At 59.9% G+C, this 57,671-nt stretch carries 47 protein-coding genes and 1 riboswitch (1 of these 48 cut by a window edge); of the genes, 21 read left to right on the top strand and 26 right to left on the bottom strand.

The annotated features are described in order from the left end of the window. Nucleotides 1–6 precede the first annotated feature (6 nt). From ACM6IQ_RS25940 to ACM6IQ_RS25950, 3 genes are all read left to right on the top strand, one after another. Nucleotides 7–1,779, top strand: a complete 1,773-nt coding sequence (locus ACM6IQ_RS25940) for a flavin monoamine oxidase family protein (protein ID WP_414880173.1) — start codon at nt 7–9, stop codon at nt 1,777–1,779. A gap of 251 nt (nt 1,780–2,030) precedes the next feature. After that, entirely contained in the window at nt 2,031–2,582 is a 552-nt protein-coding gene (locus ACM6IQ_RS25945; protein WP_414880174.1) for a cytochrome b, read from the top strand. Nucleotides 2,583–2,614: 32 nt separating this feature from the next. Then, entirely contained in the window at nt 2,615–3,199 is a 585-nt protein-coding gene (locus ACM6IQ_RS25950; RefSeq protein WP_010466914.1) for a YceI family protein, read from the top strand. A gap of 147 nt (nt 3,200–3,346) precedes the next feature. Here the strand turns inward: ACM6IQ_RS25950 and ACM6IQ_RS25955 are convergent, their stop codons facing one another. The 4 genes from ACM6IQ_RS25955 to ahcY form a co-directional block, all read right to left on the bottom strand. Beyond that, complete coding sequence (locus ACM6IQ_RS25955; RefSeq protein WP_017341243.1) at nt 3,347–5,221, bottom strand: DEAD/DEAH box helicase; 1,875 nt, start codon at nt 5,219–5,221, stop codon at nt 3,347–3,349. A gap of 223 nt (nt 5,222–5,444) precedes the next feature. After that, a complete protein-coding gene (locus tag ACM6IQ_RS25960) occupies nt 5,445–6,260 on the bottom strand; it encodes a substrate-binding periplasmic protein (protein ID WP_017341242.1) in 816 nt (271 codons plus the stop codon). A 208-nt stretch (nt 6,261–6,468) separates the two neighbouring features. Continuing rightward, nucleotides 6,469–7,314: a methylenetetrahydrofolate reductase [NAD(P)H] gene (metF, locus tag ACM6IQ_RS25965; protein WP_017341240.1), complete on the bottom strand. Its 846-nt coding sequence runs from the start codon at nt 7,312–7,314 to the stop codon at nt 6,469–6,471. 128 nt (nt 7,315–7,442) lie between these two features. Beyond that, complete coding sequence (gene ahcY, locus ACM6IQ_RS25970) at nt 7,443–8,852, bottom strand: adenosylhomocysteinase (RefSeq protein WP_017341239.1); 1,410 nt, start codon at nt 8,850–8,852, stop codon at nt 7,443–7,445. Between the two features lie 23 nt (nt 8,853–8,875). Next, nucleotides 8,876–8,974, bottom strand: a riboswitch (S-adenosyl-L-homocysteine riboswitch). Between the two features lie 198 nt (nt 8,975–9,172). On the opposite strand from ahcY, the gene ACM6IQ_RS25975 reads away from it, so the two are divergent. Both ACM6IQ_RS25975 and ACM6IQ_RS25980 read left to right on the top strand, forming a co-directional pair. Next, on the top strand, nt 9,173–9,574 hold the full coding sequence (locus ACM6IQ_RS25975) for an acyl-CoA thioesterase (RefSeq protein ID WP_017341238.1): 402 nt from the start codon (nt 9,173–9,175) through the stop codon (nt 9,572–9,574). Nucleotides 9,575–9,783: 209 nt separating this feature from the next. Further along, a complete protein-coding gene (locus ACM6IQ_RS25980) occupies nt 9,784–10,671 on the top strand; it encodes a formate/nitrite transporter family protein (RefSeq protein WP_017341237.1) in 888 nt (295 codons plus the stop codon). A 45-nt stretch (nt 10,672–10,716) separates the two neighbouring features. On the opposite strand, the gene ACM6IQ_RS25985 is transcribed toward ACM6IQ_RS25980, so the two are convergent. Beyond that, complete coding sequence (locus tag ACM6IQ_RS25985; RefSeq protein ID WP_414880175.1) at nt 10,717–12,750, bottom strand: patatin-like phospholipase family protein; 2,034 nt, start codon at nt 12,748–12,750, stop codon at nt 10,717–10,719. A 558-nt stretch (nt 12,751–13,308) separates the two neighbouring features. Here ACM6IQ_RS25985 and ACM6IQ_RS25990 point away from each other — a divergent pair. After that, complete coding sequence (locus ACM6IQ_RS25990) at nt 13,309–14,142, top strand: DMT family transporter (protein WP_017341235.1); 834 nt, start codon at nt 13,309–13,311, stop codon at nt 14,140–14,142. Nucleotides 14,143–14,197: 55 nt separating this feature from the next. After that, complete coding sequence (locus ACM6IQ_RS25995) at nt 14,198–14,581, top strand: MAPEG family protein (RefSeq protein WP_017341234.1); 384 nt, start codon at nt 14,198–14,200, stop codon at nt 14,579–14,581. A gap of 108 nt (nt 14,582–14,689) precedes the next feature. Here ACM6IQ_RS25995 and ACM6IQ_RS26000 read toward each other — a convergent pair whose 3' ends face one another. After that, nucleotides 14,690–15,862: a murein transglycosylase A gene (locus ACM6IQ_RS26000; protein ID WP_414880176.1), complete on the bottom strand. Its 1,173-nt coding sequence runs from the start codon at nt 15,860–15,862 to the stop codon at nt 14,690–14,692. Between the two features lie 128 nt (nt 15,863–15,990). On the opposite strand from ACM6IQ_RS26000, the gene ACM6IQ_RS26005 reads away from it, so the two are divergent. Next, nucleotides 15,991–16,440, top strand: a complete 450-nt coding sequence (locus tag ACM6IQ_RS26005) for a c-type cytochrome (protein WP_414880177.1) — start codon at nt 15,991–15,993, stop codon at nt 16,438–16,440. Between the two features lie 91 nt (nt 16,441–16,531). Here the strand turns inward: ACM6IQ_RS26005 and ACM6IQ_RS26010 are convergent, their stop codons facing one another. From ACM6IQ_RS26010 to ACM6IQ_RS26025, 4 genes are all read right to left on the bottom strand, one after another. Further along, entirely contained in the window at nt 16,532–16,927 is a 396-nt protein-coding gene (locus ACM6IQ_RS26010) for a DUF1090 domain-containing protein (RefSeq protein ID WP_017341231.1), read from the bottom strand. Nucleotides 16,928–17,027: 100 nt separating this feature from the next. Continuing rightward, on the bottom strand, nt 17,028–18,701 hold the full coding sequence (ligB, locus tag ACM6IQ_RS26015; protein ID WP_414880178.1) for an NAD-dependent DNA ligase LigB: 1,674 nt from the start codon (nt 18,699–18,701) through the stop codon (nt 17,028–17,030). A gap of 253 nt (nt 18,702–18,954) precedes the next feature. Next, on the bottom strand, nt 18,955–20,145 hold the full coding sequence (gene metK / locus ACM6IQ_RS26020) for a methionine adenosyltransferase (RefSeq protein WP_008033298.1): 1,191 nt from the start codon (nt 20,143–20,145) through the stop codon (nt 18,955–18,957). 18 nt (nt 20,146–20,163) lie between these two features. Beyond that, entirely contained in the window at nt 20,164–21,159 is a 996-nt protein-coding gene (locus ACM6IQ_RS26025; RefSeq protein WP_017341229.1) for an ArsR/SmtB family transcription factor, read from the bottom strand. Between the two features lie 273 nt (nt 21,160–21,432). Here ACM6IQ_RS26025 and tkt point away from each other — a divergent pair, with 273 nt between their 5' ends. The 6 genes from tkt (at nt 21,433) to fba (ending at nt 27,789) form a co-directional block, all read left to right on the top strand. Next, entirely contained in the window at nt 21,433–23,430 is a 1,998-nt protein-coding gene (gene tkt, locus ACM6IQ_RS26030; RefSeq protein WP_017341228.1) for a transketolase, read from the top strand. Between the two features lie 150 nt (nt 23,431–23,580). Further along, on the top strand, nt 23,581–24,633 hold the full coding sequence (gene epd, locus ACM6IQ_RS26035) for an erythrose-4-phosphate dehydrogenase (RefSeq protein ID WP_017341227.1): 1,053 nt from the start codon (nt 23,581–23,583) through the stop codon (nt 24,631–24,633). Between the two features lie 12 nt (nt 24,634–24,645). After that, nucleotides 24,646–25,809: a phosphoglycerate kinase gene (locus ACM6IQ_RS26040; protein ID WP_017341226.1), complete on the top strand. Its 1,164-nt coding sequence runs from the start codon at nt 24,646–24,648 to the stop codon at nt 25,807–25,809. Between the two features lie 34 nt (nt 25,810–25,843). Next, nucleotides 25,844–26,065: a hypothetical protein gene (locus tag ACM6IQ_RS26045; RefSeq protein WP_017341225.1), complete on the top strand. Its 222-nt coding sequence runs from the start codon at nt 25,844–25,846 to the stop codon at nt 26,063–26,065. A gap of 56 nt (nt 26,066–26,121) precedes the next feature. Beyond that, nucleotides 26,122–26,454 carry an MliC family protein gene (locus tag ACM6IQ_RS26050; RefSeq protein ID WP_414880179.1) on the top strand — a complete coding sequence of 111 codons (333 nt, stop codon included), beginning with the start codon at nt 26,122–26,124 and terminating at the stop codon, nt 26,452–26,454. Between the two features lie 270 nt (nt 26,455–26,724). Next, nucleotides 26,725–27,789, top strand: a complete 1,065-nt coding sequence (fba, locus tag ACM6IQ_RS26055; RefSeq protein WP_008081027.1) for a class II fructose-bisphosphate aldolase — start codon at nt 26,725–26,727, stop codon at nt 27,787–27,789. A 351-nt stretch (nt 27,790–28,140) separates the two neighbouring features. Here the strand turns inward: fba and ACM6IQ_RS26060 are convergent, their stop codons facing one another. Continuing rightward, a complete protein-coding gene (locus ACM6IQ_RS26060; RefSeq protein WP_017341223.1) occupies nt 28,141–28,809 on the bottom strand; it encodes a polysaccharide lyase family 7 protein in 669 nt (222 codons plus the stop codon). 320 nt (nt 28,810–29,129) lie between these two features. Here ACM6IQ_RS26060 and ACM6IQ_RS26065 point away from each other — a divergent pair, with 320 nt between their 5' ends. The 3 genes from ACM6IQ_RS26065 to ACM6IQ_RS26075 are packed head-to-tail and all read left to right on the top strand — an operon-like array spanning nt 29,130 to nt 32,102. After that, complete coding sequence (locus ACM6IQ_RS26065) at nt 29,130–31,253, top strand: putative bifunctional diguanylate cyclase/phosphodiesterase (protein WP_017341222.1); 2,124 nt, start codon at nt 29,130–29,132, stop codon at nt 31,251–31,253. Between the two features lie 45 nt (nt 31,254–31,298). Further along, nucleotides 31,299–31,790 carry a M48 family metallopeptidase gene (locus tag ACM6IQ_RS26070; protein ID WP_414880180.1) on the top strand — a complete coding sequence of 164 codons (492 nt, stop codon included), beginning with the start codon at nt 31,299–31,301 and terminating at the stop codon, nt 31,788–31,790. Between the two features lie 15 nt (nt 31,791–31,805). Then, a complete protein-coding gene (locus ACM6IQ_RS26075; RefSeq protein WP_007894945.1) occupies nt 31,806–32,102 on the top strand; it encodes a winged helix-turn-helix domain-containing protein in 297 nt (98 codons plus the stop codon). Between the two features lie 52 nt (nt 32,103–32,154). On the opposite strand, the gene ACM6IQ_RS26080 is transcribed toward ACM6IQ_RS26075, so the two are convergent. Then, on the bottom strand, nt 32,155–32,607 hold the full coding sequence (locus ACM6IQ_RS26080) for a GNAT family N-acetyltransferase (protein WP_017341220.1): 453 nt from the start codon (nt 32,605–32,607) through the stop codon (nt 32,155–32,157). 254 nt (nt 32,608–32,861) lie between these two features. On the opposite strand from ACM6IQ_RS26080, the gene ACM6IQ_RS26085 reads away from it, so the two are divergent. Next, nucleotides 32,862–33,599 (top strand): substrate-binding periplasmic protein, encoded by a 738-nt coding sequence (locus ACM6IQ_RS26085; protein ID WP_414880181.1) that lies wholly within the window; start codon nt 32,862–32,864, stop codon nt 33,597–33,599. Between the two features lie 156 nt (nt 33,600–33,755). Here ACM6IQ_RS26085 and yccS read toward each other — a convergent pair whose 3' ends face one another. The 9 genes from yccS to betI form a co-directional block, all read right to left on the bottom strand. Next, complete coding sequence (gene yccS, locus ACM6IQ_RS26090) at nt 33,756–35,939, bottom strand: YccS family putative transporter (protein WP_414880182.1); 2,184 nt, start codon at nt 35,937–35,939, stop codon at nt 33,756–33,758. 269 nt (nt 35,940–36,208) lie between these two features. Then, nucleotides 36,209–37,387 (bottom strand): NAD(P)/FAD-dependent oxidoreductase, encoded by a 1,179-nt coding sequence (locus tag ACM6IQ_RS26095; RefSeq protein ID WP_414880183.1) that lies wholly within the window; start codon nt 37,385–37,387, stop codon nt 36,209–36,211. Nucleotides 37,388–37,473: 86 nt separating this feature from the next. Continuing rightward, nucleotides 37,474–38,811 carry an ATP-dependent RNA helicase DbpA gene (gene dbpA / locus ACM6IQ_RS26100; RefSeq protein ID WP_238588330.1) on the bottom strand — a complete coding sequence of 446 codons (1,338 nt, stop codon included), beginning with the start codon at nt 38,809–38,811 and terminating at the stop codon, nt 37,474–37,476. Nucleotides 38,812–38,916: 105 nt separating this feature from the next. Further along, nucleotides 38,917–40,344, bottom strand: coding sequence for a multidrug transporter subunit MdtD (mdtD, locus tag ACM6IQ_RS26105; RefSeq protein ID WP_017341215.1), 1,428 nt, complete (start codon nt 40,342–40,344; stop codon nt 38,917–38,919). Between the two features lie 191 nt (nt 40,345–40,535). Next, the gene (locus ACM6IQ_RS26110; RefSeq protein ID WP_414880184.1) at nt 40,536–41,873 is read right to left on the bottom strand and encodes a TldD/PmbA family protein; all 1,338 of its coding nucleotides are present in this window, start codon (nt 41,871–41,873) and stop codon (nt 40,536–40,538) included. Further along, a complete protein-coding gene (locus ACM6IQ_RS26115) occupies nt 41,873–43,315 on the bottom strand; it encodes a TldD/PmbA family protein (RefSeq protein ID WP_017341213.1) in 1,443 nt (480 codons plus the stop codon). The genes ACM6IQ_RS26110 and ACM6IQ_RS26115 overlap by 1 nt, the downstream gene beginning before the upstream one ends. Nucleotides 43,316–43,596: 281 nt before the next feature. Further along, complete coding sequence (gene betA, locus ACM6IQ_RS26120) at nt 43,597–45,300, bottom strand: choline dehydrogenase (protein ID WP_414880185.1); 1,704 nt, start codon at nt 45,298–45,300, stop codon at nt 43,597–43,599. A 166-nt stretch (nt 45,301–45,466) separates the two neighbouring features. Further along, on the bottom strand, nt 45,467–46,939 hold the full coding sequence (betB, locus tag ACM6IQ_RS26125) for a betaine-aldehyde dehydrogenase (protein ID WP_414880186.1): 1,473 nt from the start codon (nt 46,937–46,939) through the stop codon (nt 45,467–45,469). A 108-nt stretch (nt 46,940–47,047) separates the two neighbouring features. Continuing rightward, complete coding sequence (gene betI / locus ACM6IQ_RS26130) at nt 47,048–47,641, bottom strand: transcriptional regulator BetI (protein WP_017341210.1); 594 nt, start codon at nt 47,639–47,641, stop codon at nt 47,048–47,050. Between the two features lie 378 nt (nt 47,642–48,019). On the opposite strand from betI, the gene ACM6IQ_RS26135 reads away from it, so the two are divergent. Continuing rightward, the gene (locus tag ACM6IQ_RS26135; protein WP_235864486.1) at nt 48,020–49,969 is read left to right on the top strand and encodes a BCCT family transporter; all 1,950 of its coding nucleotides are present in this window, start codon (nt 48,020–48,022) and stop codon (nt 49,967–49,969) included. Between the two features lie 254 nt (nt 49,970–50,223). Here ACM6IQ_RS26135 and choV read toward each other — a convergent pair whose 3' ends face one another. The 3 genes from choV to ACM6IQ_RS26150 all read right to left on the bottom strand — a co-directional run bounded on the left by choV (nt 50,224) and on the right by ACM6IQ_RS26150 (nt 53,258). After that, a complete protein-coding gene (gene choV / locus ACM6IQ_RS26140; protein WP_017341208.1) occupies nt 50,224–51,402 on the bottom strand; it encodes a choline ABC transporter ATP-binding protein in 1,179 nt (392 codons plus the stop codon). Beyond that, complete coding sequence (gene choW, locus ACM6IQ_RS26145; RefSeq protein WP_017341207.1) at nt 51,399–52,244, bottom strand: choline ABC transporter permease subunit; 846 nt, start codon at nt 52,242–52,244, stop codon at nt 51,399–51,401. Before choW ends, choV begins: the two co-directional genes overlap by 4 nt. Before the next feature lie 66 nt (nt 52,245–52,310). Further along, entirely contained in the window at nt 52,311–53,258 is a 948-nt protein-coding gene (locus tag ACM6IQ_RS26150) for a choline ABC transporter substrate-binding protein (protein ID WP_017341206.1), read from the bottom strand. Nucleotides 53,259–53,693: 435 nt separating this feature from the next. Between ACM6IQ_RS26150 and ACM6IQ_RS26155 the strand changes: the two genes are divergently transcribed. Together ACM6IQ_RS26155 and ACM6IQ_RS26160 are read left to right on the top strand one after the other, a co-directional pair. Next, nucleotides 53,694–55,070: an L-serine ammonia-lyase gene (locus ACM6IQ_RS26155; RefSeq protein WP_414880187.1), complete on the top strand. Its 1,377-nt coding sequence runs from the start codon at nt 53,694–53,696 to the stop codon at nt 55,068–55,070. A gap of 595 nt (nt 55,071–55,665) precedes the next feature. Beyond that, nucleotides 55,666–56,769 carry a GlxA family transcriptional regulator gene (locus tag ACM6IQ_RS26160; protein ID WP_017341204.1) on the top strand — a complete coding sequence of 368 codons (1,104 nt, stop codon included), beginning with the start codon at nt 55,666–55,668 and terminating at the stop codon, nt 56,767–56,769. Between the two features lie 94 nt (nt 56,770–56,863). Here the strand turns inward: ACM6IQ_RS26160 and ACM6IQ_RS26165 are convergent, their stop codons facing one another. After that, entirely contained in the window at nt 56,864–57,127 is a 264-nt protein-coding gene (locus tag ACM6IQ_RS26165; protein ID WP_017341203.1) for a hypothetical protein, read from the bottom strand. Between the two features lie 396 nt (nt 57,128–57,523). Continuing rightward, nucleotides 57,524–57,671, bottom strand: partial view of a gamma-butyrobetaine dioxygenase gene (locus ACM6IQ_RS26170; protein WP_414880188.1) — the end only. It continues 1,016 nt past the right edge of the window; only the last 148 of its 1,164 coding nucleotides appear in the window; the start codon falls outside the window, past its right edge; its stop codon occupies nt 57,524–57,526.

Raw genomic sequence — 57,671 nt, forward strand, 5'->3', positions numbered from 1 at the left:
CGCTGAATGTCTGCTGGTTGGCTGCGCGCCTGTGCGCTGGTGATGTTGGGGCTGTTCAGCGTGTCTGCGCTGGCCAAGGATAAAACAGCGATCGTGATCGGCGGCGGGCTTTCGGGCCTGACGGCGGCATACGAACTGCAGAACAAAGGCTGGCAAGTCACGCTGCTGGAAGCCAAACCGAGCCTGGGCGGCCGCTCCGGCATGGCCACCAGCGAGTGGATCGGTAACGACAAGACCCAGCCGGTGCTGAACAAATACGTTTCGACATTCAAGCTGAGCACTACGCCGGCACCGGAATTCGTGCGCACGCCGAGCTACCTGATCGACGGCGTGTATTACACCGCCGCTGATCTGGCGACCAAGGAACCGGCCACCAGTGACGCGCTCAAGCGTTACGAAAAGACGCTGGACGATCTGGCGCGCTCGATCGAAGACCCGCAGAACCCGGCCGCGACCAGCACGCTGCATGCCCTGGATCAGATCAACGTCTCCAACTGGCTTGATCGACTGACGTTGCCCGCCACGGCTCGGCAGTTGATCAATCAGCAAATTCGTACCCGTTATGACGAACCTTCGCGCCTGTCGCTGCTGTACTACGCACAACAGAGCCGGGTTTATCGCGGTGTGTCCGATCGTGACCTGCGCGCTTCGCGCCTGCTCGGCGGCAGTCCGGTGCTGGCTCAAGCCTTCGTCAAACAGCTGAAAACCATCAAGACCAGCTCCCCGGTCTCGGCCATTATCCAGGACAAGGATGGCGTGACCGTCAAAGTCGGCAGCGTCGGCTATCAGGCTGACTACGTCGTGGTCGCCGTGCCATTGCGCGCCCTGAACAAGATCCAGATGACCCCGGCGCTGGATGCCCAGCACTTGGGCGCGATCAAAGGCACCAACTACGGTTGGCGCGACCAGATCATGCTGAAGTTCAAGACGCCGGTATGGGAAAGCAAGGCGCGCATGTCCGGCGAGATCTACAGCAACACCGGCCTGGGCATGTTGTGGGTCGAGCCAGCCCTGAAGGGTGGTGCCAACGTGGTGATCAACCTGTCCGGCGACAATGCGCGGGTGATGCAGGCCTTCGGCGACAAGCAGATGGCCGATCAGGTACTGATTCGTCTGCACGCATTTTATCCACAGGCACGCGGTTCGTTCACCGGTTATGAAATCCGCCGCTACAGCACCGATCCGTCGATGGGCGGCGCTTACCTGGCCTTCGGCCCGGGCCAGATCAGCAAGTACTGGCGCCTGTGGGAACGTCCGCTGCAACGCGTAGCGTTCGCTGGCGAACATACCGACACCTTGTACCCAGGCACGCTGGAGGGCGCATTGCGCACCGGTCAGCGCGCAGCCAGTCAGGTTGAAGACCTGGCGGCAGGCAAGTCGTTTGAGCCGGCGAAAGTGGTTCCGGCAGCGACAGCTGTTGCGGCCGGTGCAGTGGCGGCGAAGAAGGGCAACTTCTTCAGCAATCTGTTTGGTGGATCCTCCGATGAAGACAAGAAGCCGGAACCGGTCAAGGCACCCGAGCCGGTAACACCGCCAGCACCGACACCCGCTCCAGTGCCAACCCCGGCGCCTGCGCCAGTGGAAGCGCCGAAGCCTGCCGCACCGGTAAAAGCCGAGCCAGCCAAGAAGGCTCCGGCCAAAGCGCCGGCGAAAAAGCCCGCTGCCAAAACCGATGCCAAAAAAGCCCCGGCCAAGGCGCCTGTGAAGAAAGCTGAACTGGCGAAGAAACCAGCGACCAAGCCCGCTGCGACCGCGGCGACAGATACCAAGGCGCAGTAAGCTTCGGGATTAAAGAAACGCGGCAGAAATGCCGCGTTTTTTTATGCCTGAAGAAAAAAACGAATAAATCTCATGGCGCAGGTGTTCTTGATTCGGACGTCATCATTTCTCACCCAGTGGTCTTTAATCTTTCCTTAACTCACCCATTTCAGACTCTTGATCGTATTTCTCGATATTTCAAAGCGAAATTTTCCGCTTTAAATCGATAGATAACTCGATAGTCTTGGTCGCAGTTCTCACAGGATTTGGGCATGCAGCTACGTAACTCTTCTTCCCGCTACGGTTGGGTCAGCATCTTCGTGCATTGGTGCGTGGCGCTGGCGGTCTTCGGTCTGTTCGCGTTGGGGTTGTGGATGGTCGGTCTCGACTACTACAGCACCTGGCGCAAAGACGCGCCGGACCTGCACAAGAGCATTGGCCTGGTGCTGTTTGCCGTCATGTTGCTGCGTGTGTTGTGGCGCTTTGTCAGTCCGCCACCGCCGACACTCGACAGCTACAGCCGTCTGACGCGCATTGGCGCGAAGTTCGGCCATTCGTTCCTGTACCTCGGCCTGTTTGCTGTGATGATTGCCGGTTACCTGATTTCCACCGCAGACGGTGTCGGGATTCCGGTGTTTGGCCTGTTTGAAGTTCCTGCACTGGTGTCCGGAATACCGGACCAGGCAGACACCGCCGGTGTGATCCATCTGTATCTGGCGTGGGTACTGGTAATTTTTTCCGGTCTCCATGCGTTGGCAGCATTGAAGCACCACTTTATCGATCGTGATGCGACCCTCATTCGTATGCTGGGCCGCAAAGCCTGAAGTTCAACCTCGACTCCAAAGGAATAGAAAGCATGTTGAAAAAAACACTCGCTGCTGTGGCAATCGGTTCGGCTCTGCTGTCCGCTAACGTGATGGCAGCTGACTACGTCGTCGACAAGGAAGGCCAGCATGCCTTCGTTGACTTCAAGATCAGCCACTTGGGCTACAGCTACATCACCGGTACCTTCAAGGACATCGACGGCAAGTTCAGCTTCGATGCGGCCAAGCCGGAAGCGAGCAAGATCGAGTTCAACGTCAACACCGCCAGCGTGTTCACCAACCATGCCGAGCGCGACAAGCACATCGCCAGCAAAGACTTCCTGGACGGGTCTAAAGCCAAGTTCGTCTCCACCAGCGTTAAATCCACCGGCAAAAACGCCGCTGGCAAAGACACTGCCGACGTGACCGGCGACCTGACCATCCTTGGCGTGACCAAGCCAGTCGTGGTCAAGGCTACCTTCCTGGGCGAAGGCAAGGATCCATGGGGCGGCTACCGTGCCGGCTTCGAGGGCACCACCAGCATCAAGCGTTCCGACTTCGGCAAGCAGAAAGACCTGGGCCCAGCGTCCGATGCAGTCGAGTTGTACGTTTCGTTTGAAGGTGTCAAAGCGAAGTAATGCTCAGTTGTAGGAGCTGCCGCAGGCTGCGATCTTTCAAGATCAAAAGATCGCAGGCTTCGCCAGCGCCTACAAAAAGCAATTTGTGATACATAAAAAAATGCCCCGGATCGCGAGATCCGGGGCATTTTTCATGGCAGTGTCAAATCAGCGATTGCGAGTCAGCAATGCTGGTTTCTCACCACGGGGACGGCCTGGCAGTTGATCAAGTTGTTCGGGAGTCGGGAAACGATCGGTTTTCGACTCCTTGTGAATGATCTTCGGTGCCGGACCACGCGGGTTTTGCACGGCGGGTTCCGAACGCGGCTGGTCGTCACGCGCCGGGCGACGGTTGCGGCCTTCTTCGCGACGGGCCTGGCCGTCACGTGGAGCACCGTTGCGTGGACCGCTGCGCTTGGCCGGCGGCGTGCCGGTGGTGGCGCCGTCGCTGCTGCGCGGACCGCTTTGGCGACCCTGAGGCTTGCCGCCAGTGCGCGGAGCACCTGTGCCAGCGGCCGAACCTTGTGCCGGAGCGCCCGGACGGCGGCCACGACCCTGAGCCGGTTTGGCTTGAGGCACGTAGTCGACGCGGTTACCGAAGTTATCGATATCGTCGTCCAGGAACTCGTCCGGAGCGCGATCAGCGGCAGCGCGTGGCGCCGGGCGCTGTTGCTCGCGAGCCGGGGTGCCTTCGCGTGGTTTCTGCTCACGGGCCGGACGATCGCCACGGCCAGTGGCTGCAGGTTTTTCCTTGCCGCCCTTGTCCTTGCCTTTGTCTTTACGACCGCCGCCACCGCCGCTGCCGTTCGGACCGTCACCGCGCGGGCCACGTGGGTTGCGCGGGTTACGCACATCCGGACGCTCGCGGACTTCCGGTTTCTCGGCTTCTACAGCGCTGGAATCGAAGCCCATCAGGTCGCCGTCGGCGATTTTCTGCTTGGTCATGCGTTCGATGCTTTTCAGCAGCTTTTCTTCGTCCGGAGCCACCAGCGAGATCGCCTCGCCCGAACGACCGGCACGGCCGGTACGGCCGATGCGGTGAACGTAATCTTCGTCGACGTTCGGCAGTTCGAAGTTGACCACGTGTGGCAACTGATCGATGTCGAGGCCGCGAGCGGCGATGTCGGTGGCGACCAGGATGCGCACTTCACCGGCCTTGAAGTCGGCCAGGGCTTTGGTGCGCGCGTTCTGGCTCTTGTTGCCGTGGATCGCGACGGCGGTGAGGCCGTGTTTGTCCAGGTATTCGGCCAGACGGTTGGCGCCGTGCTTGGTGCGGGTGAACACGAGCACCTGTTCCCAGGCGCCTGCGGTGATCAGGTGCGCCAGCAGCGAACGCTTGTGGTTGGCAGGCAGACGGAATACGCGTTGCTCGATGCGCTCGACCGTGGTGTTCGGCGGCGTGACTTCGATGCGTTCCGGGTTGTGCAGCAGCTTGCCGGCAAGGTCGGTGATGTCCTTGGAGAACGTCGCCGAGAACAGCAGGTTCTGACGTTTGCTCGGCAGACGGGCCAGGACCTTTTTCACGTCATGGACAAAGCCCATGTCGAGCATGCGGTCGGCTTCGTCCAGCACGAGGATTTCCACGTGGGACAGATCGACGCTGCCTTGGCCGGCGAGGTCGAGCAGACGGCCAGGGCAGGCCACCAGCACGTCAACGCCGCGGGACATGGCCTGAACCTGCGGGTTCATGCCGACGCCGCCGAAGATGCAGGCGCTGACGAACTTCAGGTCACGGGCATAGACCTTGAAGCTTTCGTGAACCTGAGCCGCGAGTTCGCGGGTAGGGGTCAGGACCAGCACGCGTGGTTGGCGCGGGCCGTGACGCTGGGATTTGTCCGGGTGACCGTTGGGAAACAACCGCTCCAGAATCGGAAGGGCGAAGCCGCCGGTTTTACCAGTACCTGTCTGAGCCGCAACCATCAGGTCGCGACCTTGCAACACGGCGGGAATGGCCCGCTGTTGCACCGGAGTAGGCTCGGTATAGCCCGCTGCCTCGATGGCGCGGACTAAAGCCTCGGAGAGACCGAGGGAAGCAAAGGACATGAGTAATCCTGTTTTAGTTAGGGCTTGGCCCAATGGGAGTCTTGCCTGGCGCGAATGGCGTTTAAGAGGAACGCAATCCCGTCCGGTCCTGCTGGGCCTTGAAAGCTCGTCTGGAGCGCTCGCGCGGGCTGAAAAGCTGCGCTGTAGCGGGGTCGAGATGCCTTGAACAAGTCCGAGCGTCCGGGCGTGAGCCTGGCGGGAAGGCCGGAGTATAACAGAGCAATCACTGCGCGCCGCTTTCCTGCTGCTCAACGGTTTTTTCGCGGACGGCGGTGGCCCCGGCAGCGTGATTGCTGACGGCCGGATCGGCGCCATAACGGGCACTCAGTTCGGCATAGGCGGGCTCGCGCTTGAACCGCTTGAGTTCGGCGCCGAAGCGTTGCACCAGCAAGTCCATGCCCGCATTGCGGCGAACTGCCAGGAATTGGCTCTGTTGGCTGATGACGGTCGGGTTTTCGCTGATCTGGTCGCGGATGTTCAATTCGTCGAGCAAATGCTGGCCGACCCGGCGATCGGTGATCAGCAGGTCGATTCGCCCGCGCACCAGTTTGCCGAAGTTGGCTTCGTGAGTGGGCGCCGGCTCGCGAGTGAACAGTGTCGATTCGCGAAAGTCCGGGCTGTACAGATAGCCTGGGGAGGTGCCAATCGTCAGGCCTTTCAAGTCGTCCAGGGTACGAAACGGATGAGGCCGCTCGTTGGCGTAAAACATCACGAACTGGACTTCCGAGAGCGGTTCGCCGGGGTAGAGCAGGGTGGCGTCGCGCTCTTCACTGTGAAAAATGTCCAGCGCGCCATCGGCCTGGCCGGTTTCGAGCATCGACAGGCAGCGTTTCCACGGCAGGAACTGCCATTCGACTTCGATCCCCAGGCGCTTGAAGACGATGGCCGTGGTTTCGTAGTCCAGCCCCAGTGATTTACCGTTCTCCTCATAGACGTAAGGCGCCCATGGTTCGGTGACAATGCGCAATTTCTCGCCCCGAGCGGCGAAGCTCAGGCAAGTGAAAACCAGCATGGCGATTAACTGCGGGATCAATGGCATGGACTTCAGATTACGACGAGAAACAGGAAAGAGCCAGAAACCGCCTGCGAATGCTCTATCTCCGTGTGTTGCATCACAATAAAAGCGCGTTGAAAGCAAAAGATCGCAGCCTCGTTTCACTCGACAGCTCCTACAAGAGATTGCGCATTCTGTAGGAGCTGTCGAGTGAAACGAGGCTGCGATCTTTTGTTCTTGCTTGTAACGATGTTTAGCGCGGCAGCTTCAGGTTGTTCCACACCGCCAGACTCGCTTCAGCCTGGTTCAGTGTGTAGAAGTGCAGCCCTGGAGCGCCACCTTGCAGCAGGCGTTCACACATTTCGGTGATGACTTGTTCACCAAAGCGTTGAATGCTTTGGGTGTCGTCGCCGTAGGCTTCCAGTTGCTTGCGGATCCAGCGCGGGATTTCCGCACCGCAGGCATCGGAGAAGCGCGCGAGCTTGCTGTAGTTGGTGATCGGCATGATGCCCGGCACGATCGGAATGTTCACGCCCATCGCCCGTACACGCTCGACGAAGTAGAAGTAGCTGTCGGCGTTGAAGAAATACTGGGTGATCGCGCTGTCGGCGCCGGCGTTGGCCTTGCGCACGAAGTTGGCGATATCGTCTTCGAAATTGCGCGCTTGCGGATGCATTTCCGGGTAAGCGGCGACTTCGATGTGGAAATGATCGCCGGTCTCTTCACGAATGAACTCGACCAGATCGTTAGCGTGGCGCAGTTCACCGCTGGCCATGCCCATGCCCGAAGGCAGGTCACCGCGCAGGGCAACGATACGTTTGATGCCGGCAGCCTTGTATTGAGTCAGCAGGCCGCGCAAGTCGTCCTTGCTGTCGCCAACGCAAGACAAATGCGGTGCGGCCGGGACTTTGACTTCGCTTTCGAGCTGCAACACGGTGTTGAGCGTGCGATCACGGGTCGAACCGCCAGCGCCGTAGGTGCAGGAGAAGAAATCGGGATTGTACGTGGCCAGCTGACGAGCAGTGGCGAGCAGCTTTTCATGCCCAGCGTCGGTCTTCGTAGGGAAGAACTCGAAGCTGTAGCGGCGGTCTTGGGACATGGGAATACCCTTTAGAACTCGTAAGCCGGATGCTGGCCCCCGTAGGAGCCGCCGCAGGCTGCGATCTTTCAAGGATCAAAAGATCGCAGCTTGCGGCAGCTCCTAGGGGAGCGGTCAGTCAGCGCCTATCAGTAGCGGTAAGCGTGCGGCTTGAACGGACCTTCGACGGTCACGCCGATGTAGTCGGCCTGGGTCTTGGTCAGCTGAGTCACAACACCGCCGAAACCGCGGACCATTTCCAGGGCCACTTCTTCGTCGAGTTTCTTCGGCAGTACTTCAACGGTCAGGCGCTCGGCTTTCTGGGCTGGCGACAGGTCGGCGTACTTCTGGCCGAACAGGAAGATCTGCGCCAGAACCTGGTTGGCGAACGAGCCGTCCATGATGCGGCTTGGGTGACCGGTGGCGTTACCCAGGTTAACCAGACGGCCTTCGGCCAGCAGGATCAGGTAGTCGTCGTTCTGGGCATCGAATGCGCCAGGGCCGGTACGGTGGATCTTGTGAACCTGTGGCTTCACTTCTTCCCATGCCCAGTTCTTGCGCATGAAAGCGGTATCGATTTCGTTGTCGAAGTGGCCGATGTTGCAGACAACAGCGCGCTTCTTCAGGGCTTTGAGCATGTTTGCATCGCAAACATTGACGTTGCCGGTGGTGGTCACGATCAGGTCGATCTTGCCCAGCAGGGCCTTGTCGATGCTGGCTTCAGTACCGTTGTTGATACCGTCGATGAACGGCGAAACCAGCTCGTAGCCGTCCATGCAGGCTTGCATGGCGCAGATCGGGTCGACTTCGGAAACCTTGACGATCATGCCTTCCTGACGCAGGGACTGGGCCGAACCCTTGCCCACGTCACCGTAACCGATGACCAGCGCTTGCTTGCCGGACAGCAGGTGGTCGGTACCGCGCTTGATCGCGTCGTTCAGGCTGTGACGGCAGCCGTACTTGTTGTCGTTCTTGCTCTTGGTCACCGAGTCGTTGACGTTGATGGCCGGGATTTTCAGCTCGCCCTTGGCCAGCATGTCCAGCAGGCGGTGAACGCCAGTGGTGGTTTCTTCGGTCACGCCGTGGACGCGGTCCAGGATCGCCGGGTATTTCTTGTGCAGCAGCTCGGTCAGGTCGCCGCCGTCGTCGAGGATCATGTTGGCATCCCAAGGCGCGCCATCTTTCAGGATGGTTTGCTCCAGGCACCACTCGTACTCTTCTTCAGTTTCGCCTTTCCAGGCGAAAACCGGGATACCGGCAGCAGCGATGGCAGCAGCGGCCTGGTCCTGGGTCGAGAAAATATTGCAGGACGACCAACGCACTTCGGCACCCAGGGCAACCAGGGTTTCGATCAGCACGGCAGTCTGAATGGTCATGTGGATGCAGCCGAGGATCTTCGCGCCTTTGAGCGGTTGCTCGGCGGAGTACTTGCGGCGCAGACCCATCAGGGCTGGCATTTCGGATTCAGCGATGATGGTTTCGCGACGGCCCCAGGCAGCCAGGGACATGTCGGCGACTTTGTAATCGTTAAAATCTGCAGGCGTGATAACAGCGCTCATGATGAGCCTCCATTCGTAATGTATGCGAATGGGCGCCGTTGTGCGTTTAGTGTCTGGCCGTGGCCAGGCAACGCCCCATCCGAGCCTGACAGGTCGAACCTGCTGCAGCGCCCCTCGGACAGGTGGCGGGAAAACGGTATCAATTGGAGATGACCGTTTTGAAACGGTGGCGATTATAGCGGGCTATGCTGATCTTCCAAAGCCTTTCTGCAGGTCAATGTCCGAACGGTAATCGAGACCATAGTCGATGCTTGATAGAGCTCTAGTCCGGGCTCTGCCATGATGGACGGCATCAATCGGCAAGACGGTCAGGAGTGAATATGAATTTCCACACCCGCAAATGGGTAAAACCCGAAGACCTCAACCCCAACGGCACGCTGTTCGGCGGCAGTCTTTTGCGCTGGATCGACGAAGAAGCGGCGATCTATGCCATCGTCCAGCTGGGCAATCAGCGCGTGGTCACCAAGTACATTTCCGAAATCAACTTCGTCAGCGCCTCGCGCCAGGGCGACATCATCGAACTGGGCATCACCGCGACCGAGTTCGGCCGGACGTCGATCACCCTGACCTGCGAAGTGCGCAACAAGATCACCCGTAAAAGCATCCTGACGGTGGAGAGAATGGTCTTCGTCAACCTCGGTGAGGACGGCTTGCCTGCGCCACATGGCCGGACCGAGATCAAGTACGTCAAAGATCAGTTTCAGGATGACGTCGTCAGCTAATGGAATCGGCGGTACTCCCTTCGCTAGCAGGCCAGCTCCCACATTAGATCTTCAGTGAACACTGATTTTATGAACGACGCAGATCCAGTGTGGGAGCTAGCCTGTTAGCGATAGTGGTCGACCCGCCGACGATGATTCAGCGGACCACTGAACAGCGCCGGACCCCACGTGTCGTACCTACATGACACGCCACAGGTTCAGGAGCTTCAATGGACACGCACAAAGACGGCAAGACCCCCGACCTCTCGGCGAAAGAGCAGCACGAAGTCGACAAGAACCAGCCTCCGCGCGCAGCGGTGCTGCACGAAATCATCCGCACCCAGGGCGATCAGGAACTTGAGCGCAGCATCGCCGCGCTCTGGTGGTCGGCGCTGGCCGCCGGCCTGACCATGGGTCTGTCGCTGATGGCCATGGGGTTGCTCAATTCCCGCCTGCCGGACGCCGAAGGTTTCAAGGTCATCGCCAGTTTCGGCTACTGCGCCGGTTTTCTCGCGGTGATCCTCGCCCGCCAGCAGTTGTTCACCGAAAACACCCTGACGGCGGTCCTGCCGATCATGAGCAAGCCCACACTGGCCAACTTCGGCCGCTTGCTGCGGTTGTGGTCGGTGGTGTTGGTGGGCAACCTCTGCGGCACTTTGCTGGTGGCGTATGTGATGCTGCATCTGCCGATCTTCGACAGCAAGACTGACCTGGCCTTCCTCGACATCGGCCGCAAGGTCATGGAAAACGATGCCGGCCAGATGTTCGCCAAGGGCATTGTCTCGGGCTGGATGATCGCCACCATGGTCTGGATGATCCCATCCATGGAAAGCGCCAAGATGTGGATCATCATCCTCATCACCTACTTCATGGCGCTGGGGGACTTCACCCACATCGTGGTCGGTTCAGCCGAGGTTTCATATCTGGTCTTTGCCGGGGAACTGCCGTGGAAGGATTTCTGGCTGGTGTTCGCCGGTCCGACGCTGCTGGGGAATATCATCGGCGGCAGCTTTATTTTTGCACTGATCAGCCATGCGCAGATTCGCAGTGAAAGCGGCGCCCCTAAAGAGAAGAAAAGCGAAGCCCGGCCGACCGCAGACGAGGACGCCAAGCGATGAGGCCGGGCGAGGTATCCACTTGCCCGGCCTGCCGGTGCAGTACGGTTACTTGGCAGGAATCAGCCATGCTCGGGTTTGTTCAACCGTCGTCGAGCTGACAAAACTCGAGAATAGAGAGTTACGCGAGACGTAATTGTCGATTAGCCGTTTGCCTGCTCTCTCCTGATCCTCGGGGGTCTTGGCTTCTCGCAAGTCAATGATTGCCTCTCCTATCAGCTTGACGTTCGAGTCAGGCTGGCCAACACGATACAGGGAGGGAAAGAGCACTTCGCGAATGAAGTTTTCGCTCTTGATTTTGATGTCGCGGATGCTCATTTCCTCGATGGCTTTGGTCATGACAGCAGACTTTTGCCCTGGTGCCCCGGCATCCATGCGTTTGACGGCTTGGAGCAGCTCCATGTAATCCGGGTGGTTTCCATGATTGAGTTTTTTCGCCAGCCAATCGGTTTTTTCCGGTGTGTCGCCGAGCTGATCCAGGGCATTGATCACTGCACGCAGTTCTGGGGTGAGTTCCAGTGTGGCGTTCTTCTTGCCTGGGTCTTCTTTGTCTCTGGCTTTGGAGACGACATCCAGAGCGTGCTTTAAATCAGTCAGCGCCTGTTGAGCTTTCTGCCGGAAACTGATGACCGCTTCACATGATTGATCACTGTTCAGTTCAAGCGCCACCGTATCGAACAATGCATCATCAAGGGCCAGTAGAGCGCTACCAATGGATTTGAAGGTGTACGTTTCGCTGCGGTCATGGCTTTTCAGGTGTTCTTCAACTTTGGAGCGCAGTTTTTCCTGCAGCAGGTTTCTGTGCTCTTTCGGCATGCTGAAGTTGACCGTGCCTCCCAGCAGGGTAGTGAAGTCGCCCTCATCGGTCTTCAGGGGAGCGATCACCGTTTGTCCTTTAAACGCGACGATGCCTTTCTCTTCTTGTGCGTCTCGGGCCGAGTGGTCCACGCCGATGGCCTTGTCGATCGTTCTCGAAAGAAGTGTGCCGCTATCGTTTTTTTTACCGCCATTCTCACTCTCGAATTTGAGAATCAACTGATCTCTTTCGGGAATTGCGCTCATCGGGATTTGAATATCGTATAGATCCAGGACCGGAGTGTTGAGCATGATCCCGCCATCCTGAAAGGAAGTTCGCTCTCCCTCACCCTGGAAGGGCAGACCTTGTTCTGAGGGTGATTGGAAAACGACGGGCAATGAACCTGAAATAAGGGCTGCGTGAGCCACATCCAGATCCGGGGTCAGGCTGGCATTGAACACCACCATTTGCGGGCGCCCGTCGAACATGGCAGTGCCGGTGATGTGCAGTTGCTTGATTTCAGGCATGTCCTTGCTCAGGGTCGCCAGATCACCAAAGGTCACGTAGCGATTGGTTTTTATTTGTTCTACGCAAGCTTTGCTTGCCTCCGAAATTTGCCGCTGATCATCTTTAGGGGCCTGGCTGAAGCGAGACAGGATCGACTCGACCGATTTGTCACGGACCAGTGCCTCCAGTGGCCTGCCTTTGGATTGAAGTCGAGGCAGCAGGTCGAACAGCAGCTGTCCGATTTTGCCAGTCTTGCCCGGGGCCTTTGCGACACCTTTACCAATGGTGGAGCTGAGGTGCTGAATCGGTCCAAGCACCTTGCTTTGGCTGTCGAGCAGCGACACAAGATCGATGTCGTCCAACAGTTTGTCGATTTGCGCGTGTGTCATTCCGCAGGCGAGCACCGCCGCAGTAATGGCGCCTGCCGATGAACCTCGCAGGTTGCTGATTTTGTCCAGATGACCACTTTCTTCCAGTGCTTTTACCGCTCCGGAGAAGGCGACCCCTTTGGCCCCTCCGCCGCTTAGCACAAGGTCTTTGATATCAGGGCGCTTGAGGTCCATTTCGACCACGTCGTTCTCATAACGGCGGATCGAAAGCTCTCGGCCGGTCGACGAGCTCGCCAGCGTTTCGCACAGGCCTTCACCTTTGCACCGGGTGCCTTGCATGAAGTCGCCCCAATCTTCGTCAGAGGGACTTGTCGGTGAACCTTGAGTCGCGTTGTTCAGGCTGCTTGAGGGAGGTGATGAGGAGGGGCGTACGGGGCTGATAACAGTCATGAGTTTCTCTTCCTTTGAGAGCGGTTTCGGAAGCAGCACTTTAGGAGAGGCGAAGGCAGGCGAGAGCACGGTGTATCAATTGGGAACACAAACACGAAGTCGCTTGGTGTCGCGCTCGATTGTGAGTTGAAAGGCTCTGTTTAGGGGATTTCAGGCAGTTTTGGAGGGGGGATAAAATGCCCTGTAGAAAATTCATACAGAGTGCGTCCTGAATGCGTCGAAGTTCCCGGTCGATTTTCTGACGGGTGTCATGAGGTCTGTCCGGTGATTTCATGACTTGCTTGTCAACCCGATACATTGACGACAGCGTTACTGCATTCAATCTGGGAGACCGTTCTCGAGGAGAGCCGGCCGAGGCAGAATTTTTTGGAATTAGTCTGTGCGCAACTGAGTGCGGCGTGGTCGCTTGCAGTATAAACAGCTGCTGACTTATGACGAATCAATTATCTGACCGCTTCCTGCAGGAGCGAGGCTTGCCGGCGATGGCGATTTCAAGAACGCCTTCCACGGCAAACCATACTCCTGCCAGGTGAGGATGATGAACAAAAGGAGCGTGCCGTGCTTGCGACGGCTTTGGTGTTGGTGGCGGCGTTGCTGCATGCGGCGTGGAATACGCTGATCAAGTTCAGCGCGGAACGGTTGTTGGTCGTGGCTTGCATGGACAGCGTGGCGATGTTGTTTGTCGCCCTGATGCTGCCTTTCGTGGCGTTACCGCCGATTGAAATCTGGCCGTGGATCCTGGCGTCGGCGGCGTTCGAGTTGCTCTATCGCTATTTGCTGATTAAGGCTTATCGGGTCGGTGATCTGGGGCTGGTCTATCCATTGATGCGCGGACTGTCGCCGCTGGTGGTGCTGGCCCTGACGCTGATCTTTGCCGGAGAAGTGCTGACCCATCAGCAGATCTTCGGAATCCTGCTGATCCCGTTCGGCATGCTGTGCTTGCTGTGGCAGGGCGGTGGCGGCGCGCGTTTGCCTTGGTCGATGCTGCCGGTGGTAGCACTGATCGGTCTGTGCATCGGCTGCTACACCTTTATCGATGGCCAGGCGCTGCGGCGTTGGTCGCATCCGCTGGATTACCTGGTCTGGGTGACGTTGCTCAGCGCCTGGCCGTTTCCGTTGCTCGCACTGGTGCGCAAGCGACCGGCGTTCATGCTGTTCTGGCGTGAACAGTGGCAGCTGGGATTGGCGGTCGGGTTTTGCGTGTTGTTCAGCTACGCTCTGGTGCTGTGGGCGATGCAGCTGGGGTCGATAGCCGAAGCAGCGGCATTGCGCGAGATCAGCGTGATCCTGGTGGTGCTGTTTGGCATGCGCTACCTGAAAGAACCTTTCGGCCGGCCTCGGCTCCTGGCCTGTGGGCTGGTGTTGATCGGTATATTGGTGATGAAGTTTTGACTGGCTCACTGTCGACGAGAGCTCGACGCATGAAACTTGAAGAAGGGATGACTTTATGACGGTTGCTTTGTGGTGCATTTTGATCGCGATTTTCCTGCCTTACCTGTGCACGGTCGTGGCCAAGATCAGTGGCGGTTACAGGCTGGACGACAACCATGATCCCCGGGATTTTCTTGATTCACTGGAAGGTTTGGGCAGGCGCGCGAATGCGGCGCAACTGAACAGTTTTGAAATCTTCCCGGCGTTCGCTGCGGCGGTGATCGTGGCGCACCTGGCTGGCAATGCCGAGCTGGTGACCATCAATGTGCTGTCGGTCTTATTTATCACCAGCCGGTTGCTGTACATCATTTGTTACCTGGCGGACTGGCATATCTTGCGGTCGTTGGTGTGGTTTGTGGGGCTGGGGTTGATCATCAGTTTATTTGTGGTTTCTGTCTAAGAGCAAAAGATCGCAGGCTGCCCAGCGCCTACATTGGCCGGGTTCACCGCTACATGGCGGATGAGCATTGATCCATGCAGGCGCTGGCGCAGCCTGCGATCTTTGACTTTAGAGCTTGTCGGCCACCTGAGGCACTTGCGGCAATGCCGCGCCTTTGGGCCATAACATCCAGATTTGCCCCTGTTGTTTCATGTCGCCGGCCAATTGCCCGGCCGCTTCTCCGGTTCCCCAGAACAGGTCCGCCCGAACTTCACCGGCAATCGCGCCGCCAGTGTCCTGGGCGGCCACCGGGCGAACCAGCGGCGTGCCGTCCGGCCGCGTCGTGGATAACCACATCAGACTGCCCAGTGGAATCACTTTGCGGTCCACGGCGGCGCTATAGCCTGCGGTCAACGGAACATTCAGCGAGCCGCGAGGGCCTTCGTTGCTGTCGGGGTTGCGGGTGAAGAACACATAGCTGGGATTGCTGCCTAGCAGTTCCGGAATGCGCGTCGGATTGGCCTTGGCCCAGTTGCTGATCGCACCCATGGTCACGTCTTCTTTTTTCAGTTCACCTTGTTCCACCAGCCAGCGGCCGATCGGCCGATAGGGATGGCCGTTCTGGTCGGCGTACGCGATGCGCAGCTGGCGGCCGTCACTGAGCTGGATGCGACCCGAGCCCTGGATCTGCAGGAACTGCAGGTTCATCGGGTCGGTCAGCCATGCCACCACCGGCGCCTTGACTCCTTTGTTTTCGATCGTTGCCGCATCGTCGTACGGCTTGAGCACGCGGCCTTCGAGCCGTCCGCGCAGGCGTTTGCCTTTGAGCTCCGGGTAGATGCTGTCCAGGGAGACGATGATCATGTCCTCTGGAACCCCATACACCGGAATGTTCGCCACGGCGGTTTGGGTCAGGCTGCCGGGGTAGACCGGCTCGTAGTAACCGGTGATCAAGCCATCGGGATTGTCGTTGGCGGCGCGCAGGCCGTAGACATCGAGGTTCTGTTTGAGGAAGCCGCGGATGTCGGTGGCGGTTTGCGGCACATTGGCGGCTGCGGAGCAGGTTGGGCCCCACACCGGATCGGCCTTGAGTCGGGTACAGGCGCTGCGCCACGAACCGAAACCGGCGACCAGATCGTTATCGGACACTGCAGGCAGCGCTTCCCAGGTGGCGCTGGAATAAGTCGCCAGCGCGTGGGTTTTCGGTTTGTTGTTGTCACCACCGGTGCAGCCTGCGAGCACGGCCACTATCGGGAGAGTCCAGGCGAGGCGATGACGCCAGGCCTTGAAACGGCTGTTCATGGAGTAATTCCTTTGCCGGTTGCGCGAGTGCTCACTGCGCTCGAACAACCCGTATTGATATTAGGGCTATTGGTGTTTGTCGATGACGCGAGGATACTGGCCGCCGTTTCCCGTGACCTGAAGCCACCATGACATTTAAAAGACTTTCCGTTGTATTGCTGGCCTGCCTGACGTTGTCTGCGTGTGGCGGTGTCGACCCGAACTCGCCACTGGGCCAGCGCAAGGCGATCTTCAAGCAAATGCTCAAGACCGGCGAAGACCTGGGCGGCATGTTGCGCGGCCGCATTCCATTCGACGGTCCGAAGTTCGCTGAGGGCGCCATCAAGCTCGATGCGCTGTCCCATGAACCGTGGAAGCATTTTCCACAGGTGCGCGAAGAAGATCACACCAGTGCCAAGAGCGATGTCTGGCAGAAACAGGCACGCTTTCAGGAAATGGCCCGCACCCTTGAAGCCAGCACCGGTGAATTGGTGATTGCCAGCAAGGTCCAGCCTTACAAGGCCAGTAACCTCGGGCCGGCGGTGCAGAAAGTCGAAGATGCCTGCAGTGCGTGCCATAAAGAGTTTCGGGATCATTGATTCTCGGATGTGACTGGGTGGTGCTTGCTGCGCAACGGTGGCGAGGGAGCAAGCTCCCTCGCCACAACAGTTCGCTCGCTAATCCGGTGGATTACTTGTCCAGCTCGTCGAGCGCGTCCTGCAATGCCTTGCGGGACTCGGCGAGTTTGTCTTTGCGCTTGTTGATCTTCTCTGGGTCGCCTTTCTTCATGGCTTTGTCCAGGTCGGCCTGACGCTGACTGACTTCATGCTTGGCGTCGAGGACCTTGTTCTCCCGTTCCTTTTTCAGCGAGGCGTCAGTGCAATGAGCGGTGACTTCGCTCAGGGCGGTTTCCAGGCCAGCCTGCTGATCGGCGTTGCCGTGGGACTTGGCCAGTTCGATCTGATTGATGATGCCCTGTTTCTTGGCGGCGCAACCGGTCAGGCCCGGGGCCTCTTCGGCGGCCATCAGTGGAGCGGCCATCACACCGCATAGAGTCAGCAGGACGAGCGGTGAAAGAAATTTCATAAAAGCTCCATGTACAAAGTGCAAATCGGATCGATAGGGCGGTGGGCGTTTGAGCCCATTGGCACCTTTGGGTTCCCGGGTGGGCGAGCATCGGCGGTCGCTAAAACCCGTCGATTCCCGCCGCACGTAATGTGTCACTCAAGGCCAGGACCTGGGGGTCGCGGAAAAATGCGCTCAGTTGCGCCGCACGTCCCGGGCCGATACCGGCCTCTGCCTGCCATTGTCCGGTGTTTCGTTGTGCCAGTGCCTGCCATGAATCAGCCAACGGCACCTGGCCGGTCGGTGGTAATCCCAGGGCTTTGAGCCAGCGAATGAAAGGGCGTTGGCGGGCGCTGTTGAAACTGTTTAAAAGACGAGTCGTGCTGCGCTCGCCGAAGCCGTCAATGTTAGCAAGCTCTTGAGCATCGAGGGTCAACCAATCCAGCAGGCCGTTCAGGCGGCCTGTTTCGAGAAGTTTCTCCCAGGTGCCGGGGCCGACATGAGGTAAGGCCAGCCCTTGCTTGCCACTGAGCCAGGCCAGTCGCGCGAGGAATTGGCTTTCGCAGCCAGGCGTCGGCTGCCAGCAACTCAACGGATGAAAGTCTGCCGCTAACGGTATGTTTAATTCGGCGCGTTCGGCGGCGCGCAGAACCACGCCGTCGAGCCTGGGAATGGTCAATCCCGCCAGGCTGACGGACACCTGATCGCCGGGGCGGATATCCAGTTCCTCCCAGCGTCGCAGGGAGCTGACGCTCACGCGTTTGATCTGCCGGTCATCGAGTGTCACCGGTTTCAGCTCCAGCACCGGTGTGATCCGTCCGGTGCGACCGACCTTGAAATCGACTTTTCGCACCTCGGCCAGCGCCTGGGCAAAGGGGTATTTCCAGGCGATGGCCCAGTACGGGGTTTTCGCCTGCCAGCGCGCGGCTGAGGGGCGCTGGCTCTGGCGCAGGACGACACCGTCGCTGGCAAAGGGTAATGGCGAGCGGTACCAGTGGTCGCGCCAGTGTTCGGCGTCGGCGAATGTCTGGATCGGCTGACTGTAAGGCACCGTGCCCGGCAGCCCCAGTTCATCCAGCAGCGCGACACGGGCGGGCAGGCTGGCGGGCCCTTGCGGCCAATCCCAGATAAACAGCCCGATACCAGCGGCTTGCTCGGGGGCGAGTTCCTTGCGGGCCATCAGGCCGGCCACCGTCGAACGGGCATTGAGACTGCCGGCCTTGGCTTGTACATGGCCGGTCAGGCGCCAGAAGAGTTCGCCTTGCACGAGCAAATCCACGGGTTGCGCCAATTGTCGTGGGATAACGGGGATCAGTCGCGCCGGGGCCGTCCAGTCCTGACCGTTCACGCCGTCACCGCGACTGATCGCCTGATGCAGCACGCCGTTGCGATAGATCAGCGTCACGGCTACGCCGTCGACCTTGGGTTGAATCCAGATGTCCTTGCGATCGCGCAGCCAAGCCTCGACCGCGCGACCATCGCGAAGTTTTTCCAGGCCCGTGTGAGCAATGGGGTGGGCGATCTTGCCGCCTGCCGTGCGCAAAGGTTCGGGCGCCGGGCCCGCGTTAAAGCACTCACGCCAATCGGCCAGCCGTGCACGGGACTGGTCGTAGAGTTCGTCGGCGATCAATGAGCGTCCGTTGCGGTGGTAGCTGTGGTCCCAAAGGTCGATCTGTTTTTGCAGGGTAGTGATTTCGTCCAGAGCCCTGGCGGGTGGCCAGTCGGGGCAATCGGCAGCGTTTGAGATTGAGCAGACCAGGGTCAGGAGGAAAATGGAAAACAGGCGCAGAAGCATGGTGAGCGTCCTTGCTCAAGTGGAATGCTTGAAGGCTAGTCACTTATTGTCAGGCGGGAAGGGCGGGTGTTTTGCCTTGTATTTCCGGGTGACTGGGCTGGCCTCATCGCGAGCAGGCTCGCTCCCACATTGGAATGCATTTCCCTGTGGGAGCGAGCCTGCTCGCGATGGCGGCGACACGGCGCAAAGCGAAAGGCAATAAAAAGCCCCGCACGGCGAACCGTGCAGGGCTTTTGGTACCGCCTGGGAAGTCTTACAGGCCGGCAGCCGAACGCAGGTCGTCGGCGCGGTCGGTTTTTTCCCAGGTGAACGTGGTGAAGGTGTCTTCGCCGACGGTCTTGGTGGCCGGGGTGCGACCGAAGTGGCCGTACGCAGCGGTTTCCTGGTACATCGGGTGCAGCAGGTCGAGCATGGTGGTGATTGCGTATGGACGCAGGTCGAACACTTCGCGAACCAGTTTGACGATTTTGTCGTCGCTGATTTTGCCGGTGCCGAAGGTGTTCAACGAGATCGAAGTCGGTTGAGCAACACCGATCGCGTAGGAAACCTGAATCTCGCAACGCTCGGCCAGGCCGGCAGCGACGATGTTCTTGGCTACGTAACGACCGGCGTAGGCAGCCGAACGGTCAACCTTCGATGGATCTTTACCGGAGAACGCGCCGCCGCCGTGACGGGCCATGCCGCCGTAGCTGTCGACGATGATCTTGCGACCGGTCAGACCGCAGTCACCTACCGGGCCACCGATGATGAACTGGCCGGTCGGGTTGATGTGGAACTGGGTGTCCTTGGTCAGCAGTTCGGCAGGCAGCACGTGCTTGACGATCAGCTCCATCACGCCTTCGCGCAGGTCTTTGTAGGACACTTCAGGGTTGTGCTGGGTCGACAGTACAACGGCGTCGATACCGACAACCTTGCCGCCTTCGTAACGGCAAGTCACTTGCGACTTGGCGTCCGGGCGCAGCCAAGGCAGCAGGCCGGATTTGCGGGCTTCGGCCTGCCGTTGCACAAGCTGGTGCGAGAAGGTGATCGGTGCTGGCATCAGCACGTCGGTTTCGTTGCTGGCGTAGCCGAACATCAGGCCCTGGTCGCCGGCACCCTGATCTTCAGGCTTGGCACGGTCGACACCCTGGTTGATGTCAGGGGACTGCTTGCCGATGATGTTCATCACGCCACAAGTGGCGCCGTCGAAGCCGACATCGGAGCTGTTATAGCCGATGTCCAGAATGACGTTACGCACGATTTCTTCCAGGTCGACCCAGGCCGACGTGGTGACTTCACCGGCGATGATTGCCACGCCGGTTTTCACCAGCGTCTCGCACGCCACACGGGCGAACTTGTCTTCAGCAATGATGGCGTCCAGCACCGCATCGGAAATCTGGTCGGCGATTTTGTCCGGATGCCCTTCGGACACGGACTCGGAGGTGAAGAGGGAGTATTCGCTCATCTCGATTTTTTCCTGAATTTACCGATGGTGAGTGTCGCCAGTCGGCCGCTGAAAGTGGCGGACCTGAATCTGGAAACCATTACGTAAGCCTACATAGAGGCTTTCCCCGGGAACGAGTCCCGCAGCGGTGGCCCAACGGGCCAGATCGTCCTGTTCAAACCCCAACCAGAGATCACCGCAGGCCTCCCTGGCCCAACTCTGGTTGTGGCTACATAACTCTGTCACGAGCAGGCTACCGCCCGGTTGCAGCAAGTCGGCCATGTGCTTGAGCGCATCGGCCGGCGCGGCAAAGTGGTGCAGCACCATGTTCAGTACAACGCAATCAGCCTTGAGGCTGACACCATTCAATGCATCGGCCAGTTGCAGGCTGACGTTAGCCAGCGCTTCACGTTCGCAGACCTGGCGCGCCAGTTCGAGCATCGCCGCGCTGTTGTCCAGTGCCGTGACGTGAGTGAAGCGGCGTGCCAGTTCAGGCAGAAAAGCGCCGTCACCAGGGCCGACTTCAATGGCCGTGGCCCCTTCACTGAAGCTCAGTTTGTCGAGCAACGCCACCACGCTTTCGCGGTACTGCGGCAAGCCGGCAATCAAGTCTTGCTGGGCGCGAAACTTCTCCGCGACCCGTGAGAAAAAGTCCTGGCTGGCCGCCGCCCGTTGCCCGTGGACCTGACCGATCCGCGACTGCACATCGGCCGGCAGGGTCAGGTTGTCCACTTCTTCGAGCAGCGCGGCGTGCAACTTGCCGCCCAGCAGATCGGTGTGGGGCAGGGCGCGACGGTAAAAAATCGCATTGCCTTCACGGCGCGTTGCCACCAGGTCGGCCTGGGCCAGCACCTTGAGGTGATGACTCATGCCCGACTGGCCGATGCCGAAGATCTGCGCCAGTTCCAGTACGCCAAACGAATCGTTGGCCAGCGCGCGCAATACATTCAGCCGCAGAGGATCGCCGCCGGCCTTGCACAGGGCCGCCAGCTCATCGCACTCGTCATGTTGAATGGAAGGCACGCGTAAATTCATAGGGCCAGCAGTCTAGTGATGGTCAGAAATCCCCGCAAGAGCAATATCAAAAAGTTTTGATATTGCTCGATAGATGGCACTTCTCGTGGAAAGGGTCACTCTACAAATCGTCAGCGGAAAGGTTTCACCAGGCGAATGCGACTTTATCCACCGGAAAAACGCCTTCAGATGATTATCTGTCATTGCCCCGAGGCGGGTCGGTGAGGGAAAATGCTCGCCTTTTTTCCGTTTCGTTTTATTCACTCTCGATTCAATATCCGCAGGAGAACAGCGATGCCCAGCCGTCGTGAGCGTGCCAACGCCATTCGTGCCCTCAGCATGGATGCCGTGCAAAAAGCCAACAGCGGCCATCCCGGTGCCCCTATGGGTATGGCAGATATCGCCGAAGTACTTTGGCGTGACTACCTGAAGCACAACCCGAGCAATCCATCGTTCGCCGACCGTGACCGCTTCGTGCTGTCCAACGGTCACGGTTCGATGCTGATCTACTCGCTGCTGCACCTGACCGGCTACGACCTGTCGATCGATGACCTGAAAAACTTCCGCCAACTGCACAGCCGCACCCCGGGCCACCCGGAATTCGGCTACACCCCTGGCGTGGAAACCACCACCGGTCCACTGGGCCAGGGCCTGGCCAACGCCGTGGGTTTCGCCCTGGCAGAAAAAGTCCTGGCGGCGCAGTTCAACCGTCCGGGCCACAATGTCGTCGATCACCACACCTACGTGTTCCTCGGTGATGGCTGCATGATGGAAGGCATTTCCCACGAAGTCGGCTCCCTGGCCGGTACCTTGGGCCTGGGTAAACTGATCGCCTTCTACGATGACAACGGCATCTCCATCGACGGTGAAGTCGAAGGCTGGTTCACCGACGACACCCCTAAGCGTTTCGAAGCCTATAACTGGCAGGTGATCCGCAACGTCGACGGTCATGATCCGGAAGAGATCAAGATTGCCATCGAGACTGCTCGCAAAAGCGCGCAGCCAACCCTGATCTGCTGCAAGACCACCATCGGTTTCGGTTCGCCGAACAAGCAAGGTAAAGAAGATTGCCACGGCGCCCCATTGGGTGACGCGGAGATCGCTCTGACCCGCGCGGCGTTGAAGTGGAACCACGGTCCGTTCGAAATCCCGGCCGACATCTATGCCGAGTGGGACGCCAAGGAAGCCGGTCGTGCCGTTGAAGCCGAGTGGGATCAGCGGTTCGCTGCCTATTCCGCGGCTTTCCCTGAGCTGGCCAACGAGCTGATCCGTCGCCTGAGCGGCGAACTGCCGGCCGACTTCGCTGAAAAAGCGTCTGCCTATATTGCTGAAGTCGCGGCCAAGGGCGAAACCATCGCCAGCCGTAAAGCCAGCCAGAACGCCCTGAACGCCTACGGCCCGATGCTGCCGGAATTCCTCGGCGGTTCCGCGGACCTGGCCGGTTCCAACCTGACCCTGTGGAAAGGTTGCAAAGGTGTCACCGCCGAAGACGCCAGCGGCAACTACGTGTACTACGGCGTCCGCGAGTTCGGCATGAGCGCGATCATGAACGGCGTGGCCTTGCACGGCGGTCTGGTGCCTTACGGCGCGACCTTCCTGATGTTCATGGAATACGCCCGCAACGCCGTGCGCATGGCCTCGCTGATGAAGAAGCGCGTGCTGTTCGTCTACACCCACGACTCCATCGGTCTGGGCGAAGACGGCCCGACTCACCAGCCGATCGAGCAACTGACCAGCCTGCGCAGCACGCCGAACCTCGACACCTGGCGTCCAGCCGATGCCGTTGAATCGGCAGTGGCCTGGAAGTTCGCCCTGGAACGTAACGACGGTCCTTCGGCCTTGATCTTCTCGCGTCAGAACCTGCAGCACCAAACCCGCAACGCGATCCAGATCGAAGAGATCTCCCGTGGCGGTTACGTGCTGAAGGACTGCGCAGGCGAGCCTGAGCTGATCCTGATCGCCACCGGTTCGGAAGTGGGTCTGGCGGTTCAGGCTTACGACAAGCTGACCGAGCAAGGTCGCAAGGTGCGCGTTGTCTCGATGCCTTGCACCAGCGTGTTCGATGCGCAAGACGCCGACTACAAGCAATCGGTTCTGCCGTTGCAGGTCAGCGCCCGTATCGCCATCGAAGCTGCTCATGCGGACTACTGGTACAAATACGTGGGCCTGGAAGGCCGCGTCATCGGCATGACCACCTACGGCGAGTCGGCGCCTGCGCCTGCCTTGTTCGAAGAGTTCGGCTTCACCCTGGAAAACATCCTGGGTCAGGCTGAAGAGCTGCTGGAAGACTGATCCAGAAGTTGCGTCGTCCGGACTGCCGCCTTCGCGAGCAAACCCGCTCCCACATTGGAATGCATTCCCCTGTGGGAGCGGGCTTGCTCGCGAGGACGGTGGTTCGGTCCACGTTGCAATAACGGATTCACCACGGTAATCGAGAACCCCATGCCTCAACCGCGTCCCTACAAAGTTGCACTCAACGGCTACGGCCGGATTGGTCGTTGCGTCTTGCGTGCGTTGTTCGAGCGAGGCGAGAAGGCCGGGTTTGAGATTGTCGCGATCAACGATCTGGCGGACATGGCCAGCATCGAATACCTGACACGCTTCGACTCCACGCACGGGCGTTTTCCCGGCGAGGTGAAGGTCGAGGGCGATTGTCTGCATATTAATGGCGACTGCGTGAAGGTCCTGCGCAGTGCCACCCCCGAAGGCATCGATTGGGCATCGCTCGGCGTCGATCTGGTGCTGGAGTGCTCCGGCGCTTACCACACTCGCGAAGACGGTCAGCGTTTCCTCGACGCCGGCGCCCCGCGCGTGTTGTTTTCCCAGCCGATGGCCAGCGAGGCGGATGTCGACGCCACCATCGTCTACGGCGTGAACCAGGATTGCCTCACCGGCGATGAGCTGCTGGTGTCCAACGCGTCCTGCACCACCAACTGCGGCGTGCCGCTGTTGCGCCTGCTGGATCAGGCCATTGGTCTGGAATACGTGTCGATCACCACCATCCACTCGGCGATGAATGATCAGCCCGTCATTGACGCCTATCATCACGAAGACCTGCGCCGCACCCGTTCGGCGTTTCAGTCGGTGATTCCGGTGTCCACTGGTCTGGCGCGCGGCATCGAACGCCTGTTGCCGGAACTTGCCGGGCGAATTCAGGCCAAAGCCGTGCGTGTGCCGACGGTGAACGTGTCTTGCCTCGACATTACGATGCAGACCGTGAGCGACACCGACGCTACCGAGGTCAACCGGATTCTGCGCGAGGCTGCCAGCAGCGGCCCGCTCAAAGGCCTGCTGGCCTACACCGAGCTGCCCCACGCAAGCTGTGATTTCAACCATGACCCACATTCGGCGATCGTCGATGCCAGTCAGACCCGAGTTTCCGGCCCACGGCTGGTGAACATCCTGGCCTGGTTCGACAACGAATGGGGTTTTGCCAACCGAATGCTGGACGTTGCAGAACACTATCTGCAAACAGCGACTTCAAAAAAACCGTAGGAAGTGCGACCCATGACCGTGTTGAAGATGTCCGACCTCGATCTGCAAGGTAAGCGCGTATTGATCCGCGAAGACCTCAACGTCCCAGTCAAGGACGGTGTAGTCACCAGCGATGCGCGTATCCTGGCTTCGCTGCCGACCATCAAGCTGGCCCTGGAAAAAGGCGCGGCCGTCATGGTCTGCTCGCACCTTGGCCGTCCGACCGAAGGCGAATTCTCGGCCGAGAACAGTCTCAAGCCAGTCGCCGACTACCTGAGCAAGGCCTTGGGCCGCGAAGTGCCGCTGGTTGCCGATTACCTGGGCGGCGTTGACGTGAAGGCCGGCGACATCGTCCTGTTCGAAAACGTGCGCTTCAACAAAGGCGAGAAAAAGAACGCTGACGAACTGGCCCAGCAATATGCCGCCCTGTGCGACGTGTTCGTGATGGACGCCTTCGGCACCGCTCACCGCGCCGAGGGTTCGACCCATGGCGTGGCCAAGTTCGCCAAAGTCGCTGCCGCTGGCCCGCTGCTGGCCGCTGAACTCGACGCACTGGGTAAAGCCCTCGGCGCCCCGGCCCAGCCAATGGCGGCCATCGTTGCCGGTTCCAAGGTCTCGACCAAACTCGACGTGCTGAACAGCCTGAGCCAGATCTGCAACCAGCTGATCGTCGGCGGTGGCATTGCCAACACGTTCCTGGCCGCTGCCGGTCATCCGGTCGGCAAATCCCTGTACGAGCCGGACCTGCTGGACACTGCCCGCGAAATCGCCGCCAAGGTCAGCGTGCCGCTGCCGGTGGACGTTGTCGTCGCCAAGGAATTCGCTGAAAGCGCCACCGCGACCGTCAAGCTGATCGACGACGTTGCGGCAGACGACATGATCCTGGACATCGGCCCACAGACCGCGGCGAATTTCGCCGAGCTGTTGAAGTCGTCCAAGACCATTCTGTGGAACGGCCCGGTCGGCGTGTTCGAATTCGACCAGTTCGGTAACGGCACCAAAGTGCTGGCCCAGGCCATCGCGGAAAGCTCGGCGTTCTCCATCGCGGGCGGCGGCGACACCCTGGCGGCCATCGACAAATATGGCGTCGCGGATCAGATCTCCTACATTTCTACCGGTGGCGGCGCATTCCTCGAATTCGTCGAAGGTAAGGTGTTGCCGGCGGTTGAAGTCCTGGAAAGTCGGGCCAAGGGCTGAGGTCGCTGATTTGACCAGGAAAGGGAGTGTTCAGATGGTCAAGACGCTAGCGTTGTTGATCGTTGCGGGTTCGCTGGCGGCTTGCGGGAGTAACCCGAAAGCCAAGCCGGAACCTGCTCCGCAATCGGTGGAAAAGGGCTGCTACCAGGCTGACTGGCAAGCGGAAACAAACCCGGTGATCAACAAGCGTTCCGGGCCTGATGGCCTGGAAAAATACGAAACGCAGACACCCGCCAAGGAACATGGTTGCCCTTGACGGGTCTGACTCCTTACTCAGGGCTGGCGGCGTGCGCCGTCAGTCGAGGAACACGGATGAAAGGTTTTATCGCCATTACGGCGCTCGCACTGCTGGCAGGTTGCTCGAATTTCAACCTGTTCAAGCCTGCCGAATCGACGGGCAACTGGACCACCTGGACCTGCGATAGCCAGGCCAAAGTGCTCTGGCGCTATACCGACGACAGTCGCAAGGCCGTCGATGTACGCCTCGGGGGCGCCGATCAGGTCTATCGCCTCAAGCTTGAACCGGGTGCGGAAGGTTCGCTGTACAGCGACGACATGCTGGCGTTTCACGTAAAAGGTGAGGAAGGCCTGGTGTACTGGGTCGCCACCAATGATTTGATCGGCCGCGGTTGTAAAGCGCAGTAATTGACACACCACAGATCCAATGTGGGAGCAGATCCAAATGTGGGAGCGAGCCTGCTCGCGAAAGCGGTGGATCAGCTTGCATCAAGATTGAATGTGAAACCGCATTCGCGAGCAGGCTCGCTCCCACAGTGGATCTGTGCAGGTTCTCAAGATTTGAGCAACACCGAATTCGCAGCCCGGGCCAACCCCCGATCTGCAAAAACTTGAATAGCCGCCGCCGCTCCGGCAGGCTGGCACGATTAACGACCCAAACCGGGAGAGACATACACAATGGCACTTATCAGCATGCGCCAGATGCTGGACCACGCAGCCGAGTTCGGCTACGGCGTTCCAGCCTTCAACGTCAACAACCTTGAGCAGATGCGCGCCATCATGGAAGCCGCTGACAAGACTGACTCCCCGGTGATCGTCCAGGCTTCGGCCGGTGCTCGCAAATACGCTGGTGCACCGTTCCTGCGTCACCTGATCCTGGCGGCAATCGAAGAATTCCCGCACATCCCGGTGTGCATGCACCAGGACCACGGCACCAGCCCTGACGTCTGCCAGCGCTCGATCCAACTGGGCTTCAGCTCGGTGATGATGGACGGTTCCCTCGGCGAAGACGGCAAGACCCCGACCGACTACGACTACAATGTGCGCGTCACCCAACAAACCGTGGCCATGGCTCACGCCTGTGGCGTATCGGTAGAAGGCGAGCTGGGTTGCCTGGGTTCGCTGGAAACCGGCATGGCCGGTGAAGAAGACGGCATCGGCGCCGAAGGCGTTCTGGATCACAGCCAGATGCTGACCGACCCGGAAGAAGCCGCTGACTTCGTCAAGCGCACCCAGGTCGATGCCTTGGCCATCGCCATCGGCACCAGCCACGGCGCCTACAAGTTCACCAAGCCGCCTACCGGTGACGTGCTGGCCATCGACCGCATCAAGGAAATCCACAAGCGCATTCCGAACACCCACCTGGTGATGCACGGTTCGTCTTCGGTTCCGCAAGAGTGGCTGGCGATCATCAACCAGTACGGCGGCGACATCAAAGAAACCTACGGCGTGCCGGTTGAAGAGATTGTTGAAGGCATCAAGCACGGCGTGCGCAAGGTCAACATCGACACCGACCTGCGCCTGGCGTCCACTGGCGCAATGCGTCGCCTGATGGCCACCAACCCGAGCGAGTTTGACCCTCGCAAGTTCTTTGGCGCGACGGTTACTGCGATGCGTGACGTGTGTATCGCTCGTTACGAAGCTTTCGGTACTGCGGGCAACGCTTCGAAGATCAAGCCGATCTCGTTGGAAGCAATGTATCAGCGTTACCTGAAAGGTGAGTTGAACGCCAAGGTTAACTAAAACTTCAGCGTTTTGTTTGCACAAAAAACCCGCAGAAATGCGGGTTTTTTTATGAGCGCTCGTCAATCGAGCCGTTACTTTTGCTGAACTAAACGTTATCGCGAAAAAGTATTAAAAACTGTCAATTGTTACAGGTGGTTTAGCCTTGTCATCTGGATAGAGTTGTCCTGGTAGTCGAAACCGCCAACTGGGGGGAAGCTGGTGCAGGCCGCCAGATGCAGGGGCGCGGTCATTGCGGCGAGGGTGTCAGGGAGAAGTGGTGGCAGGGGTGGGGCTGCTTCGCAGCCCAGCGGTAGCAAGCTCCCTCGTCACAGGGAGTGTCATCGTTGCGGGTGTGTGCCTGGGTTCTCGTTACTTATCGTGATCAATATCCAGCTTGCTGAATGTCACTTTCCCGCCTTCACTGGTGTACCCGGTGTTGTCCTGCACATACACCCCGGCCTTGAAGTACAGCGGTTTGACGCGCCACGTCGCGCTGATGTTGGTGTCCCATTGATAGCCCGCGGCGCTGATGCCCAGCGCCCCGCCAGGACTGAGGTGGATGAGGTAGGAAAACTCCTGATCCAGCTTCACGCCGGTAGCGACGGTGATCACCCGGCCTTCGCCATCATCAGGGTGCATGCGCACTTTGGCGACGATGTTGCCGCTCTTGCTGCTGGTCTTGTACTGATACTCGACCTTGACCATGGGCTTCTGGCTTTCATAGGCGTGGATCTGGCCAATGACGATTTTGCCCGAGCTCGGCACCTGGTTGACCGCCAGGGTGGCACGCAGGGAATTGTCGGCGTCCGGGTAGTACCAGTTTTTCAGCGTGCCGTTACTGTAGGTTTCCCGCAGTTCGGTGCGCGGATATTTTGCGTTTTCGGTTTTCGTGCCAGTCACCGGGGACCAGAAAAACAGGGTGCCGGTGTCGGAATGGAAGTATTGATCCTTGAAACCCTTCACCAGTTTGGCTGTTTCAACGGTGTACGGCGGGTTGCCGACGGGAACGCTGAGGTTCCAGGATGCGAGATCGATCATAGGAAAAGCTTCCAGAAATTTTGCAGCACGGACGTACCAGAAGCTCTAGCACGCGCCTTGGAGGGCGGTCTTTATAAGCGTAGAAGGCCCTTTTGTTAACGCCTGTCTGACAGATGGATGACGTCAAAATCCTGTTAAAAGGCCATCTTTCCCGGTTTTAGCGGCCTGTAGCGGTGACCGTTAGTCGGTAAATGAACCCTTTAGTTAAATGATGGCGTACTGATATCTTCTGCTTTAGCGAATCCCGGTCTAGAGTGAAGGCTTGTTATTTGTCCGGTTTTCACGAGAAACCAGCCTGACGCCCCAACAAGAGAAGCAGCATGGAATGCGCGCAACCCACGCCAGCCGAAGGCAGCTCAACACTTTTAATCGTCGATGATTACCCTGAAAACCTGATCAGCATGCGCGCGTTGCTGCAGCGCCAGGATTGGCAGGTCTTGACGGCTGCGTCCGGTTTTGAAGCCCTCAGTCTTTTACTCGAGCACGATATCGATCTGGTACTGCTGGATGTGCAGATGCCGGGCATGGACGGCTTTGAAGTCGCGCGCCTGATGCGGGGCAGCCAACGCACCCGCCTGACACCGATCATCTTCCTCACCGCCAATGAACAGTCCCAGGACGCCGTGATCAAGGGCTATGCCAGCGGTGCAGTGGATTACCTGTTCAAACCGTTCGATCCGCAAATTCTCAAGCCCAAAGTCCAGGCCCTGCTCGAGCATCAGCGCAATCGCCGGGCGTTGCAGCGCCTGAGCCACGATCTGGAGGTCGCGCGCGCTTTTAATGCGTCGGTGCTGGACAACGCCGCCGAAGGCATCCTGGTGGTCGGCGAGGACGGTCTGATTCGCTTTGCCAACCCGGCGATGTCGCGTCTGCTCAATGCCACGCTGCAAGACCTGCAGGGCAAAGAGTTTCTGGATTACCTGCAAAAGCCGCATATACCGATCTGGGCCGATTCCGAGTTGCTGGCCGGTTACAAGCGCGGCGAAACCTTGCGCCTGCATGACGCGCTGTTGCGTACGGCCCCCGGCCAGCAGGTGCCCGTGGCGCTGTCTTGCGCGCCGCTGCCCACCGAACAACATGCGATGGTGGTGACGGTGCTGGACATGTCGGTGGTGCGCCACCTGCATCAGCAATTGGAATTCCAGGCTGTGACCGATCCGTTGACCGGGCTGCTCAACCGCCGGGGGTTTTATCAGACGGTGGAAAACCTGTTGCTGCGCGGCGAGCGCTCTGACAGCGCGTGGGTGTTGCTTTACCTCGATCTCGACGGGTTCAAGCGGGTCAACGATTCCCTCGGCCACGATGCCGGCGACCGCGTGTTGCGCTGGGTCTCCGAGCAGTTGAAGGCGTGCTTGCGGCCGTTCGACATTCTGGCGCGCATGGGCGGCGATGAGTTCACGGCGCTGCTGGATCTGGAGTTCCCCGAACAGGCGGCGAAGATTGCCGAAAAACTCATCGAGCGGGTGTCGATCTGTCAGCAGATCGATGGTCTGGATATCGCGCTGGGCGCCAGCATCGGCATTGCTACGTACCCGGATTGCGGGGCCAATCTCGATGGTTTGCTGAGGGCGTCGGACATTGCCATGTACGAGGCCAAGCGCGCCGGCCGTCAGCAGTATCGTTTCTATGACCATGACATGAATGGTCGGGCGCGCTCACGGCTGATGCTCGAAGAAAGTGTGCGCACCGCCATTGAAAACCGTGATTTCAATCTGGTGTACCAGCCGCAGGTGGCCATCGCCGGTGGACAGATTCGCGGGTTCGAAGCGCTGTTGCGCTGGCAGCACCCGAGTGTCGGCGACGTGCCCCCCGGGCTGTTTTTGCCGTTGCTGGAAGAAGCGCGGCTGATCAGTCGCCTGGGCAGCTGGATTTATCAACGCGGCGCTGGCCAACGTAAAGCCTGGGAAACCCTGTTTGCCGAGGACCTGGTGCTGAGCGTCAGTTTGAGCAGCACGCAGTTCTGCATGCCCAACCTGGCCACCGAGTTGCGCCAGGTGCTGGAACGTCATGGGTTGCAGGCGCGTCATCTGGAAGTCGAGGTCACTGAAGAGGCCTTGATGCACAACCCCGAGGAAACCCGCAAACAGCTGCGTCTGCTGCGTAACCTGGGCGTGCGGGTGGCGCTGGATGACTTCGGTTCGGGGCCGTGCTCGCTGTCCCATCTGCGTGACCTGGATCTGGACACGCTCAAGCTCGACCGACATCTGATCGCTCGCTTGCCAGCGTCGTCACGGGATGCGGCGCTGGTGCGCAATGTGATCGACCTGTGCAAACAATACGGAATGCTGGTGATCGCCGAAGGGGTGGAAACCGTTGCGCAATATGAGTGGTTGCAAGCCAATGGTTGCGAGTACGTACAAGGCTTCCTGGTTGCCCGCCCGATGGTGGCCGAAGAGGTCAGCGACTTCGCACAGCCATTCGACTGGAGCGCGCTGACGGACTGAATTCGCTACACTGGCGACCTTTCCGTAATCGATGTTGCCGCCCCGATGACTGCCTTGAAATTCCTCCAGGCCTATCCCGCTGCTTTGCAGGACCAGGTGCGTCGGTTGATCACCGAAGGCCGGCTGGGCGATTACCTGAGCCAGCGTTACCCGCAAACGCACGACGTGCAGAGCGACAAGGCGTTGTACGCCTATGCGCTGGACCTGAAGCAGGAATACCTGCGCAATGCCCCGGCCATCGACAAGGTGTTGTTCGACAACCGTCTGGACCTGACCCACCGCGCCCTCGGCCTGCACACCACGATCTCCCGGGTGCAGGGCGGCAAGCTCAAGGCCAAGAAAGAAATCCGCGTGGCCTCGCTGTTCAAGGAAGCCCCCGCCGAATTTCTGAAGATGATCGTGGTGCATGAGCTGGCGCACTTCAAGGAGTCGGATCACAACAAAGCGTTCTACAAGCTGTGCGAACACATGTTGCCGGGGTACCACCAGATCGAGTTCGATTTGCGGGTGTACCTGACGTGGCGGGAAATGCAGTAGCCAAGGAGTGTGTGGATGGACGTGAGCAAGACCAAGAGCAGCTTCTATCGCCGCTTGTACGTGGCGTACCTGATCGACAGCGGGCTGGCCAGCAGCGTCCCGGCACTGACCGAGGTGACCGGCATGCCCCGGCGCACGGCCCAGGACACCATTGCGGCGTTGGCGGATCTGGACATCGTTTGTGAATTCGAGCAGGAAGAGGGCGCGCGCAATCATGCCGGGCGTTATCGGATTCGCGAGTGGGGAGCGATTGACCGGGGGTGGATCGAGCGTAATCTGCGGCAGATCAAGGCGGTGTTGGAGTATCCCTGAATTCTGCGGCGTCAGTTATGACGCCATCGCGGGCAAGCCCGCGATAGGGCCCTCAAGAACGACGCATCCCGATATGCGGAATGCCATCCTCCAGGTATTCCTCACCCGCCACGACAAACCCGTACCGCCCGTAATACCCCTGCAAATGCGCCTGGGCCGATAGATAAACCGGCACTTCAGGCCAGCGCTTTTGCGCCTGCTTCAACGCCTGGGCGATCAGCTCATGACCCAGGCCCTTGCCGCGATAATCCGGCGCGGTAAGCACCCGCCCGATCACCACGTCTCCGCCCTGTAATTCAGGATCGAGCAAACGCAGGTACGCCACCAGTCGATCCCCGTCCCAGGCCATCAGATGGCAGGTGTCACCTTCCAGATCCTGGCCATCGACGTCTTGATAAATACATTTCTGCTCCACAACGAACACCTCGGCGCGTAGCTGCAGAACGGCGTAAAGCTGCTCCTTGCCCAGATCACTGTGGTGTTTGCAGATCCAATCGATTGTCATCTTCACATTCCTTGAGCATCGTCCCTCCGATACTAAGCGTCTGCACGAAAGATGTCTCGATGGCGAAGAAATCTGTGACAAAGGCCAAAATGCCATCATTCATTTCGCGCGGCGTTGTCTTCTTTGTGTAATCTGGGATGAAGCGCTGTGCAGTGGCTTCGATGAGCTAATGTTAGTACCTGGGTTTTGCCGGTACGGGGCCTTGGAGTTTTGGCTGAAAACGTCGGGCAACCGCCCGCTAAGGATTTTCGAGCATGCCGCGATTGCATCGAGCTTTGGCCTTGATCGGATTGCTGTTGCTGACTCAGAGTGCTGCAGCGGAAAAGCTGCGGTTGGTCGCCGATTCATGGCCGCCCTTTACCGACGCCACGTTGGTCAACGGCGGGTTGGCCACCGACATTGTCAGCACCGCGCTGGCCCGCGCCGGCTATGCCAGCGATTTTGAGCAGGTGCCGTGGGCGCGTGCGTTGCTGGGTATAGGCGAGGGGCGTTACGACGTGCTGGTGAACGCCTGGTACACCGATGAGCGCACCAAACTTGGCCAATTCTCCGGTGAGTACCTGCTCAACCGCGTGCGCTTTCTCAAGCGCAAGGACGCGCCGATCGAATTCAATAATCTGCAGCAATTGCACATGTACCCGATTGCGGTGGTGCGCGGTTATGCCTATTCACCCGCGTTCGATGAAGACGCCTCGCTGCAGAAGATCCCGGTGCACAGCTTCGCCATGGCCGTGCGCATGGTCGCCGCCGACCGGGTCAAGCTGACCCTGGAGGATGAATACGTCGCGCGTTACTACCTGGCACGGGAATCAGCCAAGGTGCGCAATTCCGTGGAATTCCTGCCCAAGCCTTTGAGCGAGAACAGCCTGCATATTCTGGTCAGCCTGAAAAATCCGCAGCATGAACAGATTGTGGCGGGTTTTGATCGGGAGATCGCCGAGATGAAGGCGGATGGGAGTTATGAGCGATTGATGAAGGCGCATGGGATGTGAGTGGGCTGATCCGGATTTTGCGCTGTCGCTGATGGCCTCATCGCGGGCAAGCTCGCTGCCACAATGGATTCATGGCGTGCATGCAATTCCGGACACCGCACATATCCCCCAGTGGTGGGCTTGCCTGCGATGAGGCCCGCCCAGCCACTACAGATTTCAATCCTCGCTGGTGTCCTTGATGAGATGCGCCGCCAACGTCCGCAACGGCCCCAACTGGCGACAGATCAGCGCCAACTGCGTCTGCACCAGCCGCTGGCCTTCATCGATCTCGTCCGGCATCTGTTCCAGCTCATTGGCCAGTGCCTCTTCCTCATCACTTTGAATCGCAATCGGCAGTTTGCTCGCCAGGCCTTGAGCGATCTCGTCAATGCTCGCCGCCAGTTTCACGCCGGCACCTTCGATCAAATGCTCGCGCACGTCCGCCGGCAGCAGGGTTTCACGGTGTGCGCCCAGTCCTGACAAATAACTGAGCAACGTGTGCGACAACACCAGGAAGCGGAACCCGACATCCGCTTCCTTACGGAAATGCCCAGGCTCCATCAGCATGTTGGCCAGCGTCGTCGACAATGCCGCATCGGCGTTGTGCGCGTTGCGCCGGGCCAGGCGATAAGCCAGGTCGTCGCTCTTGCCGGCGGCGTATTGCTGCATGATCTGGCGCAGGTAAATGCTGTTGCAGGTCAGGGTGTTGGCCAGCACCTTGTTCAGGCGTCGACCCTGCCAGTCCGGCAGGAACAGGAACACCGCGAGCCCGGCGATCAGGCTGCCGAGCAGGGTATCGAACAGTCGCGGCAGAAACAGACCATAACCGTCGCCGACCTGGTTGAAGCAGAACAGCACCATCAAGGTGATCGCCGCCGTCGCCAGGGTGTAGCGCGTGGTGCGGTTGGTGAAGAACACCACCCCGGCGGCAATTGCGAAGCACGACTGGATCAGCGGGTTCGGGAACAGATCAAACAGCGCCCAGGCCAGGGTCAGGCCTATGGCGGTGCCGATGATCCGCTGACCCAGCTTGCGGCGTGTGGCGCCGTAGTTCGGTTGGCAGACGAAGAGCGTGGTGAGGATGATCCAGTAACCTTGCGACGGGTGAATCAAATGCACCATGCCGTAGCCGATGCTCAGCGCGAGGGGCAATCGCAGGGCGTGGCGGAACAGCAGCGAGGTCGGTGTCAGCTGCGTGCGCAAGCGCATCCACACATCCTTCAGGCTGCGGGGCGAACGGTCGAGCAGGCTGCTGTCGGTGGCGTCGGCGAGGGCGTCGGGGTTGCTCGCATCGCTGAGCAAACGGTCGAGAGTGCCGAGGTTGGCGGCCAGCGCGCGCAGGGATCGCAGCAGTCCGCGCCAGGCCGGGTTGCTCTGGATGCGCAGGTGTTCGAGGGAAGCGTGCAGGTCGCTCAGGGCTTCGGCGAAGCTGGCGTCATAAATGAAGGGTTGGCGCATCTGGATCGATTCCGCCAGCGCTCGGCACGCCTTGCCCTGCTGGCGCAGCAGGCGCTGACAGCGGAACAGCACGTCACTGTGGAAAAAGGCGTCAGCCAGCGCGTTATACGGATAGTGGGAGGAGCTGGCGCGCTCGTGGATGTCCTGGGCGAGGAAGTAGAGTTTCAGGTAGCGGCTGACTTTCGAGCCCGGTCGACCGTCTCCGACCCGGTGCAGAATGATTTCCTTGGCGGCGTTCAGTGCCGCGACGACCCGGCCGTTCTGCTGGGCCAGTTCCAGTCGACGCGCTTCCACGTCCATCTGCCGGATCGGCTCGAACAGCGACGACTTCAGCTTCAGGTAAAACCCCAGCTCACGGAACAATCGCGCGAGGCTCTGCTGTACCGGCTGGTTGGAAAACATCGCTTGCCACAACACCGAGAGCACGCCGTACCACGCCGCGCCGGCGACCAGCAGCAACGGCTCGTGCCAGAAATCGGTCACCTCGCCGCCGCGCTGGTCCACGCCGATCATGGTGTAGACCGACAGAATCAACGTTGCCGAGGCAATCGCGCCATAGCGTTCGCCCAGCGCACCGAGCATGGTCAGGCCGAAACTGGCCAGCGCGAGGGCGATGACGAAGACGATGGGGTAGGGGAAGAGCAGTTCGACGGAGAGGGCCGCGATGCTGAAGCACACCAGCGTCACGGCCAGAGCGTTGAGGCGGCCCTGCCAACTGTCGTCGGTCTCGGCCAGGGCGCTGGCGATGATCCCCAGGAACAGCGGGATCAGCAGCCCCATTTCATCCTGATACCAACACAGCGCCATGCTGCCCGTCAGGGCGATGAACACCCGCACGCTGTAACTGAATTTATCCAGCGCCCAGAGACGGCGCAGAGACTGACGAAAAGGGGTCGATGGCATGAAGTGCGAGGGCCTTCCGAGGCAATGACGCTAAATTGAGCCAGTAATGACGTCGACGCAATGGCGCCGATCACATCTGACAGCAAAATCTGTTCCTTCCCTGGCGACGATGTCAGGTCAGTATTGAACCTGTGGCGAGGGAGCTTGCTGCCGTTCGGCGGCGCAGCCGTCGTAAATACTGTGGCGTCAGATGTCGGGGCCTGCTGCGCAGGCCAGCGGGAGCAAGCTCCCTCGCCACAAAAGCTCGTACACTTTTTGATTCGTGTGGATCAGACGAATTGCGCAGCCGCGTAACCCGAGGCCCAGGCCCACTGGAAGTTGAAGCCGCCCAGATGCCCGGTTACGTCCAGTACTTCGCCGATGAAATACAAACCAGGGCTTTTCAGCGATTCCATAGTCTTGGACGACACCTCGTTGGTATCGACGCCGCCCAGTGTCACTTCGGCGGTGCGGTAGCCTTCGGTGCCTGCGGGAACGACTTTCCAGCTCGCCAGTTTTTCGGTGATGTCGGCGATTTCCGCGTGGGTGTACTGCTTCATCGGTTTGGAGACGAACCAGTTGTCCGCCAGCAGGTTGGCCATCTTCTTGGTGAAGATCTCGCCCAGCAGGGTTTTCAGTTCGCTGTTCGGGCGTTCGGCTTGCTGCTGTTGCAGCCAGCCCGGTACGTCGTGATCCGGCATCAGGTTGATCTCTACCGTATCGCCGGATTCCCAGAACGAGGAAATCTGCAAAATCGCCGGACCGCTGAGACCGCGGTGGGTGAACAGGATGTTCTCGCGGAAACTCTGGTCGTTGCAGCTCACCAGGCAATCCACCGACGTACCGGACAGCTCGGTGCAAAGCTCCTTGAGCTGATCGGTGATGGTGAACGGCACCAGGCCGGCACGGGTTGGCAACAGTTCGTGGCCAAACTGCTTCGCGACCTGATATCCGAAACCGGTGGCGCCCAGGGTCGGAATCGACAGGCCGCCGGTGGCGATTACCAAGGATTCACAGGTGATCTGCCCCATCGTGGTGTCCAGCAAATAACCGTTTTCCAGCTTCTCGATGGTCTGGATCGAGGTGTCCAGGTGCAGGCTGACGCCGACCTGATCGCACTCGCTGAGGAGCATCTCGAGGATGTCGCTGGATTTGTTATCGCAGAACAACTGGCCGAGTTTTTTCTCGTGGTACGGCACGCCATGTTTGGCGACCATCCCGATGAAATCCCACTGGGTGTAGCGCGCCAGGGCGGATTTGCAGAAGTGTTCGTTATGCGAGAGGAAATTGCCCGGTTCGGTGTACATGTTGGTGAAATTGCAGCGGCCACCGCCCGACATCAGGATTTTCTTGCCGGCCTTGTTCGCATGGTCGAGCAACATCACCTTGCGCCCGCGCCCGGCGGCGGTCAGCGCACACATCAACCCTGCGGCGCCAGCGCCAATGATCACGACTTCGGTAGAGCGCAAAACGGTGTCCTCACACAGGAGCTGATCTGAAATGCAATCAAATGTGGGCGCTGGCAAGCCAGCTCCCACAGGGGTGCGCGGCGTTTTTAGAGGATGCGCACGCGCAGCGAACGGCCTTTGATCTTGCCGTCATTCAGGCGCTGCAAGGCTTGCTTGGCGATCCCGCGTTCCACGGCCACGTAGGCCTGGAAGTCAAAAATCGCAATCTTGCCAACCTGCGCACCCGGAATCCCGGCATCGCCGGTCAGTGCGCCGAGGATGTCACCCGGACGCACCTTGTCTTTACGGCCGGCGCCGATGACCAGCGTGCTCATTTGCGGCAGCAACGGACCGCCGCCCTGGGATTTGAGGTTGTCGAGCTGATCCCAGCTCAATGGCGACTTCTGCAGCTGCTCGATGGCCTGGGCGCGATGCGCTTCGGACGGGGCGACCAGGCTGATTGCGATGCCTTTCTCGCCTGCACGACCGGTACGGCCGACACGGTGAATGTGGATTTCCGAGTCACGGGCCAGTTCGACGTTGATCACCATGTCCAGCGCATCGATGTCCAGACCGCGCGCGGCGACGTCAGTGGCAACCAGCACCGAAGTGCTGCGGTTGGCGAACATCGCCAACACCTGGTCACGGTCACGCTGTTCCAGATCGCCATGCAAACCGACGGCGGAGATGCCTTTGGCCGTCAGGTGGTCAACGGTTTCCTGAACCTGCTGCTTGGTGAAGCAGAAGGCCACGCAGGACGCCGGACGATGATGCGCGAGGATTTTGACCACGGCGTCCATGCGCTCTTCCGGGGAAATCTCGTAGAAGCGCTGCTCGATCTGCGTGTCGTCGTGGAACGCCTCGGCCTTCACTTGTTGCGGATTGCGCATGAACTTGGACGCCAGCTGCTTGATGCCCACCGGATACGTGGCGGAGAACAGCAGGGTCTGGCGACGCTCGGGGCACTGGGCAATGATTTCTTCGATGGAGTCGTAGAAACCCATGTCGAGCATGCGATCGGCTTCGTCCAGGATCAGCGTGTTCAGGCCATGAAGGATCAGCGAGCCCTTGCGCAGGTGCTGCTGGATGCGACCCGGCGTGCCGACGATGATATGCGCGCCGTGCTCCAGCGAACCGATCTGCGGGCCGAACGATACGCCGCCGCACAGGGTCAGGACCTTGATGTTGTCTTCGGAACGGGCCAGACGACGGATTTCCTTGGCGACCTGGTCGGCCAGCTCGCGTGTCGGGCAAATGACCAGCGCCTGGCAGCCGAAGAAGCGCGGATTGATCGGGTTGAGCAGGCCGATACCGAAGGCCGCGGTCTTGCCGCTGCCGGTCTTGGCCTGGGCGATCAGGTCCATCCCTTTCAGGATCACCGGCAAGCTTTGCGCCTGGATCGGCGTCATCTCGGCATAACCCAAAGAGTCGAGGTTAGCCAGCATGGCAGCGGACAGCGGCAAAGTATTAAAAGCGGTGGCGATGGTGGTCACGGGACTGGCCTGCAAAACAAAATGTCGCGCAGTGTATCAGTCCCGTGGCCATTGGCCCTAAGGTTCGATGTGTTCTTCCGGACGTTTGACACGCCGTCCGTCTTCCTTTGACAGCTGCGAGAAGATCGTCGCGGCCAGCATGGCCATGACGCCGACGGTCACGAAGGTCAGTTGGAAGGCGCCCAATACCGTGTCCACGCCATCGTTTCCGACCTCGGCCGTGAACCCGCCAAGCAGCGCACCGGCGCACGCAACGCCCAGGCTCAAGGACAATTGCGCGACCACCGACAGCAGGCTGTTGCCGCTGCTGGCGCTGGCGTCGTCGAGGTCGATCAGGGTCACGGTGTTCATCGCGGTGAACTGCAAGGAGTTGATTGCGCCGAGAACCGCCAGCATGCCCAGCAGCAGCCAGTACGGCGTCTGCTCGCTGACCAGGCCCATGCTCGCCAGCATCAGACCCAGCGCCAACGTGTTGCCGGTCAGCACGATGCGATAGCCCAGGCGTTCGATCAGTGGCCGTGCCACCGACTTGGCAACCATCGCCGCAGCGGCCAGCGGCAACATGCTCATCCCGGCCTGGGACGGCGAGTAACCCAGCGCCACTTGCAGCAGCAACGGCACGAGGAATGGCAGCGCGCCGCTGCCCAGGCGGGCGAACAGGTTGCCGAGGATGCCCACGGCAAAGGTCCGGGTCTTGAACAGCGACGGCGCGAACAGCGGATTATCGATGTGCCCGGCCCGCAGCCAGTACGCCGCCAGACAGGCCATGCCGCCGAACAGCAGCAACATCACGCGCAAATGCGGCAAGTGCAGTTCGCCGAGACCCTCCATGGCGACGGTGATCAGCACCATCGCCGCGCCAAACAGCAGGAAACCGAGGCTGTCGAAACGCGTGCGCTCAGTGCCGCGCAGGTCGGGGATGAATCTCCACACGGCGTAGCAACCGACGGCGCCGACCGGCAGGTTGATCAGGAAGATCCAGTGCCAGGTCAGGTATTCCACCATCCAGCCGCCCATGGTTGGGCCGATCAGCGGCCCGAGCAGGCCGGGAATGGTGATGAACCCCATGATCCGCACCAGCTCCGAGCGCGGGTAGGCGCGCAGCACCACGAGCCGCCCGACCGGGAGCATCAGCGCACCGCCCAGGCCCTGAATCACCCGGGCGCCGATCAGCATGCTCAAGGTGCTCGACAGGGCGCAGAGCAGTGAGCCGAGGCTGAACAGCAGGATCGCGCCGAAGAAGATTTTCTTGGTGCCGAAGCGATCGGCGATCCAGCCCGAGGCGGGGATGAGCAAGGCGACGGTGAGCATGTAGGCAATGATCACACCCTGCATGCGCAGCGGATCTTCCGCCAGGTCGCGGGCCATGGCCGGCAGGGCGGTGTTGAGGATGGTCCCGTCGAGGGACTGCATGAAGAAGGCAATGGCGACGACCCACGGCACCCAGCGGGCGGTGACAGCGTCGAGAGGCGGGCGGTTGGGCATGGGACCTCTTGGGGGTTTTTAATGCAGATTTGTGGCTGTCGTTGACCTGTGGCGAGGGAGCTTGCTCCCGCTCGGCTGCGAAGCAGTCGTAAACCCGGTAAATGCGGTTTGTCTGATGAACCGTGTTTACTGATTTTTGGGCCGCTTCGCAGCCCAGCGGGAGCAAGCTCCCTCGCCACAGGGTTTTGTGTTTACAGCGTCAACGTCAGTTTGCTGATCAGTGCACCCGGCAACAGCGCCGAAGCCGTTGCTCGCTGACTGTACGTGCTCGCCGACAGCAACAACTCGCGCTCTTCGGTCAACGCCTCCAGCTGTGAACCCAGCAAGCTGTAAGCACTGTCATCAAAACGCATGGTGCTCACCGGCGCCTGTATCTCGCCATTCTCGACCCAGAACGTCGCGAACCTTGTCATGCCGGTCATGCGCGCCCCCGGCTGGTCCGAGTAGTTCAAGTACCACAGATTGCTGATGTACAGCCCCGTGCCCAGTTGCTTGAGAATCTCTGCATCAGGCAACGTCCCGGCCGCCATGTTCAAGGCGCTCGGCATTTCACCGCCACTGGCACCGTTGGCGGTCAGGCCGTACTCGGCTGCACTGCGCGAGCTGACCATTTGCGCGCCGGCCTTGCCGTCGACAATCAACTTGAGATCGCTGCGCGGATACCCCTCGCCGGAGAACGCCGGGCTCAACGAACCGCTGACTTTTTCATCGACGGACACGAGCGGGCTGAACGAGTTGTTGCCTGCGAAAAGCTTCTGCAGCGGACTGTTTTTGCTGGCAATCGACTGCGCCGAAAAACCGCCCCAGCCGAGCATATCCATGATTTCGCCCATGGCTGCCGGTGCCAGAAAGGCGCGGTACTGACCTGGCGGCAGAGTGCGCTGCGGCCTGCCGAGAAACGCCAACTGCTCCCGTGCCTGGGCAAAGCGTTTGGCAAACCCTTCGCTGTTCCAGTCGTGCCCGGCGTAGCTGGCTTTCACTGCCTGCCCGTTGTCATGAAACAGGCTGAAGTCAAAGTTGAAGCTGTTGGCCTGGTGCCAGCCGAACGCGCCTGAAGAGCTGGCGAATCCGCGACTGATCGGACCGGCTGCATAGAAGCCCACCAGGTCCAGGCCTTCGGCAGCCTGGGCGATTTCGCCGACCACTTGCTCGGTGTCCGGCAGCGGATGCGCCTGCACGTTCTTGCTTTGCCAGCCGTTGTGGTTGAGCAGCAGATATGGATCTTTCGGCAGCAACGGCAAGGTCTCGCGCAACTGTTGCAGCCCTTCGGCCAAACGCTGGAGGTCGACTTCGGCATTGCCCGACAGCGTGATATCGAGGTCGGCATGCCGACCCTCGTTGATCAGTTTGAAGCCGACACTCGCTTGCTGAACCTGACCGGCCTGACGCACCCTGGCGTGGTTGAAACGAACAAAGGCCGATGACTCGGCGGCGTAGCTGAGGGTAAATTGCTCCGGTTCGCGAATGGCGTCGCGCAGCCAGTTGACCAAGGCCTTGAACCCGTCGGCCTGATTGTTTGACGTAGTCATCAGGCGTCTCCCCCAAACACATCCACATTGCTGAACACACAGGCCGGCGACGCATGGCCGACACGGATCACCTGGTTCGGCTCACCCTTGCCGCAGTTCGGGGTGCCAAGAACCTTGAAGGTGCTGGCATCGCCGACGGCGCTGAGGCTTTTCCAGAACTGCGCGGAAATCGCCCGGTAGTTCGGGTTTTTCACCACGCCTTTGAGCTCGCCGTTTTCAATCAACTGTGCCCATTCGCAACCGAACTGGAATTTGTTGCGCGCATCGTCGATCGACCAGGAGCGGTTGGTGCTCATCAAAATGCCGTGTTCGATGTTGCCGATCAGTTGCTCAAGCGGTTGGTCGCCAGGCTCGATGTTCAGGTTGGCCATGCGGTCGATCGGCGGGCGATTCCAGCCGCAGGCGCGGCTGTTGGCGACGCCGTCCATGCCGGCACGGAATTGCGACAGCGCACCGCCCAATGGACGCAGGAGCAAGCCTTCTTTGATCAGAAATTGCTTGCTGGCGGCGGTGCCGTCGTCGTCATGGCCGTAGCTGGCGAGCTGCTCGGGGATGTCCGGGTCGAAGGTCACGTTGAGCAGTGTCGAACCGTATTGCAGATGGCCGAAGTCTTCTGCCTTGACGAAACTGGTGCCGGCGTAATTGCGCTCGTCACCGAGGATGCGGTCCAGTTCCAGCGGATGACCGATGGATTCGTGGATCTGCAGCATCATCTGGTCGGGCATCAACAGCAGGTCGCGCGGGCCTTGCGGGGCGTTCGGTGCCAGCAACAATTGCAGCGCCTGATCGGCGATTTTCGGGCCTGCACCCACCAGGCCGCAGCGACTGATCACATCAAAGCCGCCCTGTTGGCCGAAGTTTTCGCGGCCGAGGGTACGGGTCTGGCTGTCGCTGCCGTCGTAGGCGGTGACTTCCAGGCTCGGGTAGATGAAACGCTGGGCCTGGCGCAGTTCAGCGCCGGCGCTGCTGAGGTAGATCTGTTCGACGTTGGTGATGCCGATGCTCACCTGCCAGTTCACCAGTCGCTCGTCCTTGGGCACGGACGCTGATTCGGCGCCGAGCAGTTGATAGCAATCGCTCAGGGACGGGAAGGGCAGGTCGAAGTTCGGCGAGAAGTAATCGGCGCGGTCGCTGGAGACGGCTTGATCACGCAAGTCGAGCAGGGCGTGGGGCTTGAGCCGGCGGGCGTGTTGCTCGGCTTTTTCCAGCGCGGCCTGCAGGCCGGATTGCGACAGGTCGTTGGTCGCGGCGTAGGCTTCGACGCCGTTGACGCGCACGGTCAACATCGCGCCTTCGTCACGACTCAGGCTCGGAGGTTCGGCGACGTTCTTGCGCACCGACAGGTACTGGCCGGACTCGCGCACATAACGCAGCGAAAAGAATTCAGCGCCCGTGCGCAAGGCAGCGAAGCGCTGCTTGAGCTGGGGGTGGAAATCGAACATTCGGGAACCTCCTTGGTATGGGGTTGCGATGTATCGGTGTTGCGAGGGGGGGTGAAACGTTTGCGTGGCGCTAGATTAGGCCTGGGCGGGGATCGATATCAAGGGCGGGGCGGTGCAGGAAGTGCCGGGGTGTGTCAGGCAGGGAGGCGTTGTCTGGTCGGACCCCATCGCGGGCAAGCCCGCTCCCACAGGGGGCCTGGGTGAATCACAAATGTGTAATCCAACCCTGAACCTGGGGGAGCGGGCTTGCCCGCGATGAGCCACGCCGAGGCGTAACGGTCTTACTGAGCAGTCAGGCTCACATCCCGCAGCGGCTTGCCACGCACCGGTGCATCACCGGCCACGTAGTAGTCGGCCGTGCTGCGCGGCAACGGCTTGCGGCCACGGATCTTGTCGGCGATTTTCTCGGCGATCATGATCGTTGGCGCATTCAGGTTGCCGGTGGTGATGATCGGCATGATCGAGGCATCGACCACACGCAGGGCTTGCATGCCATGCACGCGACCTTCGGCATCGACCACGGCCATTTCGTCGGTGCCCATCTTGCACGAGCAGGACGGGTGGAACGCCGTTTCGGCGTGCTCGCGGATGAACTTGTCGAGCTGCTCATCGGTTTGCACGTCAATGCCCGGGCTGATTTCGCGGCCACGGAAGGCGTCCAGTGCCGGCTGTTGCATGATTTCGCGGGTCAGGCGGATGCCGTCGCGGAATTCCTGCCAGTCCTGCTCGGTGGCCATGTAGTTGAACAGGATGCTCGGGTACTCGCGCGGGTCCTTCGACTTGGCCTGGATGCGACCGCGGCTCGGCGAACGCATGGAACCCATGTGCGCCTGGAAGCCGTGCTCTTTCACCCCGTTGCTGCCGTTGTAGTTAATGGCAACTGGCAGGAAGTGGTACTGGATGTTCGGCCAATCGAATTCCTCGCGGGTGCGGATGAATCCGCCGGCTTCGAACTGGTTGCTGGCGCCGATACCGGTGCCGTTGAACAGCCACTCGGCACCGATGGCCGGCTGGTTGTACCAGAGCAGCGACGGGTACAACGAGACCGGCTGGGTGCAGGCGTATTGCAGGTACAACTCGAGGTGATCCTGCAGGTTTTCGCCGACGCCTGGCAGGTCGTGAACCACCGGGATATCGAGCTTGTTCAGCAGTTCGGCCGGGCCGACGCCAGAGCGTTGCAGGATCTGCGGCGAAGCGATGGCGCCGGAGCACAACAGCACTTCTTTGCGGGCGCGGGCTTCAACGCGCTCTTCAGCGGCGCCGATCAGGTAACGCACGCCGACCGCACGCTTGCCTTCGAACAGGATCTTGTCGGTCAGGGCGTGGGTGACGATGGTCAGGGTCGAGCGCTTCTTGGCGATGTCCAGGTAGCCGCGTGCGGTGCTGGCGCGACGGCCGTTCGGCGTCACGGTGCGGTCCATCGGGCCGAAGCCTTCTTGCTGGTAACCGTTCAAGTCTTCGGTGCGCGGGTAACCGGCTTGTACGCCGGCTTCAACCATGGCGTGGAACAGCGGGTTGTTGCCGGCTTTCGGCGTGGTCACGCTGACCGGACCGTCGCCACCGTGGTAGTCGTTCGGGCCGATGTCACGGGTTTCAGCCTTGCGGAAGTACGGGAGGCAGTTCAGGTAGTCCCAGTCTTCAAGACCTGGAAGCTTGGCCCAGTTGTCGTAGTCCATCGCGTTGCCGCGGATGTAGCACATGCCGTTGATCAGCGAAGAACCACCGAGGCCCTTGCCGCGGCCGCATTCCATCCGGCGACCGTCCATGTGTGGCTCCGGATCGGTTTCGTAGGCCCAGTTGTAGCGACGACCTTGCAGCGGGAACGCCAGGGCGGCCGGCATTTGCGTGCGGAAGTCCAGGCGGTAGTCCGGACCGCCGGCTTCGAGCAGCAGGACGGTGACGCCTTCGTCTTCAGTCAGACGGGTCGCCAGGGTGTTACCGGCCGAGCCGGCACCGATGATGATGTAATCGAATTCTTGGGACATTGAAATGCACCCTCTTTGAAAGTGGTCAGGTCAGACCGTTGGGAGTGCTGCGCACTCGATCGCCACGGTGCGGCGATCCGACAGGCTGGCTCCCACATTGGAATACGTACTCTGTGGGAGCCAGCCTGCTGGCGATGACGGCCTCGCAGGCGAAGCTGATGCCGCCTTAGAACACCGAGGCGTAATCGCCCAGCTCAACCTGTACCGATTTGATGCGTGTGAAGTTGTTCAGCGAGCTGATGCCGTTCTCACGGCCAACACCCGACTGCTTGTAGCCGCCGACCGGCATCTTCGCGTCGGACTCGCCCCAGGCGTTGATCCAGCAGATACCGGCTTCCAGTTGATGAATCACGCGGTGAGCGCGGTTCAGGTCCTTGGTGACGATGCCAGCGGCCAGGCCGAAGTCGGTGTCGTTGGCACGACGGATCACTTCTTCTTCGGTTTCGTAGGTCAGGATCGCCATGACCGGGCCGAAGATTTCTTCGCGCACAATGGTCATCTCGTCGGTGCAGTCGGTGAACACGGTCGGTGCCACGAAGGCGCCTTTGGCGAAGTCGCCTTCGGTCAGACGGCTACCGCCGCACAGCACGCGAGCGCCTTCTTCCTTACCTTTGGCGATGTAACCCAGCACGCTTTCCATGTGGGCAAAGCTGACCAGCGGGCCGAAGTTGGTGTTTTCGTCTTCCGGGTTGCCGATACGGATACGGGCAACGCGCTCAGCGATCTTGGCTTCGAACGCCGCTTTCAGATGGCTCGGTACGAACACTCGGGTACCGTTTGTGCAGACCTGACCGGAGCTGTAGAAGTTGGCCATCATCGCGGTGTCGGCGGCGCGATCGAGGTCGGCGTCATCGAAAATGATCAGCGGGGACTTGCCGCCCAGTTCCATGGTCACGTCTTTCAGCGAGGAACTGGAAGCACTGGCCATCACCTTCTTGCCGGTGTCGGTGCCGCCGGTGAAGGAGACTTTCTCGATGCGTGGGTGCTCGGTCAGCCAGGTGCCGACTTCACGGCCGCTGCCGGTCAGGACGTTGAACACACCCGCTGGAACGCCCGCTTCGGTGTAGATCTCGGCCAGTTTCAGCGTGGTCAGGGACGTGACTTCGCTTGGCTTGAAGATCATCGCGTTACCCGCCGCCAGGGCTGGTGCGGATTTCCACAGGGCGATCTGGATCGGGTAGTTCCACGCACCGATACCGGCGACAACGCCCAGCGGCTCGCGACGGGTGTAGACGAACGAGGTGGTACGCAGCGGAATCTGCTCGCCTTCGATGGCCGGAACCAGGCCAGCGTAGTACTCCAGCACGTCAGCACCGGTGACGATGTCGACATACTTGGTTTCGGAGAACGACTTGCCGGTGTCCAGGGTTTCCAGGGCGGCCAGTTCATCGTTGCGCTCGCGCAGGATGTCCACGGCACGGCGCAGGATGCGCGAACGCTCCATGGCGGTCATCGCGGCCCAGATTTTCTGGCCCTTTTCGGCGCTGACGACAGCGCGCTCGACGTCTTCCTTGGTCGCACGCTGTACGTTTGCGAGGACTTCACCGTTAGCCGGGTTGATGGCTTCGAAAGTGGCGTCGCTGCTGGCGTCGGAGTAACCGCCATCGATGTAGAGTTTTTGCAGTTCGAAACGGGCCATAGTGTCCTCGCAAGTGCATAAGTGGTTGGCGTAGGCCACCGCGGTGAAGCCATACAAGTGTGGCAACACCGATCGGCAGCAGTTCAGGGGCTGAGCGTTATGTGTGCTCTAACTCACCTGCTTGGCCAATTGGAAATCCATGTATTCGTAAGCGATCCGGTGCGCCTGCTCCGTGTCGAAAGCATCTCCCGACAGCGCCCCCCGCAACCACAAACCGTCAATCAACGCCGCCAGGCCCCGGGCTGCACTGCGCGCATCATCGAGCGGCAATACGCGACGGAACTGGCAGCACAGGTTGGAATACAGACGGTGATCGTTGATCCGCTGCAACCTGTGCAAAGACGGGTGGTGCATGCTGGTAGCCCAGAAGGCCAGCCAGGTTTTCATTGCCGGGCCATTGACCTGGCTGGCGTCGAAGTTGCCTTCGATGATCACCTGCAGATGCGCCCGCGGGCTGTCATCTTCCAGCGCCTGACGGCGCGCGGTGACGTTCTCGCTGAGGACACTCATCAGGTACTGCGCCGTGGCAGCTATCAGGCCGTTCTTGTCCTGAAAGTAATGACTGATGATGCCATTCGAGACACCGGCCAAACGGGCGATCAGCGCAATGCTGGCGTCCCCCATCCCGACCTGATCGACGGCCTGCAATGTGGCTTCGATCAATTGCTGGCGGCGGATGGGTTGCATACCGACCTTGGGCATCTTGCACATCTCCTTAGGCCTTCCGGCAGACGCAAAACGTCTATCGGGTTGAGGGCCAGTCTATTTTGTTTTGATTGAACGTTCAATCAACAAAGAATAAGATCTGCGACAAATCGTCGCTGCTTACAGATTTTTCCTACGTGTAAATGGCGATAAACCGACATCCAAAACGGCTCGAAACCTATACGCAACGGCGTCCACAGGCTTCGGGCTTTTTTCGGGGTGTCTTTATATCACCCGCCGGTCGGCTGCCAACTCATCGATTGGTCGGGTATCGCGTTGCCTTGTGTTCTTCTCTCGCACTGCCGGAGCCTCTGTGCCATGAGTTCTGCCTCTCTTATAAAGACCCCGCCCGAGAAGGTGACGGTCAACGGTTGGGTGTTCTACACCTCTACCGCGCTGATCCTGCTGTTGACCGCCATTCTGATCATCGCCCCGCAAGAGGCCGGCAGAATGCTCGGAGTGGCTCAGGCCTGGTTGTCCCGCAGCTTCGGCTGGTACTACATGGTGGTGATCGCCGCGTACCTGGTTTTCGTGGTCGGCCTGGCGTTTTCGTCCTACGGCAAACTCAAACTGGGCAGCAAGGACGACACCCCGGACTTCAGCTATGGCGCCTGGGCGGGGATGCTGTTCTCCTCGGGTATCGGCATCTCGCTGTTGTATTTCGGTGCTTCCGAGCCGCTGGACCACTACTTCAACCCGCCGGAAGGCGTTTCGGCCAGCAACATGGCCGCACGTCAGGCGGTGCAGCTGACTTTCCTGCACTGGGGCCTGCACGGTTGGGCGATCTACGCACTGGTCGGCCTGGCCGTTGCTTACTTTGCCTACCGTCATAATCAGCCGCTGGCGTTGCGTTCGGCGCTGTATCCGCTGGTGGGCGAACGTTGGGTCAAAGGCGCGGCCGGTCACGCGGTGGACGGCTTCGGCATGTTCGTGACCCTGCTGGGGCTGGTGACGAACCTGGGGATCGGTTCGCTGCAAGTGTCGTCGGGCCTTGAAAACCTGTTCGGCATGGAACACAGCAACACCAACCTGCTGATCGTGATCATCGTGATGAGCACCGTGGCGACTATCGCTGCCGTGTCCGGCGTGGAAAACGGCATTCGCCGTCTGTCCAACCTGAACATCGTGTTGTTCAGCGGGCTGCTGATTTTCGTGCTGCTGTTCGGACCGACTTTGCACCTGCTCAACGGCTTTGTGCAGAACATCGGTGACTACCTGAACGGCGTGGTACTGAAGACCTTCGACCTCTACGTTTACGAAGGCGACAGTGAGAAGTCCGACCGCTGGTTGGGCCTGTGGACCCTGTTCTACTGGGCCTGGTGGATTTCCTGGGCGCCATTCGTAGGCATGTTCATCGCGCGTATTTCCCGCGGTCGCACGGTGCGTGAACTGGTGGCGGGCGTGCTGCTTATTCCGCTGGGGTTCACCCTGGCGTGGCTGTCGATCTTCGGTAACTCGGCCCTGGACCTGGTGATGAACCATGGGGCGGTGGAGCTCGGGAAGACGGCGCTGGAACAGCCGTCCATGGCGATCTACCAGTTGCTGGAGCATTACCCGGCGTCGAAAGTGGTGATCGGCGTGTCGATCTTCGTGGGTTTCGTGCTGTTCCTGACCCCGGCGGATTCCGGTGCGGTGATGATGGCCAACCTTTCGTGCAAGGGCGGCAATGTCGACGAAGATGCACCGCACTGGCTGCGGATCTTCTGGTCCGTGGTGATCACCCTGGTGACCATCGGCCTGCTGTTCGCCGGTAACTTCGAAGCCATGCAAACCATGGTGGTGCTGGCCGGCCTGCCGTTCTCGGTGGTGCTGGTGTTCTTCATGTTCGGCTTGCACAAGGCCATGCGCCAGGACGTGCAGATCGAACAGGAGCAAGCGGAACTGGCTGCACGCGGTCGTCGTGGTTTCAGCGAGCGTCTGACCCAGCTGGACCTGCAACCGAACCAGTCGATCGTTCAGCGCTTCATGGACAAGCAAGTCAGCCCGGCGCTGGAAGAGGCCGTGGTTCAGCTGCGTGGCAAAGGTCTGGACGTGCAAACGTTGCTGGGCAAGGCCAAGCGCTGCATGGGCCTGCGGATCGAGATGGAAGAGGGCAACCCTTTTGTCTACGAAGTGAGCCTGGACGGCTATCTGGCGGCGGCGAGCGACACGGTGTCGGCCGAAAGTGCCGATGAACCGCGCGCACGTTACTACCGCGCCGAGGTGTACCTGCACAACGGCAGCCAGGATTACGACTTGATGGGCTTCACTCAGGATCAGATCACCCGTGACGTGCTCGATCAGTTCGAAAGCCATCGGCAGCTCCTTGGCCGGGTCTATAGCTGAAACTTGAGGTCATGCGGTGCAAGTTGCTGCACCGCAGATCCATTGTGGCGAGGGAGCTTGCTCCCGCTCGACTGCGTAGCAGTCGCATTTAACGATAACGCGGTCTTTCTGAATGACCGTGGTGTCGGGTTTTGGGGTTGCTACGCAACCCAGCGGGAGCAAGCTCCCTCGCCACAGTTATCAGCATTCCAAGCCAAATATCTGCACTAACAAAAACGCCGCGATCCTCTCGCGGCGTTTTTGTGTCTGTTGCCTTAGCCCAGGTTCTTGCCGAGCAGCGCGTGATACAGCTCGCTGTCGCCGAGAATCCCGACCACCTTGTTGTTGTCGTGCAGTACCAGCTTGTTGCCGGTCTGATAACGAATCTGCAGCGCATCGCGCATGCCGATGTTCGAATCCACCAGGGTGGGTCGACGACCCAGCCCTTCTACCGCCTGACCCGGCACCCAGTTCTGCAGATCCAGCGCTGAACCATTCTGGCGTGCGCCCTTGATGGTGTTGCCTTCGGCCAGGTCCAGCCACGAATCGCCGCCCGGATCGAGGCAGACCGAACCGTTGATGCGTTTGCAGTTGTCGAGGGTGCGCATCAGGCTGCGACCGCACAACACGTTCAGCGGGTTGGTGTGCGCGACAAAGGTCCGCACGTAATCGTCCGCCGGGTTCAACACGATTTCTTCTGGCTTGCTGTACTGAATGATCCGACCGTCTTTCATGATCGCGATGCGGCTGCCAAGCTTCAGGGCTTCATCGAGGTCGTGGCTCACGAACACGATGGTTTTGCTGAGCTTGCGTTGCAGTTCCAGCAGTTCGTCTTGCAGGCCCTGGCGGATCAGCGGGTCGAGGGCCGAGAAGGGTTCGTCCATCAACAGAATGTCGGCGTCCATCGCCAGCGCGCGGGCCAAACCAACACGCTGCTGCATGCCGCCGGAGAGCTCGTCCGGCTTCTTGTTGCGCCACTGGGTCAGACCCACCAGCTCAAGCTTTTCGTCCACCAGTTTGCGCCGTTCTTTCTCGGGGCGGCCCTGCATTTCCAGACCGAAGCTGATGTTCTCGCGCACCGTCAGCCAAGGCATCAGGGCGAACTTCTGGAACACCATCGCGATACGCTTGGTGCGCATCATTTTCAGTTCTGCCGGAGTACAGGACGCGATGTCGATCTGCTTGCCTTCGTGCTCGACAAACAACTTGCCACGGCTGACGGTGTTGAGGCCGTTGATGCAGCGCAGCAGGCTCGATTTGCCGGAGCCGGACAGGCCCATCAGCACGCAGATTTCACCTTTATCGATATCCAGGCTGGCCTTTTCAACACCGACGATCTGGCCGGTCTTTTTCAGGATCTGGTCGCGGGTCATGCCTTGGTCGAGGAGCTTGAGCGCCTCGCGCGGATCTTTGGAGAAGATTACGTCGACGTCTTCGAAGCGAATAATGCTCATGCGTCACCCCCTGCTTTAGCGTCGGGTTGTTTGCAGATACGGTCGAGCATGATCGCCAGCAATACGATCGCCAGGCCGGCTTCGAAGCCCAGGGCGATATCAGCAGTGTTCAGTGCGTTGACCACGGGTTTGCCCAGGCCGTCGGCGCCCACCAGTGCCGCGATCACCACCATCGACAACGACAGCATGATGCACTGGGTGATACCGGCCGCGATGCTTGGCATGGCGTGGGGCAATTCAATCCGTGAGAGCAATTGACGACGCGAGCAGCCGAAGGCTTTGCCGGCGTCCATCAGTTCCTGAGGAACATCGCGAATGCCCAGGTATGTCAGGCGGATAGGCGCGGCAATCGCGAACACTACCGTTGAAATCAGACCCGGGACCACACCCAGACCGAAGAGGGTCAGGGTAGGAATGAGGTAAACGAAGGTCGGTACGGTCTGCATCAGATCGAGTACCGGACGCATCACGGTGTAGAACATCGGCTTGTGCGCGGCGACGATGCCCAGCGGCACGCCGATGACCACGCAGACCAGGGTGGCGAACAACACCTGGGCGAGGGTTTCCATGGTTTCCTGCCAGTACCCCAGATTGAGGATCAGCAGAAAGGAGGCAATGACGAAAACGGTCAGCCCCCACTTTCGTTGAATGAAATGTGCCAGTAGCGCGATGAGGCCGATCAATGCCAGCGGGTTGAACCAGGTCAGCGCAAAAGTCACGCCGTGGATCATCGTTTCCAGTGACACGGCGATTGCGTCGAAGGTGTTGGCGCCGTGTTGCGTCAACCATTCAACGAAGCCCGCAATGTACTGGCCTAGAGGTATTTTCTGATCAATCAGCATGGTAGTGAACGTCCGCATGCAAGGAAATAAACAGCCCGGGCGAGCGAACCCGCCCGGCGTAAGCGATTACTGCGCGAGCTTGGCTTTCACGGCCTCCAGGCCTGGTTTACCGTCAATGGTGGTCACGCCAGCGAGCCAGGTATCGAGGACCTGTGGGTTCTTTTTCAGCCAGGCCTTGGCGGCCGCTTCAGGCTTCATTTTGTCGTCCAGGATGTTGCCCATCAGTGAGCTTTCCATGTCGACGGTGAATTCCAGGTTTTTCAGCAACTGGCCCACGTTGCTGCACTCCTGGACGTACCCCTTGCGGGTATTGGTTGCCACGGTGGCTGCACCGAAGTCAGGGCCGAAGAAGTCGTCACCACCGGTCAGGTACTGAATCTTGAAACGCTTGTTCATCGGATGCGGCGCCCAGCCGAGGAATACGACGGCGGTGTCGCGTTTCTGCGCGCGGTCGACTTGCGACAACATGCCCGCTTCGCTGGATTCGACCATCTTGAATCCGGCGTCCTTCAAGCCGAAGGCGTTCTTGTCGATCATACTCTGGATCAGACGGTTGCCGTCGTTACCCGGTTCGATGCCGTAGATCTTGCCGTCGAGTTCTTTCTTGAATTTGGCGATGTCGGCGAAGTCATGCAGCCCTTTGTCGTACAGCGCCTGCGGCACGGCGAGGGTGTACTTGGCGCCGGTGAGGTTGGTGCGCACGACATCCACGGTGCCGGCATCGCGGTAGGCCTTGATGTCGTTTTCCATGGTCGGCATCCAGTTACCGAGGAAAATATCCATGTTCTTGCCATCGGCCAGGGACTTGTAGGTCACCGGAACGGAAATCATGGTGGTTTTGGTCTTGTAGCCCAGGGCATCGAGCACGACGCTGGTGGTGGCGGTTGTCGCGGTAATGTCGGTCCAGCCGACATCGGAGAAGTTTACGGTACTGCACTGAGCGGGTTCTGCGGCTTGAGCCAGTAACGGCAGACTCAGCATGGCGGCCAACAACAACGACGGGGAACCTTTCATGGATGGACTCCTTGGTGTTTTTTTTGGCAGTGTTCCGACTGGACCACCGCACTTATAGGTTGCGGTTGGATGGCGTTTTGGAGACAGCTCTACCAGGGCGCCTTGCAATCGAGTCGATACGATCATGTACCAGTGAAAATCTGACGCCTACAGGGTGCGTCGTAACCAGTACAGGGATGGTCGCATCCAGTGTCGGTGACGTCGTTTACAGATTTTTTCAGCCCCTTTTCCCCCTCTGCATCGCCAAAAAATGGCGAAAACATGGCGTAAAACGCACACGGCGTTGGTGGGCATGAGTGCGTCGGTGTGAGACGTCGAACGACACCGCAAAAGCCTGATGATGCGGCCATCTCGGCGGATTGCAGCTTGAGCGTAGCAGCTCCGTCACCGGGCGCTTCTGCGTCTGGAGTAGGCACATCCAGGAGTTCGGCAGTAATGGCTATCAGCGTTTTCGACCTGTTCAAAATCGGCATCGGTCCTTCCAGTTCGCACACCGTGGGGCCGATGCGCGCCGCGGCGCTGTTCGTGCAAGGTTTGCGTGAACAGGGTCTTTTGGAACAAGTGCGGCGCGTCGAAGTTCAGCTTTATGGCTCGTTGTCCGCCACCGGCATCGGTCACGGCAGCGACAACGCGGTGATCATGGGCCTGATGGGCGAGTGGCCGGACGCGATCGATCCGTCGCAAATCGGCATTCGCATTGAAACCCTGCGCGAAACCCACACGCTGCTACTCGATGGCCGTTTGTCGGTGCCGTTCATCTGGGGCCGGGACATGCGCCTGATCGACGAAAACCTGCCGTTCCACCCCAACGCCATGACCCTGATCGCCGAAGGCGATGACGGCGAGCTGCACCGCGACACCTACTATTCCATCGGCGGCGGATTTGTCGTTGATGAAGCCCAGGCATCCAGCGGTGTGGTGGATCTGGATCGCACCGAGTTGCCGTACGATTTCTCCAGCGCCGTCGAACTGCTCAGCCTCTGCAAGCAGCACAACTTGCGTGTTGCCGAATTGATGATGGCCAACGAGAAGGTCTGGCGCAGCGAAGAAGAAATCCGCGCCGGGCTGATGAAACTCTGGCGGGCGATGCAGGATTGCGTCGAGCAGGGCCTCAAGCACGAAGGCATCCTGCCCGGTGGCCTGAACGTGCGCCGCCGTGCAGCCAAATTGCACCGTAGCCTGCAGGAGTTGAACAAGCCCAACGTGATCGGCTCGACCTTGAGCGCTATGGAGTGGGTCAACCTGTTCGCCCTGGCGGTCAACGAAGAAAACGCCGCCGGCGGGCGCATGGTCACGGCGCCGACCAACGGCGCGGCGGGGATCATTCCGGCGGTGTTGCACTACTTTATGAAGTTCAGCGAGGCGGTGACCGACGCCAACGTGGTCGACTATTTCCTCAGTGCCGCCGCGGTAGGGATTCTGTGCAAGAAGAACGCTTCGATTTCCGGTGCGGAAGTCGGTTGCCAGGGCGAAGTCGGTTCGGCTTGCGCCATGGCGGCTGCGGGACTGGCGGAGATTCTTGGCGCCACGCCGGAGCAGTTGTGCAATGCGGCGGAAATCGGCCTGGAGCATAACCTCGGCCTGACCTGCGATCCGGTCGGCGGACTGGTGCAGGTGCCGTGCATCGAGCGCAATGCGATTGCCGCGGTGAAAGCGATCAACGCGGCACAGATGGCGTTGCGCGGCGATGGTCAGCACTTTATTTCGCTGGACCGGGTGATCCGCACCATGCGTGATACCGGGGCGGATATGCATGACAAATATAAAGAGACATCGCGGGGTGGGTTGGCGGTGAGTGCGGTCGAGTGCTGAAACCGCGTCGACCCTGTGGCGAGGGAGCTTGCTCCCGCTCGGCTGCGCAGCAGTCGCAAGACCGGCGACTGCGGTGTACCTGAAAGAATGCGGTCGCAGGGTTTGGGGCTGCTGACGCAGCCCATCGGGAGCAAGCTCCCTCGCCACAGGACGGTTTCTGCCACACCAGACCAGTCAAAACTGCGCGCTAAGTGAACACGGGAATTGAAACGCGCCACGTTTTGGCGCGTCGCTTACAGATAAGCCACGTGTATCAAGCCAGGGATCCAAACCGGCCCTGACCGTTCGTCTCTCGTGCTTGCGGTGACACTCTTTTCAGGGGCGCCGCAGCCCTGTTCCCACAAGTGCTACCGATCTGCTCACACGCAACGGAGCAGAGCGCTTGCTGCCCTTCCTGATACGTATAACCCCTACTCGCGACGCGGCTTATATAGACACGCCGCGACGTCGTTTTCAGGAGTTATTGAACGCGCATTCAATTTTAGGCATGGCAATTGCTCTGTCATTACAAAGCCCGTCTCCCATGCGAGAACGATGGCAATAACAAGAGCCTCCGCCTGAGGCCATCACCCGCTTTGTGTGAGGAGATACCGCGATGACGACGTTCAACTCCGGGGCTCAACCCCAGAACCGTGCGCCTCAATCCATCGGCTTTCTGCTGCTGGACAATTTCACGCTGATTTCTCTGGCCTCCGCCGTAGAGCCCCTGCGTATGGCCAACCAATTGTCCGGTCGCGAGCTGTATCGCTGGACCACGCTCACCGTCGACGGCGGTCAGGTCTGGGCCAGTGACGGTCTGCAGATCACCCCCGACGCCTCGATGCACAAAGCACCCTCCATGGACACCATCATTGTCTGCGGCGGTATCGGCATCCAGCGCACCGTAACCCGCGAGCACGTGTCGTGGCTGCAAAGCCAGGCGCGTCAGTCCAAGCGCCTCGGTGCGGTTTGTACCGGCAGCTGGGCCCTGGCCTGTGCCGGCCTGCTGGACGGTTTTGATTGCAGCGTGCACTGGGAATGCCTGGCCGCTATGCAGGAAGCCTTCCCGCGCGTGGCCATGAGCACCCGTTTGTTCACCCTCGACCGTAACCGTTTCACCAGCTCCGGCGGCACCGCGCCGCTGGACATGATGCTGCACCTGATCAGTCGCGATCACGGTCGTGAACTGTCGGCTGCGATCTCGGAAATGTTCGTCTACGAGCGCATCCGTAACGAACAGGATCACCAGCGCGTGCCACTCAAGCACATGCTCGGTACCAACCAGCCGAAGTTGCAGGAAATCGTTGCGCTGATGGAAGCCAACCTTGAAGAGCCGATCGACCTCGACGAACTGGCGGTGTACGTCGCCGTGTCCCGTCGACAACTCGAGCGGTTGTTCCAGAAATACCTGCATTGCTCGCCGTCGCGTTACTACCTGAAACTGCGTTTGATCCGCGCCCGGCAATTGCTCAAGCAAACGCCGATGTCGATCATCGAAGTGGCGTCAGTGTGCGGCTTCGTGTCCACGCCGCACTTCTCCAAGTGCTACCGCGAATACTTCGGCATTCCTCCGCGTGACGAACGCGTAGGCTCCAACACCACGCAACAAGTGGCGATGATGCCGCTGCCGCAAGCATTGGTGCTGTCGCCTTTGTCCGGGCCGTTGTCGGCGCTGAGTCAGGCGCGCAATGAGTCGACGTTTGCCAGCGTAAGGCTCTAAACCGAGGCGCCTTTGGAAAAAGATCGCAGCCTTCGGCAGCTCCTGCAAAGATCGGTGCAGGAGCTGCCGAAGGCTGCGATCGTTTGATCTTTTATCAGGCGCTACGGCTTTGCTGGTACTCCGCCAATGCCGGCAACAATTGCTTGTCGATGGCCTGGCGCACCGCCGGCAGGATGGTCGCGCTGCTGGTATACATCTGCTTGACCATAGTCCGCAGTGTCATCGCCCGCTCATCATTCAAGCCCCGCACCGCACACTCGCAAGCCTGCTCGGCCGTGGAGCCGTTCGGTACTTGAAAACCCAACGATTTCAGTTGGCCCAACAGGTCTTCCTGGTCAATCAAATCGGCGTGCATCATGACGCAATCCTTCTTCAGGGAACGGTGTCGTGGTTCGATTCTCGTAGGGGGACGGGGTGGCGGCAAGGACGATTTGTCGCAATGGCCGCTATACCTATGAACAGGTCGTTTTCGGCTAACTTGCGAGAGGGGAGAGTGGGCACACTGGATTCAGCTGGCTCCTCGACGGTTTGGTCACCCTCGCGCAACGGCTCCTCAACAGTACCTTCTACCCCGATCCTGTCACGGCTTGATCGGGGTTTTTTTTGTCTGTGAATACGGGTTTTTGTGTTGTATGGGCGGACGCCATCGCGGGCAAGCCACGCTCCCACAGAATCGGGGGGGGGCACCACCGGTTTGGCGAACGCCGCGCAACCTCTGGGAGCGTGGCGTGCCCGCGATGAACGATGACGCGGTTTAACGCTGTAACACGAGGATTCGCGAGAGCAACTCATCCCGATCGACATAGCACCCCTGAAAATGCCGGGCGCCGCTGGCGGGGTCGAAGGCGTTGCGTGCGTGAAGGGTGCGGCGGTTATCAAAGCACCACATCTCCCCCGGATTA

The organism is Pseudomonas sp. IT-P100 (assembly GCF_949767185.1).
In the GTDB taxonomy this organism is placed as follows: domain Bacteria; phylum Pseudomonadota; class Gammaproteobacteria; order Pseudomonadales; family Pseudomonadaceae; genus Aquipseudomonas; species Aquipseudomonas fluorescens_B.

What these genes read in the sequence shown, in the direction of transcription:
- ACM6IQ_RS25940 (WP_414880173.1), top strand. Translation starts at nt 7, where the DNA reads ATGTCTGCTGGTTGGCTGCGCGCCTGTGCGCTGGTGATGTTGGGGCTG.
- ACM6IQ_RS25945 (WP_414880174.1), top strand. Translation starts at nt 2,031, where the DNA reads ATGCAGCTACGTAACTCTTCTTCCCGCTACGGTTGGGTCAGCATCTTC.
- ACM6IQ_RS25950 (WP_010466914.1), top strand. Translation starts at nt 2,615, where the DNA reads ATGTTGAAAAAAACACTCGCTGCTGTGGCAATCGGTTCGGCTCTGCTG.
- ACM6IQ_RS25955 (WP_017341243.1), bottom strand. Translation starts at nt 5,221, where the DNA reads ATGTCCTTTGCTTCCCTCGGTCTCTCCGAGGCTTTAGTCCGCGCCATC.
- ACM6IQ_RS25960 (WP_017341242.1), bottom strand. Translation starts at nt 6,260, where the DNA reads ATGCCATTGATCCCGCAGTTAATCGCCATGCTGGTTTTCACTTGCCTG.
- metF (WP_017341240.1), bottom strand. Translation starts at nt 7,314, where the DNA reads ATGTCCCAAGACCGCCGCTACAGCTTCGAGTTCTTCCCTACGAAGACC.
- ahcY (WP_017341239.1), bottom strand. Translation starts at nt 8,852, where the DNA reads ATGAGCGCTGTTATCACGCCTGCAGATTTTAACGATTACAAAGTCGCC.
- ACM6IQ_RS25975 (WP_017341238.1), top strand. Translation starts at nt 9,173, where the DNA reads ATGAATTTCCACACCCGCAAATGGGTAAAACCCGAAGACCTCAACCCC.
- ACM6IQ_RS25980 (WP_017341237.1), top strand. Translation starts at nt 9,784, where the DNA reads ATGGACACGCACAAAGACGGCAAGACCCCCGACCTCTCGGCGAAAGAG.
- ACM6IQ_RS25985 (WP_414880175.1), bottom strand. Translation starts at nt 12,750, where the DNA reads ATGACTGTTATCAGCCCCGTACGCCCCTCCTCATCACCTCCCTCAAGC.
- ACM6IQ_RS25995 (WP_017341234.1), top strand. Translation starts at nt 14,198, where the DNA reads ATGACGGTTGCTTTGTGGTGCATTTTGATCGCGATTTTCCTGCCTTAC.
- ACM6IQ_RS26000 (WP_414880176.1), bottom strand. Translation starts at nt 15,862, where the DNA reads ATGAACAGCCGTTTCAAGGCCTGGCGTCATCGCCTCGCCTGGACTCTC.
- ACM6IQ_RS26005 (WP_414880177.1), top strand. Translation starts at nt 15,991, where the DNA reads ATGACATTTAAAAGACTTTCCGTTGTATTGCTGGCCTGCCTGACGTTG.
- ACM6IQ_RS26010 (WP_017341231.1), bottom strand. Translation starts at nt 16,927, where the DNA reads ATGAAATTTCTTTCACCGCTCGTCCTGCTGACTCTATGCGGTGTGATG.
- ligB (WP_414880178.1), bottom strand. Translation starts at nt 18,701, where the DNA reads ATGCTTCTGCGCCTGTTTTCCATTTTCCTCCTGACCCTGGTCTGCTCA.
- metK (WP_008033298.1), bottom strand. Translation starts at nt 20,145, where the DNA reads ATGAGCGAATACTCCCTCTTCACCTCCGAGTCCGTGTCCGAAGGGCAT.
- ACM6IQ_RS26025 (WP_017341229.1), bottom strand. Translation starts at nt 21,159, where the DNA reads ATGAATTTACGCGTGCCTTCCATTCAACATGACGAGTGCGATGAGCTG.
- tkt (WP_017341228.1), top strand. Translation starts at nt 21,433, where the DNA reads ATGCCCAGCCGTCGTGAGCGTGCCAACGCCATTCGTGCCCTCAGCATG.
- epd (WP_017341227.1), top strand. Translation starts at nt 23,581, where the DNA reads ATGCCTCAACCGCGTCCCTACAAAGTTGCACTCAACGGCTACGGCCGG.
- ACM6IQ_RS26040 (WP_017341226.1), top strand. Translation starts at nt 24,646, where the DNA reads ATGACCGTGTTGAAGATGTCCGACCTCGATCTGCAAGGTAAGCGCGTA.
- ACM6IQ_RS26045 (WP_017341225.1), top strand. Translation starts at nt 25,844, where the DNA reads ATGGTCAAGACGCTAGCGTTGTTGATCGTTGCGGGTTCGCTGGCGGCT.
- ACM6IQ_RS26050 (WP_414880179.1), top strand. Translation starts at nt 26,122, where the DNA reads ATGAAAGGTTTTATCGCCATTACGGCGCTCGCACTGCTGGCAGGTTGC.
- fba (WP_008081027.1), top strand. Translation starts at nt 26,725, where the DNA reads ATGGCACTTATCAGCATGCGCCAGATGCTGGACCACGCAGCCGAGTTC.
- ACM6IQ_RS26060 (WP_017341223.1), bottom strand. Translation starts at nt 28,809, where the DNA reads ATGATCGATCTCGCATCCTGGAACCTCAGCGTTCCCGTCGGCAACCCG.
- ACM6IQ_RS26065 (WP_017341222.1), top strand. Translation starts at nt 29,130, where the DNA reads ATGGAATGCGCGCAACCCACGCCAGCCGAAGGCAGCTCAACACTTTTA.
- ACM6IQ_RS26070 (WP_414880180.1), top strand. Translation starts at nt 31,299, where the DNA reads ATGACTGCCTTGAAATTCCTCCAGGCCTATCCCGCTGCTTTGCAGGAC.
- ACM6IQ_RS26075 (WP_007894945.1), top strand. Translation starts at nt 31,806, where the DNA reads ATGGACGTGAGCAAGACCAAGAGCAGCTTCTATCGCCGCTTGTACGTG.
- ACM6IQ_RS26080 (WP_017341220.1), bottom strand. Translation starts at nt 32,607, where the DNA reads ATGACAATCGATTGGATCTGCAAACACCACAGTGATCTGGGCAAGGAG.
- ACM6IQ_RS26085 (WP_414880181.1), top strand. Translation starts at nt 32,862, where the DNA reads ATGCCGCGATTGCATCGAGCTTTGGCCTTGATCGGATTGCTGTTGCTG.
- yccS (WP_414880182.1), bottom strand. Translation starts at nt 35,939, where the DNA reads ATGCCATCGACCCCTTTTCGTCAGTCTCTGCGCCGTCTCTGGGCGCTG.
- dbpA (WP_238588330.1), bottom strand. Translation starts at nt 38,811, where the DNA reads ATGCTGGCTAACCTCGACTCTTTGGGTTATGCCGAGATGACGCCGATC.
- mdtD (WP_017341215.1), bottom strand. Translation starts at nt 40,344, where the DNA reads ATGCCCAACCGCCCGCCTCTCGACGCTGTCACCGCCCGCTGGGTGCCG.
- ACM6IQ_RS26110 (WP_414880184.1), bottom strand. Translation starts at nt 41,873, where the DNA reads ATGACTACGTCAAACAATCAGGCCGACGGGTTCAAGGCCTTGGTCAAC.
- ACM6IQ_RS26115 (WP_017341213.1), bottom strand. Translation starts at nt 43,315, where the DNA reads ATGTTCGATTTCCACCCCCAGCTCAAGCAGCGCTTCGCTGCCTTGCGC.
- betA (WP_414880185.1), bottom strand. Translation starts at nt 45,300, where the DNA reads ATGTCCCAAGAATTCGATTACATCATCATCGGTGCCGGCTCGGCCGGT.
- betB (WP_414880186.1), bottom strand. Translation starts at nt 46,939, where the DNA reads ATGGCCCGTTTCGAACTGCAAAAACTCTACATCGATGGCGGTTACTCC.
- betI (WP_017341210.1), bottom strand. Translation starts at nt 47,641, where the DNA reads ATGCCCAAGGTCGGTATGCAACCCATCCGCCGCCAGCAATTGATCGAA.
- choV (WP_017341208.1), bottom strand. Translation starts at nt 51,402, where the DNA reads ATGAGCATTATTCGCTTCGAAGACGTCGACGTAATCTTCTCCAAAGAT.
- choW (WP_017341207.1), bottom strand. Translation starts at nt 52,244, where the DNA reads ATGCTGATTGATCAGAAAATACCTCTAGGCCAGTACATTGCGGGCTTC.
- ACM6IQ_RS26150 (WP_017341206.1), bottom strand. Translation starts at nt 53,258, where the DNA reads ATGAAAGGTTCCCCGTCGTTGTTGTTGGCCGCCATGCTGAGTCTGCCG.
- ACM6IQ_RS26155 (WP_414880187.1), top strand. Translation starts at nt 53,694, where the DNA reads ATGGCTATCAGCGTTTTCGACCTGTTCAAAATCGGCATCGGTCCTTCC.
- ACM6IQ_RS26160 (WP_017341204.1), top strand. Translation starts at nt 55,666, where the DNA reads ATGACGACGTTCAACTCCGGGGCTCAACCCCAGAACCGTGCGCCTCAA.
- ACM6IQ_RS26165 (WP_017341203.1), bottom strand. Translation starts at nt 57,127, where the DNA reads ATGATGCACGCCGATTTGATTGACCAGGAAGACCTGTTGGGCCAACTG.